The sequence below is a fragment of the Streptomyces sp. NPDC043726 genome, assembly GCF_056436565.1.
In genome coordinates, this window is the sequence record NZ_JBWKCI010000009.1 from 56531 (window position 1) to 114201 (window position 57671).

Genomic DNA, 57671 nt, shown 5'->3' on the forward strand with positions numbered 1-57671 from the left:
AGCCGCTCGTACCGCTCGAACAGCTCCTGGTACTCGGCGAGTCCGCCCGGACCGTTGCCCATGGCGTGGGCGTACTCGCACTGGATGAAGGGCAGTTCACGCCGTTTGCGGGTGCCGCCGTCGAGCCCGGCCCCGATGCGCTCGACCTCGTCGTGGAAGGCGTACATCCGCGAGTACACGTCCGTGTCCCGGCAGTCCCGGTCGCCCTCGTAGTGCACCAGGCGCTCGGGGTCGCGGCCGCGGATCCACTCGGCCATCGCGGTCAGGCCGCGCCCGGTGCCGGCCTCGTTGCCGAGCGACCAGAACACGACGGACGGATGGTTCTTGTCCCGCTCGACCATCCGGGCCGCGCGGTCCAGCAGGGCCGGGGTCCAGCGGTCGTCGTCGACGGGGTTGTCCCGCCAGCCCTGCTCGGTGAAGCCGTGGGTCTCCAGGTCGCACTCGTCGATGACCCACAGGCCGTACTCGTCGCACAGGTCCAGGAAGGCCGGGTGCGGCGGGTAGTGGGAGGTGCGTACGGCGTTGAGGTTGTGCCGCTTCATCAGCAGCACGTCCTCGCGCATGGTCGCCAGGTCCAGCGCGCGGCCCGTGCGCGGGTGCCACTCGTGCCGGTTGACCCCCTTGAAGAGGACGGCCTTCCCGTTCACCTTGATCAGGCCGTCCTCCAGCACGACGGTACGGAAGCCGATCCGGAGCGGCACCCGCTCGCCCTCGGTCGCCAGCACACCGTCGTAGAGCCGGGGCGTCTCGGCCGTCCAGGGCTCGACCGGCACCGTCACCGGCTCGCCCGTGGCCACCTCGATCCCGAGCGCGGGCACCGTGACCCGGCCCTCGACCTCGGAGTCCACCCGCAGCGTGCCCTCGCCGGTGCGGTGGTCGTAGGAGGCGTGCACGAAGAAGTCGCCGACGGCGCCCACCGGTCGGTGCAGCAGGGTGACATCACGGAAGGTGCCCGGCAGCCACCACTGGTCCTGGTCCTCCAGGTACGAACCGGCGGACCACTGGTGGACGCGGACGGCCAGCACATTGCCGCTCGGCCGCAGCAGCGCCCCGACCGCGAACTCGTGCGGCACCCGCGAGCCCTTGAACTCGCCCAGCTCGGTGCCGTTCAGCCAGACCCGGGCGCAGGACTCGACGCCGTCGAAGCGCAGCACGGCGTCACCGGTGCCGGGCCAGTCCTCCGGCAGGTCGAACACGCGCAGGTGGTCGCCGGTCGGGTTCTCGGTCGGGACGTGCGGCGGGTCCACCGGAAAGGGGTAGAGGTGGTTGGTGTAGATGGGGGAGCCATGACCCTGGAGGACCCAGTGACCGGGGACGGTGACCTCGGCCCAGTCCCCGGCGTCGTGGCCCCGCGCGGCGAAGGAGTCGTCCTCGGCGTCGGCGGTGGCGGACAGGCGGAAACGCCAGTTGCCGTTCAGGGAAAGGGACTTGGCGTCGGAGGACGCGTACCAGGCGCGGGGCGGCAGGGCCCCGCGGCCCGGGGAGACGTCCTCGACGTAGGCGACGGCGGTGCGGAAAGTCATCGGACTCCAGGTCTTCCAGGTCTTGAGAAGTGCGGTCAGCCCTTGATGCCGGTCTGCGCGATCCCCTGCACCAGCCAGCGCTGGAGGAAGAGGAACACGAACACCAGGGGCAGGATGGAGATGGCGGTGGCCATGAAGATCAGATGGAAGTTGACGGTCTGGTTGGTCATGTACGAGGAGAGCGCCACCTGGACCGTCCACGCCTCCTGGTCCTGGCCGATGACCAGGGGCCACAGGAAGGCGTTCCAGCCGCTGATGAAGGTGATGGTCGCGATGGCCGCGAAGAAGTTCAGCGAGTTGGGCACCACGATCCGCCAGTAGGCGCCCCAGTAGCCCAGTCCGTCCACGCGTGCCGCCTCCTCCAGTTCCTTGGGAAACCCCAGGAAGTACTGCCGGAACAGGAAGCAGGTGAAACCACTGAAGAGACCCGGGATGACCAGCCCGCGCAGGGTGGAGACCCAGCCGAGCGAGGAGACCAGCACGAAGCTCGGCACGAAGGTGACGGCGGTCGGCACCATCAGGGTCACCAGAACGGCGTAGAAGATCTTGTCGGCGTGGCGGTACGGGATGCGGGCCAGGCCGTAGCCGGCCAGCGAGCACACCAGCAGGGTGCCGATGGTGTGCAGGACGCCGACGACCGCGGAGTTCCACAGGGACTGACCGAAGGGCACGGTGGGGTCGTCGAAGAGCTCGGTGACGTTGCCCCACTGGATGTCGGTGGGGAAGAACTTCCAGTTCTCACCGGTGATCTCGGCGTCGGTGGACAGGGCGTTGCGGACGATCAGGTAGAAGGGCACCAGGAAGAGGAGGGCGGCGATGCCGGTGGCGGCGTACAGGCCGGTGGAGCCGACGACGCTGCCGCGTCTGATCTTGTTCACTTGGCCTCCTCACCCCTTCCGAAACCCATGATCTTTCCCTGGAGCAGGGTGACGCCGCAGATCAGCAGGGTCAGGATCATGGCGCCCGCGCTGCCGGCGCCGTAGTCCTGGTTCTCGCCGAGGGCCGTGTAGTACAGCTCGACCAGCGGTGGCCGGCCCCAGGTGGTCTTGGCGAGCAGGTTGAAGAACTCGTCGAAGGCCTGGTAGGCGGCGACGAGCAGGAGCAGGATCACGGCCGTCGAGGTGGCTCGCAGCTGGGGCAGGGTGACGTAACGGAAGGTCTGCCAGCCGGGCTTGGCGCCGTCGACGGCGGCGGCCTCGTACAGCTCCGGCGGGATGTTCTGCAGCGCCGCCAGGAAAAGGATCATGTAGAAGCCGGCCTGGAGCCAGAGCCGTACGGTGACGATGACCAGCCAGTACCAGGGCGGATTGGGATCGGCCAGCCAGGCGATGTTCTCCACCCCGAACCAGCTCAGCACGGTGTTGGCGAGGCCGAACCGGACGCCGCTGAAGACGGACATCTTCCAGATCAGCGAGGCGGCCACGAAGCTGACCGCGGTCGGCAGGAAGAACACCGACCGGAAGAACGCCTTCATGAAGCGGATCCGGTGCACCATCAGGGCCAGGCCCAGGGAGAGCGCCCAGGTGATGGGCACGACGATGGCGGCGAAGACGGTGAAGGTGACGAGGGACTCGATGAACTTGTCGTTCGTCAGCATGTACGAGTAGTTCTCGAAGCCGATGAACTCGCTGGGTGTGACGGTGTAGCGCGCCTCGAAGAAGGAGAGGTAGGCGCTCCAGCCGATCGGGATGTAGACGAAGATCACGAGCCCGATCAGGAACGGGCCGGTGAACAGCCAGAAGTTGAGGGTGCGGCCACGGACCCCGCGCCGCCGCGGGACCACGGGGGTCTCGTCGGCGGCGGGGCTCTTGGCGACACCGCGCGCGGTGGTCGTCGACATGTCGTGGTGGTCTTTCCGCCGGCCTATCCGAAGAGCTTCTTCAGCTCGCGGTTCACCGTCTTGTCGGCCTTGTCGAGCGCCGCCTCGGGGCTGCCGCCCTTGCGTACGGCGTCGGCGATGACCCCCTCGAGGGCGACGATCATGGCCTGCGTCCAGGCCGGGTTGTCGAAGTGCCCGAACTCGTTGAAGAGCTTGACGCCCTCGGCGGCCAGACCCGACTTCAGCTTGTCGGCGGACTCGGCGAGCGAGGTGCGCGGCGGGATGTGGAAGCCGTAGGACAGCGACCAGTCCTCCTGGTACTGCTTCTGGTCGATCCACAGCCACTTGACGTACTCCTTCGCCTCGTCCAGGTGCTTGGACTTGGCGTTGACGAACATCGACCAACCGCCGTTGGTGACCGCCGGCTTGCCGCCGTCCGCCGAGGACGGGAAGGGGATGATGCCGACGTCGTCGCCGAGCGCCTTCTCGATCACCGGCATCGCCCACATGCCGCACCACTGGATGGCGACCAGGCCCTGGGTGATGGCCGAGGGGTCCCACCAGTCGGCGGGCGCGTCCAGGAGCATGTGGCCGTCCTTGAACATCGTCCGCAGCTTGCCCAGCCCGTCGGCGACCGCGTCCGTGTGGTACGCGATCCGGTTCCGGTCGTCGAGGGTGTCGGCGCCCGTCGACCAGATCAGCGGGTTCATCACCGGAGTGACGGAGTTGCCGAGGAAGACGCCCTTGACCTTGTCGGTGGTGAGCTTCGCGGCCGCCTCGACCAACTCGTCGAGTGTGGTGGGAGGTTCGACGCCCGCGTCCGCCAGCATCGACTTGCGGTAGTAGAAGAACTGCGGGTCGTCGATCATGCGGACGCCCCATATCTTCCCGTCGATGGTGTGCGAGGCGATGTCGGCCTGGTTGAAGTCGTCCTTGACGGGGTTGATGATGTCGCTCAGGTCGGCCACCTGACCGCTCTTGACCAGCTGGATCTGCGGGTGGAACTCGAAGACGTCCGGCGCGTTCTCGGTGAGCAGGGCGGAGAACAGCTTGCTCTCGAAGTTGGACCCGGTGATCCACTGCGTGGTCACGTTCGCCTTGTCGTAGGCCTTCGCGTACTTCTTGATCGCCTGCTCGGTCCCCGCCTCGCCGTAGGCGTGGAAGTACTGCACCAGGTCGATGCCCGAACCCGAGCCGCCCCCACGGCCGTTGTTGCCGCCGCACGCGGCCAGTCCGCCGGTGGCGGCCAGGCCCATGGCGGCGCGCAGAACGGTACGGCGGTCCCAATTGCGGTTGCTCGTTGCCGACATGCTGACGTCCTTGTCTCTCGTACGGCTGCGGCTCCACGGCTGCGCCGGATGGCTCAAACGCGGTTGCGGTGCGGGACGTTAACCTTCTACTAAGGCTTCGGCAAGGGGTTGGACGAAGTCTGTTCGAAGCGTTGCGTGACGTTCGGAATTCCGGACGCGGCGGAGCGCGGACCGCCGCCCAGCGGCCCGCGACTCCCTTTCAGGCGTACGTCGTTACCGCCGGAACCAGGCCTGGTTGGTCCCGCCGTTGCAGCTCCACAGGCCGACCCCGCTGCCGTCCGCGGTCGCCTGTCCGGCCACGTCCAGACACTGTCCCGTGGCCTCGCTGACGATCTGTCCGTTGGCGTTCAGCAGCCAGCGCTGGGTGGCGTCACCCGTGAAGGCGGCGCTCGTGGTCAGACCCGAACTCCCGGCCGTCAGATAGCCGCCCGCGCCCTTCAGACCGCCCTTCGCGTCGTACGACCAGTCCTGGTCCCCGGCGCCGGTGCAGGTGCTGATCGTCACCGCGGACGTGAGGCACTTCCCGGACTGCTCGCCCCGCCAGGCACCCGTGACGGCCGAACCGCCGTGTCCCTTCTGGTCGAGGACGTATGTCGTGACGGACCGCGCCGGAAGCGAGGCGGAGACGGTGCCGTCGGCCCGTACGGCGGGCCTGGCGACCCGCGCCCAGTTCTCGGTGGCCGAGGTCCGCACGGCCTGACTGGCCCTGAGCGGGGTGTCGCTGTTGAAGTGCAGATCCAGCGAGGTCTCGCTCGTGTTGTGGTTGTTCACCACCACGACCCACTTGCCCTTCCGGTCGTAGGCGCTGACCTCGACGCCGTCCGGCACCCCGGTCACGTTGTGCGCGACCGAGCCGGGCCGGACGAACTTGCTGTACTGGCCGAGCGCGTAGTACCGCTTGGTGAAGTACAGGGTCTGGTTGCCGTTGGTGGCGTAGTCCGGGTCGTAGTAGACGAGCCCGTCGTTCCAGCCCGCGTCGTTCTTCGCGTACGGGTCGGTGCCGATCATCTCCGACAGGGCCACCCACCAGTGGAACGCGGAGTCATGGGCGACCGCGAAGTCCTTGTGGATGATCCGGGAGAGGTTCAGCCCGCCGTCGATGCCCGGGTCGTACTCCTGCGCCCAGCCCGTGCCGCCCTTGCCGAAGCAGCAGATCTCCGTGGACCAGGACTCGACGCCGACCTTCTTCGAGGTCTCGTAGACCTTCGCCCGGTCGGCGTCACCGGGGTTGTCGTAGGTGTGGTGGGCCAGCTTGTCGACGTACCGCGCGGTGCCGGGCTGCGAGATCCACTCCGGGACCTCGTGGTTGAACTTGACCGTGCTGGTGGACTCGTCGGCGATGATGCCGGTCCGCTGCCCGCGCGCCTCCTGCTCGGCGCCGAGGGCGCGCACGATGTCGTCGCGCTGCGGGACGTCGACCAGCATGCCCTCCTGGCCGCAGGAGTCGAAGCTGTTGGTCGGCTCGTTGAAGGGGCTGATGTAGTCGAACCGCTGGCCCAGTCTCGCGAAGTGGTCGGTGACGTCGGCGACGTACTTCGCGAAGTCCTGCTCGTTCTCCGCCTTCAGATACCCGCCGCAGCTCTTGCCGTTGGTCTTCCACTCGGCCGGGGCGCTGTTGACGAAGCCGACCAGGTCCTCGACGCCGTACTTCGCGGCGTAGGCGAGGAAGGTGCGGCCGCCCTTGTCCTTGGACCAGTCATAACTGCCGTCGTCCGCACGGAAGTCCTCCGGGGCGCGGGACGGGGTCGTGACCGCCGTGCCCCCACCGCCGATGTTGTAGCGGTAGTTGCTGAGGTCCAGGCCCTCGGCGGAGAAGAGCAGCTTGGCCACCCGGGCCTGGACCCTGGGGTCGAAGTTCTTCAGGTCGTTGACCCACCAGGCGCCGGAGGCACCGATGTTGTCGATGGTCTGTGCCGCGTACGGGGAGACCTCGGCCGCCATGGGGGTCGCGGCCGAAGCGGGCGGAGCGCAGATGAGTGGAGCGGTGACGGCCAGTGCGGCCGCGGCTGTGAGGAGCGCCGGTCTGCGGGGGTGAGTCACGTGCATCCCTTCCGTCGTCATGAAGGCGGTGCGGTACGGCTCCTTCTGTGCTGCCTCTGCCCGACGGCCTGGAGTGCCCCTTCCAGCGCGAACGTGGCCGCGCCCAGGCACACCGGGTCGGTGGGGATCGGGGAGAGGACGATCTCGGTGGCGGCCATGGGCCGCGGCAGCGCGTGCCGGGCCACGGCCTCGCGCACCTCGGCGACCAGGGGTTCGCCAAGGGCGGTCGCGACCCAGCTGCTGAGCACGACCACTTCGGGATTGAACAGGTTGACCAGGTCGGCGATGCCGGTGCCCAGGTAGCGGACGGTGTCGCGGACCACCTTGAGCGCAACGGGGTCGCGCGCCTCGACGCCCCGGCCCAGCGCGGCGATGGTGGCCGTCTGGTCCTCCGGGTGCAGCAGGGTGCTGTCGGCGCTCAACTCCCGCAGCGTGAGCATGATTCCGGAGGCTCCGACGTACGCCTCCACACAGCCGTGCTTGCCGCAGCGGCACAGTCGTCCGTCCAGGACGATCGTGGTATGGCCCCACTCGCCGGCGCTGTTGCTGACACCCCGGTGCAGCGCGCCGCCGAGCACCAGCCCGGCGCCCACGCCGGTCCCGAGGTTGACCACCACGGCGTCCTCCCGGCCGCGCGCGGCGCCGAACCACAGCTCGGCCACCGCGGAGGCGCGCAGTGGGTTGTCCAGATACAGCGGGTAGGCGATGTGCTCGGTGAGCAGATCGAGCAGCGGCACCTCGTGCCAGTCCCAGTTGGGCGCGTACTCGGAGACGCCGGTGGCGCGGTCCACTTGCCCCGGCACGCTCACGCCGACGCCGAGCACCCGGGCGCCCTCGACCCCGGCCTGCGTGACCACCGAGCCGACGGCGGAGGCGACATGGCCGACCACCTGCTCGGGGAGGCTCTCGCCGGGCCTGACGTCCTCCTCGGCACGGGCCAGCACGTTCAGCGCGAGGTCGAACAGCTCGACATGGACGTACGTCTCCGCGATGTCGACGCCGATCAACGCGCCCCCCGACGCGTTGACCGCGACCAGGCCGCGGGGCCGGCCGCCCGCCGAGTCCTCGAAGCCGACCTCGGTGATCATGCGGAGGTCGAGCAGCTCGCCGACGAGCGTGGCGACCGTGGCGAGGCTCAGCCCCGTGGCGGCCGCCAGCTCCTGCCGGGAGGTGGGCGACGCGGCGATGATCTGGCGCAGCACCTCGTAGCGGTTCGCGGTGCGGATGTCACGTGATGTGCGCTTCATCGGAGGTGCCCCCCGTCCCTTCTCGTCGGCCGGGTCGTCGTCGGCACCGGCGCGGCGCAAGGCTATGGGCTGCGGAGGGCTTTCGACAAGGGGTTAGGAAAGGGGGTGGAGGAAGTCAGGAACCGGGGTGGAGGAAGTCCCGCACGAAGGTGTTCGTGAACTTGCCGCCGGGGTCGAGGGACGTGACCAGCGCGCGGAAGTCGGCCCAGCGCGGATACCGCCCCCGCAGCACCTCGCCGGGCACGGTGAACACCTTGCCCCAGTGCGGCCGCGCGTCGAGCCCCTCCAGGGCTTCCTCCACCCGGCGTACGACCGGCAGCACCGCCGCGGTGTCGTCGACCCAGGTGAAGTGCAGGGCCACGGTCTCCCGGCCGTACGACGGACTCAGCCACTGCTCGTCGGCGGCCACCGTCCGCACCTCGCAGACCTGCAGCACCGGCGCCACGGTCGTGCGGATCGCATCCAGCGCGCGCAGGGCGTCCAGGGCGTACGGCCTCGGCAGCAGGTACTCGGACTGGAGCTCGGCGCCGCTGCTCGGGGTGAACTCCGCGCGGAAGTGCGGCAGTCGCTCGTGCCAGGGCCCCGGCACCCCGAACTGCTCGGTGCAGTTGACCGCGGGCATGCCCGGCACGGGGTGCATCTTCCCGGTCGCGGGCGAGGCCCACGGGAACTCGGAGAGCGGCTGATCGGTGCGCCGCTTCAGCCACACCTGCCGGAAGCCCGGCGCGGCCCAGTCGGTGAAGAGGCTGACGCTGTACGCGGCCCTGGCTACCGTCTCGAACTCCAGTCGCTCCAGGGGCAGTTCGGTGAACACATGCTGCTCGACCTCGAAGGCGGGCTCCAGGTCCAGGGTGAGCGCGGTGACCACACCGAGGGCACCGAGTGAGGTGACGGCACCACCGAACCGGGCGTCGTCCCGCCCGATGCGCAGGGTCGCTCCCTCGGCGGTGACCAGCTCCACCTCCCGCACGGGCGCGGCGAGCGAGCCGTTGGTCACCCCCGAGCCGTGGGTGCCGGTGGCGACGGACCCGGCGACCGAGATGTGCGGCAGCGACGCCATGTTGGGCAGCGCCAGACCGTGCCCGTGCACGACCCGGGCCAGTTCGGCGTACCGCACCCCACCCCCGACCCGCACGGTCCGGGCCGCGGTGTCGACCTCGATCTCGCCCGGCATCCGCGCGAGGGAGACCAGCACCCCCTCCGCCCCCGGCTCGGCGATCTCGTTGAACGAGTGCCCGCTCCCCAGCACCCGCACCCGCTCACTCCCGGCCACCAGGGCCCGGAGCGCGTCGAGCGAGCGGGGGCGGTGCAGCTCCTTGGCGGCGTAGGCGATGTTGCCGGCCCAGTTGGTCACGGTCCCGGTCATTGGCGCGCCCCTCCCATTCCACTGATTTCGTTGTCTCCATGGCTGCGGGCGGCTGTTCTCGCATTCGCACTGGCCGTCCAGTTGCGGTTTCGGTAGCTTCACGGACATGACCTCGCAGCCGCTCCCCGCCACCCTTCCGCAGTCCGACCTCACCAGGCACCGCCGCCTGCGGGAGCAGGGCAGCCTCGCGAGGGCCGATCTCGACGCGATCCTAGATGCCGGTTTCGTCTGCCATCTCGGCGTGGTGCTGGACGGGAGGCCGCTCGTCGTACCGACCGTCTACGGCCGCGACGAGCGATGGCTGTACGTCCACGGCTCCGTCGCCAGTCGCAGCCTCGCCGCCGGATCGCCGGTGTGTGTGACCGTCACCCACGTCGACGGGCTCGTCCTCGCCCGGTCCGTCTTCGAGCACGGGGTCAACTACCGCAGCGCCGTCGTCCACGGCGAGGCCCGCCACGTGACGGAGCCCGAGGAGAAGCTCGAGGGTCTGCGCCGGCTCACCGAACACGCGGCGCCGGGGCAGTGGTCGTACGCCCGCCGCCCGAACCGGAAGGAGCTCGCCGCCACCACCCTCCTCGCGGTCTCCCTCGAACACGCCTCGGTCAAGATCCGCACCGGCGCCCCGGACGACGGCGACGGCCCCGACGCCGAGCTCGGCCTGTGGGCCGGCACGCTGCCGCTGACCACGGCCTGGGGCGCCCCGTTGCCCGACCCGCTGCTGCCGCCGCGGACCCCCGTTCCGGAGCACATCGCGCGCCACGAGGGGACCCGGCACGGATGACACGCGGGCGGGGGCATACCGTGAGGAGTCGAACGCCTGAGCCGGGAGGAGATTCGGGATGGGCAGCCGTACCGCGCTGGTCGAGGATCTGATGGAGCGCTTTCCGCATGTGCCGCGGGAGGCCGTCTTCAAGGAGGACCTGCTCCGCGGCGGTGTCGCCTTCGACCCGTCCGCGCTGAGCGACAACGAGTCCGGCGAGGTGAAGCCGAAGTCGTACTTCATCTTCTCCTTCGACCACGGCACCCTGCCCGAGCTGGGCGAGGCCGCCCTCAGAAGGCCGCCGGAGGAGATCATCCTCACCGGCGGGCCGTACGACCTGCGGCGCACCGTCGTCTCCGTGCGGGTCAATCCCGCCTCGCCCTATCGCGTCGCCGCCGACGAGGATGGCATGCTCGGGCTCTACCTCGACGGCAAGCGGATCGCCGACGTGGGCGTGCCGCCGATGCCCGAGTACTACCGGCACACCCTCTCCAACGGGAAGTCCGTGATGGAGGTGGCCCCGACCATCCAGTGGGGCTACCTGATCTACCTCACCGTCTTCCGGGTCTGCCAGTACTTCGGCGCCAAGGAGGAGTGCCAGTACTGCGACATCAACCACAACTGGCGCCAGCACAAGGCGGCCGGGCGGCCCTACACCGGCGTCAAGGACGTCGAGGAGGTGCTGGAGGCACTGGAGATCATCGACCGGTACGACACCGCCAAGGCCTCCACCGCCTACACCCTCACCGGCGGCGCGATCACCAAGACGGTCTCCGGGCGGGACGAGGCCGACTTCTACGGCCACTACGCCAAGGCCATCGAGGAGCGCTTCCCGGGCCGCTGGATCGGCAAGGTCGTCGCCCAGGCGCTGCCGCGTGACGACGTGCAGCGGTTCAAGGACTACGGCGTGCAGATCTACCACCCCAACTACGAGGTGTGGGACGAGTACCTGTTCAAGATGTACTGCCCGGGCAAGGAGCGGTACGTCGGCCGTGATGTCTGGCACAAGCGGATCCTGGACTCGGCCGAGGTGTTCGGGGCGCGCAATGTGATCCCCAACTTCGTCGCGGGCGTGGAGATGGCCGAGCCCTTCGGCTTCAAGACCGTCGACGAGGCCATCGCCTCCACCACCGAGGGCCTGCGGTTCTTCATGTCGCACGGCATCACGCCCCGCTTCACCACCTGGTGCCCGGAGCCCACGACCCCGCTCGGCAAGGCCAACCCGCAGGGCGCGCCGCTGGAGTACCACATCCGGCTGCTCCAGGCCTATCGCCAGACGATGGAGGACTTCGGTCTCTCCTCGCCCCCCGGTTACGGCCCTCCCGGCCCCGGTCGTGCCGTATTCTCCGTCAGTTCCTTCATGGACAGCCTGCCCGAGGAGCAGCCCAGCGCTGTGTGACGGGAGTTGAGCGGAGCGTGCCCGGGATCCGTACCACTCGGTGGAGCCGAGAGGGGAGGACCGGGCGCCGGGACATTTGAATAGCGCGCTTGTCAGTTGTGTCGAAGACGTGAAAGGCTCGGTTCCTGCCGCGAGGTTCCCCCCAACTCCTTTGCCAATATGGTGAGTTGACTTCGCTTGTGGATGCAGGAGACCCATGCCCGACCTGCCGACCCCCCAGGACGCCACCGAGGCCGCGCTGTTCTCCGAGTGCTGGGACGCCGTGCTCTCGTACGCCGACCTGTGCACGGCCGGCTCCACCGCGGCCACCGAACTGGCCACGGAGGCGTTCACGGCCGGCATGCGCGAGGTCCGCGCCGCCGAGTCGCACGGCACCCGCTACGCCGGCCGCCGTTCACCCCGACTGCCCCGGATACCCCTGCTGTTGACGGCCGTGCGCACCACGGCCGCCGACTGGGAGGTCACCGGACGCGGCAACCGCCTCGACCCCGATCTGCGGCTCTGGCTCAACTCCGAGAAGGCCGCCCGCTACGCCGGACCGCCCCAGGGCCGGCCGCTCGCCCTGCGCGGACTGCGCGACATGCAGCAGCCGGACGCCGAACTGCTCTGGCTGGCCGAGGTGGAGGCGCTGCCGCTGACCGTGGTGGCCCGTCGACTCGGCCTCGACCCGGCCACCGTCTCCGACGAACTCACCCAGGTGCGCGGCCTGTTCCGGGACCGCTGTCACCGCAACCACCTCGACGCCCCGAAGGCCCCCGAGTGCCGGGGCTACGTCCGCCTCCTCGACGCCGTCACCCGCTCACCGATCGCCGAAACCCCGGACGACCTCTCCCGCCACCTCGCCACCTGCGTCGACTGCGCCGAGGCCGCCGCCTGTCTCCGGCTGCACGGCGTCGGTCTGCCCGCCGCCCTGGCCGGCGGGGTCATCGGCTGGGGCGGACTCGCCTACCTGGAGCGCCGCCGCCGCGCCGCCGAGGTCCGCCTCGGTGCCGGGCGCCCCGCCACCGCGGGCGCGGACCACGGGGACCCCGACCCCGCCGCGCAGAAGGCCAAGGCGGTGCGCGGCGGGCTGCTCGTCGCCGCCGCGCTGGTGTCGCTGCTGGCGCTCGCCGTGTCGCTGATGCAGTTCGGCGGCTCGGGCTCCGGGTCCGGCGACGACCGGGCGGCCGGTGACCCCGGGGACCGGCGGCCGGTGGCCGACAACCCCGGCCCGTCCTTCGAACCTTCGGCGCGGGACTCCACCGTGAGCGCCACCACCCGGCCCTCGTCGGACGCCGGTGAGCGCACCCCGGAGAGCAAGGGCCCCGATCCGGAACCCCAGGGCACGTCGACGACCACCGCGGGCCCCGAGTCCAGTGCTCCGGCCGCCGCCTCCTGCCGGGTCCGCTACGACCTGGTCAACCAGTGGCCCGACGGCTTCCAGGCCACCGTCACCGTCACCACCGAACAGCCCCTCGACACCTGGCGCGTGGCCTGGTCCTTCCGGGACGGCCAGCACGTCGGGCAGATGTGGGACGCGAGCTTCACCCAGGACGACTCCCGGGTCACGGCCACCGCCGCCGACTACAACAAGGCGGTCCCCGCCGACGGCACCCTGACCTTCGGCTTCATCGCGTCCTGGCAGGGCAAGAACTCGCCCGCGCACGACTTCGCGCTGAACGGGCGGGAGTGCGGCACGAGCTGACCTTTAATTCGGTTGACGGGCCCGAGGGGGGCCCGGATACCGTGTGGTCGTTCGTTCCGAGCGTGCTGAAGAGGAGGTGTCGACCGATGGCTGTCATTGCGATGAGCGCTGCCCGCAAGCAGGAATCCATCAAGTCCACCTCCGTGGCCGCCGGCTGAACCCGACTTCCGTCGCCGGGGCCGCCCTTTGAAGGGTCACCCTTGACTTCCACTTCTGTGTCCTCCGCCCTCGCTCCCTACGGCTGGGACGACGCCTGGGCGGAGGAGTTCCTCCCCTACGACGCCGAAGGGCTGCTGCCCGGACGCGTCATCCGAGTCGACCGCGGGCAGTGCGACGTCGTCACCGCCGGCGGTGTGCTGCGCGCCGACACCGCCTTCGTCACCCCGCACGATCCGATGCGGGTCGTGTGCACCGGCGACTGGGTCGCCGTCGAACCCGGGGGCAGTCCGCGCTACGTACGGACGTATCTGCCGCGCCGTACCGCCTTCGTGCGCTCCACCTCCTCCCAGCGGTCCGAGGGGCAGATCCTCGCGGCCAACGTCGACCACGCGGTCGTCGCCGTGTCCCTGGCCGTCGAGCTCGATCTCGGCCGGATCGAGCGGTTCCTGGCGCTGGCCTGGGAATCCGGGGCGCAGCCCGTGGTCGTGCTGACGAAGGCCGACCTCGTGCCGGACGCGGTGACGCTCGGCCATCTGGTCGAGGACGTCGAGACGACCGCGCCCGGGGTGCCGGTGCTGACCGTCAGCGCGCATCTCGACGAAGGGCTCGACGTCCTCACCGCGGTCCTCGGCAGCGGTACGTCCGTGCTGCTCGGGCAGTCCGGGGCGGGCAAGTCGACGCTCGCGAACGCGCTGCTCGGGGCCGACGTCATGGACGTACAGGAGATCCGGGACGTGGACGGCAAGGGGCGGCACACCACGACGACCCGCAACCTGCTCGCCCTGCCGGGCGGCGGGGTCCTGATCGACACACCAGGGCTGCGGGGCGTCGGACTCTGGGACGCCGAGACCGGGGTCGGACAGGTGTTCGCCGAGATCGAGGAACTGGCCGAGCGGTGCCGCTTCCACGACTGCGCCCACGAGGCCGAACCCGGCTGCGCCGTCCTCGCCGCGATCGATTCCGGAGAGCTGCCGGAACGACGCCTCGACAGCTATCGCAAGCTGATCCGCGAGAACCAGCGCATCGTCGCCAAGACCGACGCCCGCCTGCGCGCCGAGATCCGCCGCGACTGGAAGCGGAAGGGCGCGGAGGGCCGAGCGGCGGGCCAGGCGAAGCGCAACGGCTGGCGCTAGCGGGGCGGGTCATGGGCCCACGGCGGTCGAGGGCGGCCGCCGGGGCGTAGCTGGCGGGGCGAGATGGCCTCGGGGGCGTAGCTGGCGGGGCGAGATGGCCTCCAGGGCGTAGCTAGCTGGCGGGGCGAGGTGGCCGCCTGGGGTTGGACGGCCAGGCTTGAGGGGCCGTACCGAGGGCTGGCGGCGGGTCGGGGGCGGCTGTGGGGCCGTACCGAGGGCTGGCGGCGGGTCGGGGGCGGCTGTGGGGCCGTACCGAGGGGCTGGCGGCGGGTCGGGGGCGGCTGTGCCGACTGGTCTGGCGGCCGGGTCGGGCGTGACCGTGCCGAGTGGTCCGATTGTGGGGTCGAGCGCCGCCGCGCCGAGTGGTCCGATCGTGGGGGTCGAGCGCCGCCGCGCCGAGGGGCAGGCGGCGGCGCCGGTCACCGCGTCCGGGTCGACCTGGTGCCGGGTGCCGGGTGCCGGGTGCCGGTTGCCGGGGCGCTCGGCGTGCGGGGGACCTGGTGCCGACTGCCGGGTGCTCCGCGTCCGGCTGAACCCCGTGCCGGCCTGCCCGGCGGCGGGTGCTCCGCGTCCGGCTGAACCCCGTGCCGGCCTGCCCGGCGGCGGGTGCTCCGCGTCCGATTGACCTCCGTGCCGGCCTGCCCGGCGGCGGGTGCTCCGCGTCCGATTGACCTCCGTGCCGGCCTGCCCGGCGGCGGGGGCTCCGTGGCCAGGTGAACGCCGCACCCGCCTGCCGGGCGCCGACTGCCTTGGTGTCCGAATCCCGCCAGCGGCACCCCCCGGCATCGCCGAGACTGGAACGCGTGATGGATGAAGACACCAGGTACGAGGCCGTGCGGAGCAGGGACGGGAGGTTCGACGGGGAGTTCTTCTTCGCCGTCGAGACCACCGGGATCTACTGCCGGCCCAGCTGCCCCGCCGTCACCCCGAAGCGTCACAACGTCCGCTTCTTCACGACCGCCGCCGCCGCGCAGGGCTCGGGATTCCGGGCCTGCCGGCGGTGCCGGCCGGACGCCGCGCCCGGCTCGGCCGAGTGGAACGTGCGCGCGGACGTCGTGGGGCGGGCCATGCGGCTCATCGGGGACGGTGTCGTCGACCGGGAAGGGGTCGCCGGGCTCGCCACGCGGCTCGGCTACAGCCCCCGCCAGGTCCAGCGGCAGCTGACCGGCGAGCTCGGCGCCGGACCCGTCGCCCTCGCCCGCGCCCAGCGCGCGCACACCGCGCGCGTCCTGCTCCAGACCACCGAGCTGCCGATCACCGAGATCGCCTTCGCGTCCGGATTCGCCAGCGTGCGCCAGTTCAACGACACCATCCGGACCGCCTACGCGCAGACGCCCAGCGAACTGCGCCGGGCCGCGGCCCGTGCCGCCCGGCGCCCCGCCACCCCGACCGCCGGAATCCCGCTGCGCCTCGCCTACCGAGGGCCCTACCGGTCCGGGGACGTCTTCGACCTCCTCGAGGCCGAGGCCGTACCCGGCGTGGAGGACGTGCACGGCACCCCCGGACGCCGTGTCTACCGCCGTACCCTCCGCCTCCCGCACGGCACCGGCATCGTCGCCGTCGACGAGCGGCCCGGCATGGCTCACACCCGCACGCACCCCGGCGGCTGGCTCGACGCCCACCTGCACCTCACCGACCCCCGTGACCTCACCACCGCCGTCCAGCGACTGCGCCGCCTGTTCGACCTGGACGCCGACCCCTACGCCGTGGACGAGCGGCTCGGCGCAGACGCCCGGCTCGCCCCGCTGGTCGCGGCCCGCCCCGGGCTCCGGTCGCCCGGCGCCGCCGACCCCGACGAGCTGGCCGTACGGGCGCTGGTGGGCACCGCCGGCGCCGAGCGGCTGGTGCGGCGGTACGGCAAGGCGCTGGACGCCCCCTGCGGCAGCCTCACCCACCTCTTCCCCGAACCCGCCGTCCTCGCCGAGGCCGAGCCGCACGGCATCCTGGGTACGCTGACCGCCGCCCTCGCCGACGGCGTCGTCCGCCTGGACGCGGGCGCCGACCGGGACGACGCGCAGGAGGCCCTGCTCGCCCTGCCCGGCCTGGACACCTCCACCGTCGCCGTGATCCGCACCCGCGCTCTCGGCGATCCCGACGTCGCCCCGCCCGGCCTCGACGTCCCCGACAGCTGGCGCCCCTGGCGCTCGTACGCCCTGCGACACCTGCGCACAGCAGGGGAGTTGGAGTAACCCGTCATGACCGTCCACTGGACTTCCCTCGACAGCCCCGTCGGCCCCCTGCTGCTCACCGCCGACCCGGAGACCGGCGTCCTGACCTCGCTGTCCGTGCCCGGCCAGAAGGGCGGACGCGTGGTCGAGGAGGGCTGGCGGCACGAGCCCGGCGCCTTCCGGGACGCCGAGGAGCAGCTCGCCGCCTACTTCGCGGGGGAGCTGAAGGAGTTCCGGCTGCCGCTGCGCGCCGAGGGCACCGCGTTCCGCGAGAAGGTGTGGGCCGCCCTGGACGACGTGCCCTACGGCGCCACCACCACGTACGGCGAGATCGCCGCGCGCGTCGGCGCCCCCCGGGCCGCCGTCCGGGCCGTCGGGGGCGCGATCGGCGCCAACCCGCTGCTGATCCTGCGCCCCTGCCACCGGGTGATCGGCGCGAACGGCACCCTAACCGGCTACGCGGGCGGCCTGGAGCGCAAGACGACCCTGCTCACGCTGGAGGGCGCGCGCTAGTCCTCCAGACGCTCAGTCCCCGAGGCCCCAGCTGTGGACCCACCGGGGACAAAAGCGGATCACCTCCTCGCTGGAGTGCGGCCACACACGTACGCCCGCCCCGCCACATCGGATGCGCGCCCCGGTCCCCGGGCCCTACGTCCCCCAGAGCACGACGCCCAGCCACGCCCCGGCGATCAGCAGGCAGGTGAACAGTTCCGCCAGCACGCTGGAGCCGCCCGAGCGCATCGCCGTGCGCAGGGCGGCCATCGCCTCCGCGTGCCGGCCGAGGCGGCGGCGCTCCTCCAGGTAGATGCCGCCCATGAACCCGGGGATCGCGCCCAGCACGGGGATCAGGAAGAAGCCGAGGAAGGCCCCCGATCCGGCGTACACGGCCATCCGGCGGGTCGCGCCCGACTCGCGGAGCCGCCGGGGTGGCAGGGCCCAGCGGACGACCTGGGAGAGGAACAGCGCGACCGTCGCCCCGACCAGCAGGAATCCTGCCTCCGCCCGGGGGTCCTTCAGCGCCCACCACATGACCGCGGCCCACACCAGCCACGACCCCGGCACACCGGGCACCAGTACTCCGCACAGGCCGAGCAGGACGACTATGCCGACCAGCAGGAGATCCCACACTCCCATAGGGCCAGGGTGCCGGAGCCCGGATGACCCCGCAGATCAGCGCACCCGACCCGCCGCCCCGCGGTTCAGCGCGCCCGACCCTCCTGTGCCCACGGTTCAGCGCGCCCCGCCCGCCCCGCCCACCCCGGCCCCCCGGTTCAGCGGTCCCGGGCCACCCATCCCCGTTCGTAGGCGTGCCAGCCCAGCTGGAGGCGAGTCGTCACGCCGGTCAGTTCCATCAGGCGCTTCACGCGGCGCTGCACGGTCCGCAGGCCCACGTCCAGCTGCTTGGCCACGCTCGCGTCGGTCAGTCCGGCCAGGAGCAGGGAGAGGACCTCCAGGTCCGTGGCGTCCGGGCCGTCCGGGTCCCGCTCGGTCACCCCCGAGCCCCCGAGCCTGAGCGGCAGCGCGTCCCGCCACACCGACTCGAAGAGACCCGACAGCAGCTCCAGCAGCCCGCTCGCGTGCACGACCAGCGCCGCCGGTTCCGCGGTGGGCGAGGTGAGCGGCACCAGCGCGAGCGTGCCGTCGGCGATCACCAGCTTGGTCGGCACCTGGTCCACCACCCGCACCCGCTCGTCCCGCCCGAGCGCGGCCGTCAGCTCGGTGATCCCGTGCGGCAGGTCGAACACCGAGCGCTCGACGACCACCCGGTAGCGCACCCCGCGGTCGGCGGCCCGCTCCTCGGCATCGTTGTCGGTGCCGGACACGACCACCGGGTTGCCGGTGACCAGCGCGCACACCTCGTGGCCCGCGCCGAGCTGGATCTGGAGGAAGCGCTGGGCGACCGCGTCCGCGCCGGTCACCACCTCCACCAGATCGTGTACGGCGGTCTCGGCGGCGCCCGCCCGGTACTCCTCGGCGAGCAGCGCGGCCGCCAGCTCCGCCTTCTCCAGCTCGTGCCGCTGCTGGGTGAGCAGCGCCCCGAGCGCCACTCCCGGCGGCGCCGCCACCCAGCGCCCGGGGCGGGCCGAGGACTGTGCGGCGAGTCCGTGCCGTTCCAGCAGGCGCAGGGCACGCTCAATGTCCCGCTCGCCGAGCGCCAGCCGACGCGCGAGATCCGGGACGTCCGCGGCGCCCACCGACACCAGCGCCCGGTAGGCCGACTCGTGCGCCTCGTCCAGACCTATCGCTGCCAGCATCGCTCTCCTCGAAGGTCGTGCGGTCCGTGGGGTCACGGGGCTCCCGGCCCGGCTTCGGCGGCGGGACCCGGCCGTCGCGTCGATCGCGGGAAGCGGCGCGCCGATGGCGGGAAGCGGCCACGGCGCAAAACCGCCTCGGCACATCATCGCCGTACCGCCCGCCCCTCTGCCAAGGTGACGCCACCGCAGCATCAACCACCGCCCGTATTGCCCGCCTTGGCCCTCCCGGCCTGCGCGTTCGCGCGTCCGTGGGCACGCGGCAGCACCGGAAGAAGGCGACCTTGGGGAGAGCGATACCGAGGACGGCCCTCGGGGCGGCGACCGCCGCCGTCCTGGCCGTCACGACAGCCGTACCCACGCACGCGGCCGACGACCGGCCCACCGCGCCGACCGGCGAACGGGCCGCCTCCGGCGCCGGTTCCGTCGTCACCCTCGTCACCGGCGACCGCGTCCTCGTCACGAAGGACGGGGCCGTCGCCCTGCCCGGCGACGACGGCCGCACCCCCTTCACGCAGACCCGCCGCACCGGCGATGACCTTTACGTCTACCCCGAGAGCGCCGTCGAGGCCGTCGCCTCGGGCCGGGTCGACGAGGAGCTGTTCAATGTCACGGGCCTGGTCCGCCAGGGCTACGACGACGCCCACCGCGACACGCTTCCGCTGATCGCGACCTACGACGAAGCCGTCCCGCGCTCCCTCCCGCGCGGCGCCGAGCGCGGCCTCACCCTGGACGCCATCGACGGCGTCGCTCTGGAGGCGGACAAGGGCAGGGCCGCCGCCTTCTGGGCCGAGGCCACCAAGTCCCGTGGCCCGATGCGGAAGTTGTGGCTGGACGCCAAGGTCGAGGCCACACTGGACCGTTCGACGCGGCAGGTGAACGCGCCCGAGGCATGGGCCGCCGGGTACGACGGCAAGGGCACCAAGGTCGCCGTCCTGGACACCGGTGTCGACGCCGGGCACCCCGATCTCCAGGGCCGGATCGGCGCCTCGAAGAACTTCACCGACTCGGAGGACGCGAGCGACCGCGACGGCCACGGCACCCACACCACCTCCACCGTCGGCGGCTCGGGCGCGGCGAGCGACGGGAAGAGGAAGGGCGTCGCGCCGGGTGCCGAGCTGCTCAACGGCAAGGTCCTCAACGATTACGGCTACGGCGAGACCTCCTGGATCATCGCCGGTATGCAGTGGGCGGTCGACGAGGGCGCCGACGTCGTCTCCATGAGCCTCGGCAACCCCGCCCGCACCGACTGCTCCGACCCGATGTCCCAGGCGGCCGGGGAACTCGCGCGGAAGAGCGAGAACACCCTGTTCGTCATCGCCGCGGGCAACACCGGACCCGGCAACAACACTGTCTCGTCGCCCGGTTGCGTGCCCAGTGTGCTCACGGTCGGCGCCGTCGACCGCGACGACTCCACCGCCGCCTTCTCCAGCCGCGGCCCGGTGTACGGCTCCCACACCCTCAAGCCCGAGATCACCGCCCCCGGCGTCGGCATCTCCGCCGCCAGTGCGGGTGGGCGGGGCGTGTACGCCTACCGGTCCATGAGCGGTACGTCGATGGCGACCCCGCATGTCGCCGGCGCCGCCGCCATCGTGAGGCAACGGCACCCCGACTGGAACGCCCAGCGGATCAAGGCGGCCCTCGTCTCCTCCGCCGAGTCCCGGATCCCCGGTGACGTCCGGGAGACCGGCGGCGGGCGCCTGGACGTGCTGGCCGCGACGCGGCAGACGGTCCTGGGAGCGCCCGCGGTGCAAGCGGGCAGTTTCGACTGGCCGCAGGACCGCGGCGACCGTACGACGGTCGGCGTGCCTTACACCAACACCACCGACAGGCAGGTGAAGTTGAGCCTGTCCGTGGCCGGTGTCACCGGCAACGACGGCTCCGCCGTGCGCTCGCCGGTCGCCCGGCTCGCCGACCGCACGGTCACCGTCCCGGCGGGCGGTACGGCCGAGGTCCCGCTCTCCGTCGACCCGACGGCCGCCCTCACCCGTGCCCAGTACGGCGACATCACCGGCCGCGTGCTCGCCGAGGCCGACGGGATCTCCGTCTCCACGCCCTTCGCGCTGTACGTCCAGCCCGAGACGGTCACCCTGCGCGTCAAGCTCGTCGACCGGCTCGGCAGGCCCGCCGACGGCTCCTCCTCGGTCGACGTCATCGGCACCGACGACGCGAGCGGGGAACGGCGCTTCAACGACGGCGCCGCGGACCAGACGTACCGCCTCCGCCCGGGCAGCTACTTCCTCTCCTCCTTCATCACGACCCCGGAGACCGAGGGCACGCTCCTCGACTCCCTCGCCTATCTGGCCCGTCCGCAGATCGAGCTGCGCGACGACACGACCGTCGTCCTCGACGCCCGCGAGGCGCACCGGCTGGCCATCGACACCGACCAGCCCTCCGAAGTCCGCAGCGCCACCCTCGGGTTCGCCCGCAGCTGGGACGACACCTGGCTGCACGCCGGAACCGCGGCGGGCGGCCGGACCCTGCGCGGCTACTACGCCTCGGTCACCGGACAGGCGCGGGACGGCGACTTCGAGTTCGACAGCTTCTGGCGCGCGGCGGCCCCGCAGATCACCGAACTCGCCGTCGTGGGCGGCCCGACGCTCCACCCGACCACGGCCGACCTCGGCTCGGCCAACCTGGACGGCACCGGGCAGGCACCCCTGTTCGACGCCAAGTCCGGTACGGCGGAGGAGCTTTCCGGCGCCGAGGGAAAGATCGCGCTGGTTCATCTGCCGGACGGCGACGGGGCCTCGGCGGTCGCCACCCGCGCGAAGGCGGCGGGCGCCACGGCACTTCTCGTCCACCGCGACGCACCCGGCCGCTGGTACCCGTCGGTCGGCTTCACCGGCGGCCCGCTTCCGGTGCTCGCGGTGCCGGCCGAGGAGGCCTCGGAGCTCCTGGAGTCCGGGGAGGAGACCCTGCGCTGGAAGGCGACGGCCAAGAGCCCCTACGTCTACAGCCTCGCCTTCCCGGAGACGGGCCCGGTCCAGTCCGACCGCACCTATCGCGTGCGGGACGACCGGCTGGCGGCGACGAGAGCGACGTACCACTCGATGGCGGGTGCGGCGACCGACCACATCGACCTGGAGTCCCTGACCCGGCCGAACGGACTGGCCGCGTACTTCGGGCAGGTGGAGACCGTCCCCGCGCCCTTCACCCGCACCGAGTACCACACGACCGGCGGCACGGTCTGGCGCCAGGACGTCTCCAGCAGCTTCCCCTGGGGCGAGTTCCTGGTGGACCCGGCGCGCACGTACAGGGCGGGCGAGCGGGGGAGTGAGGAGTGGTACGGCGGGGTCCTCGCGCCGGTCACCCCGCTCGACGACACCGGACGGCAGGCGCTCGCCGCCGAGCGCCAGGGCGACCTGATCGGCGTCGCGCCCGGCTTCTGGGGCGACAGCCAACACGCGGGACTCCAGGGCAGCTTCGGCGACATCGGCGGCATGCTCCTGAAGCGGAACGGCGAGACGATCGGCGAAAGTCCCTACCCGTTCGGAGTGTTCACGGTTCCGGCCGAGGAGTCGGCGTACGAACTCACCCTGCACACCACGAAGATCGGGCAGCCGGCGCGGGCATGGAAGCGGTCCACCTCCACGACGACCACCTGGTCCTTCCGGTCGGCGCTCGACGAGGACGTGTACTCGCAGGGCATCCCGCTGCTCTTCCCGCGCTACGACCTCCCCGAGGACGGACTGAAGACGCTCCCGGCGAAGGACGGTCAGCGCATCGGGCTCGCGGTGACCGGCCACGCGGGCTATGAGCCGGGGGAGTTGACGAGGGTGCGACTCGCCTACTCCTACGACGGGGGCGAGACCTGGACCGAGGCGCGGACCGTCCGGCGCGATGGGACGTGGGAGGCGGTCGTCGACCACAGGGGTGCGACAGGGAAGCAGGTCACACTCAGGGCCGAGCTGACCGACGCCGAGGGCAACTCCGTCACCCAGACCGTGACCCGGGCGTACGACGTGCGCTGACGGTCACCCGGACGTCGCCGGACGGTTCTCCCGTGGGGGGTGGGACCGTCCGGCGACCCATCCCCCCGGTTTCGCAACGCCGTTCGAGCCCTCACCCGATTTTCGGGATGCCCCGTTTTCATACGGCCCGAGCGGTGGACAATTAGGGGCATGAGCCAGCAGGGGGGAAGGCCCACCGGTCGGCAGGACGACTGGTGGGCACAGCTGTACGACGACACCACGGAGGACACAGGGCCCACGGCGGCCCCGGACTCCCTGGACGACAGGTTCGCCTCGGCGGAGTCCGCGGTGGCCTCCGCAGGCCGTGCCGCGGATCCGGCTGTTCCCGCGGGCAGTCGTGCCGCTGGGGCGCCCCCGGCAGCCGGCGAGGGCGGCACCCCGCAAGCGCGTGCGGCTGATCCCACCCGCACGCCGATCCCACCCCCGCGCACCGAAGGACCACCGCGCGCCGTCGAGTACGTGGGTTCAGGCCCACCCACCTACGAAGCGGAACCCACCGCCCTCCCGCCCGCCGACCCGGACGAGCTGGACGACCTCGTCGCCGACACCGTCCTCGACGGCGCCCAGTACGGCGCCTGCACCCTCCGTGCCGCCTCCGTCCGCGGCGACTCCGCCCGCTACCGCGGCGAACCCCGCAGGGACTCCCTGCTCACCGCCCGCTTCGGCACCGGCGACACCGCCCTCGTCCTCGTCGCCATGGCCACCGGCGCCCGAGCCACCCCCGGCGCCCACCGCGCCGCCGCCGAGGCCTGCCAGTGGATCGGCAGGGCCGTCGGCCGCAGCCACGCCCGCCTGGCCGAGGACATCCGCGCCGCCCGCCGGGGCGACCTCAAATCCGGCCTGCACCGCCTCACCGACCGCAGCCTCGGCAAGCTCCGCGCCAGCGCCGCCGAACAGGGCGTGGACCCGGAGGAGTACGCGGCCACCCTGCGCTGCCTGCTCCTGCCCGCCGACCCGGACTGCCGTACCCGCGTCTTCTTCGGGGTCGGCGTCGGCGGCCTGTTCCGCCTCCGGGACGGGGAGTGGCAGGACATCGAGCCCCTGGTCACGGACGCGGTCGGCGAGGCCGTCGTCGGGTTCGGGTCACCGCCGTCCGAGACCCCGGAGGGCGACCGCCTCACCATGGACCTCGGCATCCCGAGGCCGCCGAGCCCGTACGAACCCGCCCCCGAGCCGCCCCGCGAACCCTTCCGCTTCCGCGCCTCGGTAGCCCGTCCGGGTGACACGCTCCTGATGTGCACCAGCGGTCTCGCCGAACCCCTGCGCGGCGAGGCCGAACTTGCCCGACACCTCACCGACCGGTGGTCAGGACCCACCCCGCCTGGCCTCGCCGCCTTCCTCGCCGACACCCAGGTGAGGGTCAAGGGCTACGCCGACGACCGTACGGCCGCCGCCGTCTGGGAGACCTGACCGAGCGGACCACGTGCCCCTGTGCCTCCAATGGAACCGGACGCAACCCAGCGAAGGCGACCGAAGGGGCACCCGCAGCCATGGCCAAGCAGAACGTCGCGGAACAGTTCGTCGACATCCTCGTCCGCGCTGGAGTCGAGCGCCTCTACGGCGTCGTCGGCGACAGTCTGAACCCCGTCGTGGACGCCGTACGCCGTAACTCCGGCATCGACTGGGTGCATGTCCGGCACGAGGAGACCGCTGCCTTCGCGGCCGGCGCCGAGGCGCAGATCACCGGGAAGCTGACGGCCTGCGCGGGCTCCTGCGGCCCCGGCAACCTCCATCTCGTCAACGGCCTCTACGACGCCCACCGCTCCATGGCCCCCGTCCTCGCCCTCGCCTCGCACATCCCCTCCAGCGAGATCGGCCTCGGCTTCTTCCAGGAGACCCACCCGGACCAGCTGTTCCGCGAATGCAGCCACTACAGCGAGCTGATCTCCAGCCCGAAGCAGATGCCCCGGCTTCTGCAGACCGCCATCCAGCACGCGATCGGCCGCTCCGGCGTCAGCGTGGTCTCCCTCCCCGGCGACATCGCCGACCAGCCCGCCCCCGCCAAGCCGGTCGAGACCGCCCTGGTCACCACCCGGCCCACGGTCCGCCCGGGCGACGAGGAGATCGACAAGCTGGTCCGGATGATCGACGCGGCCGACAAGGTCACGCTGTTCTGCGGCAGCGGCACGGCGGGCGCGCACGCCGAGGTCATGGAGTTCGCGGAGAAGGTCAAGTCCCCCGTCGGGCACGCGCTGCGGGGCAAGGAGTGGATCCAGTACGACAACCCCTACGACGTCGGCATGAGCGGCCTCCTCGGCTACGGCGCCGCCTACGAGGCCACCCACGAATGCGATCTGCTGATCCTGCTGGGCACGGACTTCCCGTACAACGCCTTCCTGCCCGACGACGTCCAGATCGCCCAGGTCGACGTCCGGCCCGAAGTCCTCGGCCGCCGTTCCAAGCTGGACCTCGCCGTGTGGGGCGACGTACGCGAGACCCTGCGCTGTCTGATCCCGCGGGTGCGGACCAAGGAGAACCGGCGCTTCCTCGACAAGATGCTGAAGAAGCACGCGGACTCGCTGGAGGGCGTCGTCAAGGCGTACACCAGGAAGGTCGAGAAGCACGTCCCGATCCATCCCGAGTACGTCGCCTCGGTCCTGGACGAACTCGCCGACGACGACGCGGTGTTCACGGTCGACACCGGGATGTGCAACGTCTGGGCCGCCCGTTACATCACCCCCAACGGCCGCCGCCGGGTCATCGGGTCCTTCTCCCACGGCTCGATGGCGAACGCGCTGCCCATGGCGATCGGCGCCCAGTTCACCGACCGCCGCCGCCAGGTCGTGTCGATGTCGGGTGACGGCGGATTCACCATGCTGATGGGCGACTTCCTCACGCTGGTGCAGTACGACCTGCCGGTGAAGGTGGTCCTCTTCAACAACTCCTCGCTCGGCATGGTGGAGTTGGAGATGCTGGTCGCCGGACTGCCCTCCTACGGCACCTCCAACAAGAACCCCGACTTCGCGGCCGTGGCCCGGGCCTGCGGTGCCCACGGGGTGCGCGTGGAGAAGCCCAAGCAGCTCGCCGGAGCCCTGAAGGACGCCTTCAAGCACAAGGGCCCCGCCCTGGTCGACATCGTCACCGACCCCAACGCCCTGTCCATCCCGCCGAAGATCAGCGCCGACATGGTCACCGGCTTCGCCCTCTCGGCCTCGAAGATCGTCCTCGACGGCGGAGTGGGCCGCATGCTCCAGATGGCCCGCTCCAACATCCGCAACGTGCCCAGGCCCTAGGTGTACGGCGTCCAGGCGCGCGCTGAGGTGTCGTAGCCGTACCGGGGCAGGCCCTTGATGCTCGTGGTGCGCAGGGGGCGGCCCTCGTCGTCGATGCGGACGGTGCCCTTGCGGCCCTGCGAGGACCAGTCCAGTTCGAGCCACCACCGGCAGTCGCAGCCCTCGGTGCGGGCCGTGACGAGCAGGACCTCCGGGTCCTCGGCGGAGACCCGGTAGGGCAGGCGCATGGCCGGGATCACGGTCCCCGCGTCGTTCCCGGCGACCGGGCGGGCGATCGGGCGGTCCTTGTCCAGGTCCACGTCGAAGTAGCGCGGGGTCACGGCCCCGCCGCACCCCTGGTCCATGGCGTAGGCACTGCCCTCGACGGGCGCCGCGCGGCCGACCACGCGGACCCGCAGCGCCTCCAGGACGACCGCCGTGGACGACCGCCCCTGCACCGAGATCCGCACCATCGTCTCCCGCCCGTGCACCGCGCCCTCCGCTCCGGCCCAGGTCCGGGCGTCCTGCGCGGGCGGAGGCGGCGGCACCCGCGTCGGCGGTCCGCCGATGACGTAGTCGTGCCCGCAGCCCTGCGACCAGACGTGCGAGTCGGCGCTCCAGGTGAGCGGCACTCCGGTCGGCTCCGGCTCACTCGTCGTGGACGGGGCGCTCTCCCTGGGCGCGGGCTGGGAGGGCTTGGCCTTCTTCGTGGGGGAGGGCCCGGTGGGCGTGGGGGACGCGGAGGTGGGGGAGGGGCCGCGCGTCGCGCCGGGAGCGCCGGGCGCGGTCGTACGGGGAAGGCCCGCGCCCGGAGTCCGGCCGTCGGCCCTGTCTCCCCGGTCCGTGTCCAGGGCGGTGACGGTGCCGAGCGTGGCGAGCAGCACGGAGGCGACGGCGGCGGCGACCGTGACGCGCCGACGGCGGTACCAGGGGTGGAGCGGTGGGGTGGGCTGCTCTTCTTGGTCTTGGTCTTGGTCTTGGTCCTTTGCCTTTGCCTTTGCCTGTTCCTGTTCCTGTTCCTGATCTGCGTTCGGTGTCTCGTCGGCAGGTTCCTGCGGGTCCTCCTCCGACTCCGCGGTTGCCGCGCCCCGAGGCCGCTGTCGGGCCGCCACCGCCAGGAGCCAGCGGCGGTGCAGCTCCATGCGCTCCTCCGCCGACGCGCCGCACAGGGCGGCGAAGCGTTCGACCGGGGCGAAGTCCTGGGGGACCGCGTCACCCGCGCAGTAGCGGTGCAGCGTGGAGGTGTTCATGCCCAGCCGGCGGGCCAGTGAGCCGTAACTGCGATCGGTCCGCTCCTTCAACTGCCTGAGCAGTGCGGCGAACTCCTCGACCTCGTCCTGTGCCGACACCCTTCCCCCGTGTTCTCCCGCCTGGGACGGCATCCCAGGCACCCCATGTACCTGCACGTCAGACGGGCTGGGATGGTTCCATCCCGAGGGATGTGGCGTCCCCTGTTGCGCCCGGATCCTGTGACCGCTGATGCTCTTGGTGTCGCACCGACGACCGCCGGCCCGACCAGCCGACGGCGCGGTGACGACGACGTACACCCAGTCACGCGTTATCCACGCACTCGAACCACGGGGGATCACCCATGTCCAAGCGCACCCGAGCAGCGGTCGTCGCACTCTCCGTCGCAGGCCTCGCCGGCGCGGCTCTCACCGTACCGGCCGGCGCGGCGACCGGAGCGGCGAGCGCGCCCCGCTTCCTGTCCGCCTCCGAACTCCCGCAGCACCCCTCGTACACCTGGACCGCGGGACGGGTCACCGACGGCGTCCCGGACGAGATGCGGTTCTGCCTGGAGGAGGCGCTGCTCGCCTACGACTCCCGGTACCGGCCGTTCCATACCGACCTGGACACCAGCGCCCGGCAGCTGACCATCGTCGTCGGCACCGCCGCCAAGGCCAAGGCGCTGGCGAGCAGCCTGAACAAGGAGTTCAAGTCCTGCGCCGGGCGGATCGAGGCCGCGGACCCGGAGGTCGAGGCGGCGTACAAGTCCTACGGCTCGCTGCCCGTCGAGGAGGGCGCCCGCGTCCACGGACTGCACACCGAGACGTCCTGGGGCGCCAACGACATCCGGCTGCTCTCCGTCGGCCGGGACGGCAGGGCCGTGACGGTCGTGGACTGGTCGCAGATGGGCGACTTCGGGGACGCCCCGGTGGCCGCCTTCAAGAAGACCACCACCAAGGCGGTCAACAAGCTGTACTGACCGCCGGCCCGCTGGGGGGACACCGGGGCCGCCCTCTCGCCACGGGGGTCGGGAGGGCGGCCCCGCACACATCCGCTGCGAGCGGCCCGCGGGCGCCCTGGTCCGGGGGCCCGTACACCTGGCCCAGCGGCCCGCGGGCGCCCTGGTCCGGGGCCCCTACGCACCTCGCTCCAACGACCCGCCCGCGCCTCGGTCCGGAGCCCGCACACGACCAGCTCCCAACGGCCTGCGGGTGCCCTGGCTCGGGGCCGCACGTACCGGTTCCCAATGGCCCCCCCCGCGCCCTGGTCCGGGGTCCGCACACACTCGCTTCCAGCGGCCCGTACACGCCTCCTGACCATGCTTCAGCGGCCTGCGCCCACCCGCCCCAGCGTCCGTATACGGCCGGATCGGCAGACGGGGATGGTCAGTTCGGCCGATGGGTCTTGGTCGGCTCGGGCGGGCGGCTCTTCACCTGGTGGTGGGGTTCCGTCCGCACCCGGTTCGGCCGCCGCGCGCCCACCAGGGTGTTCTCCGGGGCGGATCCGACCGTGTCGCTCCGCCGTCCCGTTCGGACGTACCGGAGTTCACCCCGGCGCGGTCTCCTCGTGGCCGAACGCCTGGTCGTTGACGATTCGACATGACTGCCACGTGCTCTGACGGGCATGGATCCCGTGAACGTGTTCGAGCAGGAGGGGAACGTCATCGGCACGCGGGCGGGGGTCATGAAGAGGCAGGCACGAGGGGGCGGTCCCATCGCGATCGGGGCCTTCTCGGCGGACACGGCGGAGGACATGGCGGACGGCGTCGCGGAACCGGCGCCGCCATGCCGGCTCAAGCGCAGACTCGGACGCGCGGATCTCAGGGCGGTGCCCGAGGCGCGCAGGGAGCTGAGGGCGCTGTTACAGCACTGGGGCCGGCCCGGACGATCGGAGATAGCGGAGCTGCTGACCAGCGAACTCGTCACCAACGCCATCGTCCACACCGACCACGACGCGGTGCTGACCGCCACGGTGGGGCCGGACGGACTCCGGGTGGAGGTAAGGGACTTCGTGGCCCGCAGGCCCACGGTGCGCGTACCGGACGCCGACGACGGTACGCACGGCAGGGGCCTGGTTCTGGTGCAGTCCCTCGCGGACGCGTGGGGCGTACAGCCGCACGGGGTGGGCAAGGCGGTGTGGTTCGAGCTCGGCGCGGAAGCCGCGTGAGCGACGGGCCGGAAGCGGGGAAAAGCAGCGGGAGGGGGTACGGCGAATTCACCGTACCCCCTCCCGCGGTTCACCTGAGGTGAGCGGTTTTCAGCCGAACTGCTGCTCCAGGTCCTTGAGCTTGCGCTCCAGCGAGTCCAGGCGCGGCAGGGCCATGGTGTCGTCCTCCGCGGTGAGGTCGACGGTCATCGCCTCAGAACCTTTGCGGGCGGGCTGAAGTGAGGGCCGCGTACGCACGGGCAGCTGTTCCGGCGCCGATATGGCAGGCTCCGCGGTGACCAGGTCGGAGCCCCGCTCCACGGCCTGCACCTCCACCTGCCGACCGCCGCCGCGGCCGACGAAGCCGCGGTGGCCGCGACTGATCGCCTTCAGCTGGGCACGCTCCACGCGCTGCGCCTCGCGGCGCCGCATGCGCTGCTCGTCCTTCTTGTGCTTGTCCTCGCGCACCTCCTCGACCGCCTCGTCCAGGCTGCGCACGTTCTCCAGGAGCATCAGGGACCAGGCCCGGTAGGTCTCCCGGGGTGCCCGCAGCCAGCGGACGATGCGGATCTGCGGAAGCGGCCTCGGCACCAGACCCTGCTCGCGCAGGGCGGCCCGGCGGGTCTGCTTCAGCGCCCGGTCGAAGAGCACCGCCGCGGACAGGGACATGCCGGCGAAGAAGTGGGGGGCACCGTCGTGACCGATGCCCCTCGGCGCGTGCACCCAGTTGAACCAGGCCGCGGCGAAGGCGAACGTCCACACGAGTATCCGGGAGCCGAGGGCCGCGTCACCATGGCTCGCCTCCCGCACCGCGAGGACGGAACAGAACATCGCGGCCCCGTCCAGGCCGAACGGGACCAGGTACTGCCAGCCGTTGGTGAGGCCGAGGTTCTGCTCGCCGAATCCGACCAGCCCGTGGAAGGAGAGCGCCGCCGCCACCGCGGCACAGCAGAACAGGAGCACATAGGAGACGGTGCCGTATATGGCCTCCTTGCGCCTGCGTCGCTCTTCGCTGCGCTCCCACGAGTCCTCGGCACCCGTGTCCTTCCCCGAGGAGCGCTTTCCGCGCGCCAGCACCGCCACCGCCGCCAGCGTGCCCAGGAGCAGTACGGCGCCCGGAAGCAGCCAGTTCAGCGATATGTCGGTCAGTCTCATCTGGGGTCCCTTGCATTGGGATAGGGCGTAACGCCCGCCATAGTGGCCCAATCGCACCGGCCCTCAGGGGGTTTCGGGGCAAGAGGCCGCCAAGGAAGTGCAAGGGGATGCCCAGGGCGGCGTTCTGCTCGAACTGCCGCTTGAGGGGCGGGAGTTGAGTTCGAATAAGAGTACCCGTACGGGTGGTTCCACGGAAAGTTCCTGCGACGAGTGAGGAAGTTGTGAAACGCCTGTAACCATGCGGGCGGTCCTCGGGAGTTGATCTTACGGGAGCCTGTGGGGTGCTCGTGCCCGACAGGGCGTCAACCGACCGCCGCCAGCAGCTTGGTGACGCGGTCGGCGTCCCGGGTGCGGGGGCAGGTGCCGCACGTGTCCTCGGGCGCCAGGGTGTAGTACATGCAGCAGCTCACCCGGTCGCGGGTGGTCAGCGCCTCGCCGTTGGGGCCGGTCAGTACCCGGAAGGCCGCCGATCCGGCGTAGGGCTTGGTGGAGCCCGGCAGCAGCAGCTCCAGCTCGCGCATCGCCCGCTCCTCCTCGTCGAGGAGCTGGCCGATGTACCACAGGCTCTCGACGGTCTCGTCGGTCGCCATGCCCCACAGGGCGTGGCCGCGGCGGCGCATCCGGGGGCCGAAGGCGGCGAGCACCGGCTCCAGATGCTCGGCGATCGCCTCCCGGACCGCGGCCCGCAGGGCCCCCTCGTCGGGGGCCACACGGGCGCCGGGGAGGTCCGCCGCCGGGTCGTCCGGCAGGCACGCGAAGCCGGCGGTCGGACGGACCGCCATACGGCCCAGGGGGAGGCCTTCGGCGTTCCGGTCGTAGGAGACATGCGTCACGGGCAGGCGCGGGACGCGGCGGTGCAGGAACCACGGGACGGTGATCAGCAGGACGGCGGGCCAGGCGTAGCGGTGCAGGCCGAAGCTGGCGGTCACGTCCGGGCGGGCCTGCCGCTCGTAGTCGCGCAGGATCTGGGCGTCGTCCCAGGCCAGGAAGGCGTCGAGGGCGGCGCCGCCCGCGGCGAGGTCGGCGGCGGTGACCCAGCCGGGGCCGGAGGGGGTGGGGTCCGCAGGGGTGAGCTCGGTCACCGCGAGTGACGGGAGGACTTCGGTGAGCCGTGTGTACGCGTCCGTCGTGGCGGAACGGGGTACAGGCATCCGGGTCTCCCGATCGAGGTCGATTTTCAGGTAAGCCTTACCTTACCCAAGATCGCGGAGATTTGAACTGACGGCCGGTGCGCTTATCGTGCTTGACGGGCGAGTGGCAACCCGCCGTAATGACCCCAAGTACTGAAACGTCCGGAGGAGGAGCCCGTGAACCAGGGTGCGCAGGGCTCCAGTGAGGCGCGGGCCGCCGAGCGGGCGGGAGTTCCGCAGGTCCGGGGCGAGGCCAGGGTGCCGGTGCAGCCCGGAGCGGCGGACCGGGACGGGGTCCGGGGCGAGCACACCCACAGCGAACCGCCGATTCCCCGTCCCAGGGCCGCAGTTCAGCGGTCCTCGGTGCGCGGCCAGATCCTGGACGCGCTGCGCACCGCGCTGGTGACCGGTGAGCTGACGCCCGGCGAGGTCTACTCGGCCCCCGCCCTCGGCGAGCGCTTCGGTGTCTCCGCGACCCCGGTCCGCGAGGCCATGCAGCAACTGGCCCTCGAGGGCGCGGTGGAGGTCGTGCCCAACCGGGGCTTCCGGGTGGTCGAGCGCGGCGTCCGCGAACTGGCGGAACTGGCCGAGGTACGGGCGCTGATCGAGGTCCCGGTGATGCTGCGCCTGGCGCGCACGGTCCCGTCGCAGCGCTGGGCCGACCTGCGCCCGCTGGCCGAGGCGACGGTACGGGCGGCCGCGAGCGGCTGCCGGGCGACGTACGCCGAATCGGACCGGGCCTTCCACACCGCGATCCTGGCCCTCTCCGGCAACGGCCAACTGGTCCACATCGCCGAGGACTTGCACCGCCGCTCCCAGTGGCCCCTGGTGGGCCCGCACCCCACCCGGGGCCGCGCCGAACTGCTCGCCGACGCGGCGGAGCACACGGCCCTCCTGGACGCCCTGATCGCCCGGGACCTGGACGTGGTGCGCGCGCTGGTGGGGGAGCACTTCGCGGGGGCGTCGTAGAACCGCCGCTCTCGGCCGAGGGCCAGCCGCCTCGGGGTGCAGGGCGGCCACTTCACGCGACAGGGCAGCCGCCCTCCCGTCACAGGGCGTCATCTCCCATCGCGGCGCAGCCGCCGCACGTGGCAGGGCAGCCGCCCTCCCATCGCTGGGCGTCCGCCTCCCGTCGCAGGGCGGGCCATTTCCCGTCGCTGGGCAACCGCCTCCCATCGCGGGGCAACCGCCGCCCGTCACGACGCAGCCGCCCGTCCATCGCGGGGTACCCGCCGCACGTGGCAGGGCAGCCGCCCTCCCGTCGCTGGGCAACCGCCTCCCATCGCGGGGCAACCGCCGCCCGTCGCGAGGCAGCTGTCCGTCCATCGCGGGGTAGCCAACTCACGCGGCAGGGCAGCCGCCCTCCCGTCGCAGGGTGGCCGCCTCCCGTCGATAGGCGGCCGCTCTCCGTCGCGGGCAGCCGTCCGTGTCGATCAAGGCGGCTGTCTTACGCGGTCGCCGCTCCCGGTGTCGGTGGTGCCTGGGCCAGGTGGGTGGCGAGCCAGGTCGGGACGCCGCCCAGGAGGCGGAACAGGCGGCGGGCCTCCTCCCGGAGGCGGGAGGCCTCGGGTTCCGTCTCGGTGTCCGCCAGGGAGGCCAGCGCCGGGGCCGTGCCCACCAGGTAGCCCAACTCCTCCCGGATCCGCAGGGATTCCGCGAAGCCGTGCCGGGCCTCCGCCAACTCGCCGTCTCGCAGGGCCAGTCCCGCGAGGTGGCGCCAGGTGAAGGAGAGCAGCAGCGGGTCGGCGTGCGCCGTCGCCGCCGCGTGGGCCCTGCGGTAGGCCGCCCGCGCCGCCTGCGGGGAGCGGGCCAGGTTCTCCGCCAGCAGGCCCCGCCGGAAGTCCAGCAGCGCCCGGCCCGGCGCGCCCGGCGGGATCAGCGCCGCCGCCCTGCCCAGCGCCGCCCGCGCCTCGTCCGCGCGGTCGCGGACCGTGTGCAGCGTGGCCGCGTAGGCAAGTTGCCCGCGTTCACAAGCGGCCGCCCCCCGCTCCTCGTCGGTGTGCGCCGCCGCCTCCGCCGTACGCAGCGCGTCCTCCGCGTCCTCCCAGCCCTGCTCGGTGTACAGACACCGTTCCACCAGCAGCGCGGCGCGCTGGAGCGAGGCGGCCGGGGTGTCGGGGCGCAGAAGGGCGGCCGCGTCGGCCCAGCATGCCCGTGAGCGCAGCCGCCATACCGCGGTCTGGAGTGGATCGTCACCGGCGGTCGTTCCGTTACCAGACATGGCGGTATGCGCCACGTTGCCCTCCCCGAGCACGCCTTTGAGCTTTGAGTGGTGGGCGCATTTCAGCATCTGCGGCCCACGCAGGCCAAGGGGGTAGGTGAAGGATTTCACAAAGTCGTGGGACAGCGGAGCCGGACTCGAGCCGCCCGCCCGGCCTCAGCTCATCCGCAACGCGAGGAAGAAATCGAGCTTGTCCTCGAGCCGGGACAGGTCCCGGCTCGTCAACTGCTCGATTCGTCCCACCCGGTAGCGCAGGGTGTTGACGTGCAGGTGCAGCCGGGTCGCACAGCGCGTCCAGGAGCCGTCGCAGTCCAGGAACGCCTCCAGGGTCGGGATCAACTCGGCCCGGTGGCGGCGGTCGTAGTCCCGCAGCGGGTCCAACAGACGGGCGGTGAAGGCCCGTCGGACGTCGTCCGGGACGAAGGGGAGCAGCAGCACGTGCGAGGCCAGCTCCTGGTGGCCCGCCGCGCACACGCGGCCGGTGCGCGCCGCCGCCACCCGCCGGGCGTGCCGGGCCTCCTCCAGCGCCCCGCGCAGCCCCTCCGCCGAGTGCACCGCCGCGCTGACGCCGAGCGTGACCCGGCCGTCGTCGTCCAGGCCCGCCGACAGCGGGTCCCGGACCGACTCCAGGAGCGCGTCCGCCATGATCCCCGTCTCCGAGCCGTCGTGCTCGGCGGCGACCGCGGGAAGCGGCACCAGCGCGATCGCCTCGTCGCCGGTGTGCGCCACGGCGATCCGGTCCGAGGGCTCGGGGCCGGTGGCCAGCGGGTCGGCCAGGATCTCCTCCAGCAGCGACTGGGCCACCGGGCCGCCCTCCACCTCGCCGCCGTCCCACTCGACCCGGGCCACCACGACCTGCCAGTGCGGGGCCGCGCCGAGGCCGGGCAGCAGGACCGGGGCGGCCACCCGCAGGCGGGCGGCGATCTCGGCGGGCGCGGCGCCGGTCTGGACGAGCTCCAGGACCTCCTGCGCGAGCCGGCGGCGGACCGTGCGGGCCGCGTCCCTGCGGTCCCGCTCCACCGCGATCAGCTGGGTGACGCCCTGCAGCAGGTCGATCCGCTCCTCCGGCCAGTCCCCGGCGTCCGCCTCCACGGCCAGCAGCCAGTCCGACAGCACCGTCTCGCGGACGTCGCGCGAGGCCTGCGGGGAGCGGCCGGTGCTGCGGATCGGGAAGAGGGAGTACGGCGTCGAGCCGAGCGTGATCCGGTGCGGCCCACGCCGGCCGGTGCGGGCGGCGGCCAGGTGCTCGGCGGCGAGCTTGGCGCACATGTCGGCCGGGAGCAGCGGCTTGTCGGCCTTCGAACCGGCGATCAGCCGGCCGGTGGGGGAGAGCACCCACGCCCGCAGGTCCAGGTCGGTGCCCAGGAGGTCCAGGACGACGTCCGGGCCGCCCCCGGCCGGACCCGAGGTCATCATCCGGCGGTGCCGGTCCACGACCGCCGCGAGGTCCCCGGCGCGCTCGCCCGAGACCTGCCGTACGACGTGCTCGGTGATCGTCGCGAAGGCCACCGACTCGTGCACGGCGAACAGCGGGAGGCGGTGGCGGGCGCAGGCCGTGACCAGGTCCTCGGGGACGTCGCCCAGCTCGGCCTCGCCGGCGGCCAGGGCGGCCACCCCGGCCTGCGCCAGGATCCGTACGAACGGTTCGGCGTCCGCGGAGTCGCGGCGCCAGGCGAGGCCCGTGAGGACGAGCTCGCCGCCCGACAGGTAGCGGCTGGGGTCCCTCAGGTCCGTGGTCATGACGCCACGGACCGTGCGGTCCAGTTCCTCTTCGCCGCCGAGCAGCTTGAGGCCCAGCGCGTCCGTGTCCAGCAGTGCGCGCAGCCGCATTCTCGTCGCCGCCGTTCTTTGTCTCGAAATCTACGATGGATCCAGGTGAAAGATGAGGTCTCGGGCCCGTCCGGCGGGCCGGAGGGCGACGCTCGCCGTCCCGTGGGTCACGTTTCGGCTGTGTCCCAGGTCACGTGGCGTGCGTCGCACGTTTCCACAGGAAAACCAAGAGGTTACTGATGACCTCCGTTCATACGAATCTACAAGATGACCAGGCTGGCCAGCCAACTCCTTCATGGTTTCCGTGACTGACCCCGGTGGAGTACGGCGCTGTGTACTGACCTCACTCCGCGTTAACAGCACATGAACGAGCCGGACCCGCCGCACACGAACTGGCTCAATCCGTACGACTCACGAGACGAAGAAGAGAGCCGGTCATGGACTTCCTTCGCCCCGCCAGCTGGGAGGAGGCGCTCGCCGCGAAGGCAGAGCACCCCACCGCTGTGCCGATTGCGGGTGGCACCGATGTGATGGTCGAGATCAACTTCGACCACCGCCGGCCCGAGTACCTCCTCGACCTCAACCGCATCGGCGATCTCTACGAGTGGGAGGTCGGCGAGGAGAGCGTACGGCTCGGCGCCTCCGTCCCCTACACGAGCATCATGGAGAACCTCCGCGCCGAGCTGCCGGGTCTCGCCCTCGCCTCGCACACGGTCGCCTCCCCGCAGATCCGCAACCGCGGCGGCGTCGGCGGCAACCTCGGCACCGCCTCCCCGGCCGGCGACGCCCACCCCGCCCTCCTCGCGGCGGGCGCCGAGGTCGAGGTCGAGTCGGTGCGCGGGTCCCGCCGTATCCCCATCGACGAGTTCTACACCGGCGTGAAGCGCAACGCGCTGGCGCCCGACGAGCTGATCCGCGCCGTGCACATCGCCAAGGCGGACGGGCCCCAGCAGTACTCGAAGGTGGGAACCCGCAACGCCATGGTCATCGCGGTGTGCGCCTTCGGGCTCGCGCTGCACCCCGAGACGCGGACCGTGCGGACGGGCATCGGCTCGGCCGCCCCCACCCCCGTGCGGGCCAAGGCGGCCGAGGAGTTCCTGAACGCGGCGCTCGAAGAGGGCGGCTTCTGGGACAACGGCAAGATCATCACCCCGTCGGTCGCCAAGCAGTTCGCGGACCTGTGCTCCGCCGCCTGCAACCCCATCGACGACGTCCGGGGCACGGCGAGCTACCGCCGGCACGCGGTCGGCATCATGGCCCGCCGCACGCTCACCTGGACCTGGGAGTCCTACCGCGGCACTGAAGGCCACGCCAATCAGAAGGGGAGTGTCGCCTGATGCGCGTCAACTTCACTGTCAACGGACGTCCGCAGGAAGCCGACGACGTCTGGGAGGGCGAGAGCCTTCTGTACGTGCTGCGCGAGCGGATGGGCCTGCCCGGCTCCAAGAACGCCTGTGAGCAGGGCGAGTGCGGTTCCTGCACCGTGCGGCTCGACGGCGTGCCGGTGTGTTCCTGTCTGGTCGCCGCGGGCCAGGTCGAGGGCCGCGAGGTCGTGACCGTGGAGGGGCTCGCCGACTACGCCAAGCAGCGCGCCGAGGGCGGCTGCGCCACCGGTGCCTGCGGGGGCGGCTCGGTCGACGAGGCCAAGAAGTGGACGGCCAAGGGCCAGGACTCGCAGACCGGCGAGGGCACCGAACTCTCCCCGATCCAGCAGGCGTTCATCGACGCCGGTGCCGTCCAGTGCGGCTTCTGCACCCCGGGTCTGCTGGTCGCCGCCGACGAGATGCTGGAGCGCAACCCCAACCCGAGCGACGCGGACATCCGCGAGGCGCTCTCGGGCAACCTGTGCCGCTGCACCGGCTACGAGAAGATCATGGACGCGGTCCGCCTGGCGGCCGCCCGGCAGGGAGAGGCGGTCTGACGATGCCCACCAACGGCGCTCCCACGAAGATCACCCAGGGTTCCCAGACCAAGGGCGGCATCGGTGAGTCCACCCTGCGCCCGGACGGCACCCTCAAGGTCACCGGCGAGTTCGCGTACTCGTCCGACATGTGGCACGAGGACATGCTCTGGGGCCAGATCCTCCGCTCCACCGTCGCGCACGCCGAGATCGTCTCCATCGACACGAGCGAGGCGCTCAAGACGGCGGGCGTGTACGCCGTCATGACGTACGACGACCTGCCGACCGACGTGAAGAACTACGGCCTGGAGATCCAGGACACCCCGGTCCTCGCGCACGGCAAGGTGCGCCACCACGGTGAGCCGGTGGCCATCGTCGCCGCCGACCACCCGGAGACCGCGCGCCGCGCCGCCGCCAAGATCAAGGTCGAGTACCGCGAGCTGCCCGTCATCACCGACGAGGCCTCCGCGACCGCGCCCGACGCGCTCCTGGTCCACGAGGGCCGCGACGACCACCACTCCGGTCACGTCCCGCACCCGAACATCGTGCACCGCCAGCCGATCATCCGCGGCAACGCCGACGAGGCCGCCAAGCGCGCCGACGTCATCGTCAGGGGCGAGTACACCTTCGGCATGCAGGACCAGGCCTTCCTCGGCCCGGAGTCCGGCCTCGCCGTGCCCGAGGAGGACGGCGGCGTCCACCTCTACATCGCCACCCAGTGGCTGCACTCCGACCTGCGCCAGATCGCGCCCGTCCTCGGCCTGCCCGAGGAGAAGGTGCGGATGACGCTGGCCGGTGTCGGCGGCGCCTTCGGCGGTCGCGAGGACCTGTCGATGCAGATCCACGCCTGTCTGCTGGCGATGCGCACCGGCAAGCCGGTCAAGATCGTCTACAACCGCTTCGAGTCCTTCTTCGGGCACGTCCACCGCCACCCGGCGAAGCTCTCCTACGAGCACGGCGCCACCAAGGACGGCAAGCTCACCCACATGAAGTGCCGGATCGTCCTGGACGGCGGCGCCTACGCGTCGGCCTCCCCGGCGGTCGTCGGCAACGCCTCCTCCCTGTCGGTCGGCCCGTACGTGATCGACGACGTGGACATCGAGGCCGTCGCCCTCTACACCAACAACCCGCCCTGCGGCGCGATGCGCGGCTTCGGCGCGGTCCAGGCGTGCTTCGCCTACGAGGCGCAGATGGACAAGCTGGCGGCGGAACTGGGCATGGACCCGGTGGAGTTCCGGCAGCTCAACGCCATGGAGCAGGGCACGATCATGCCGACGGGCCAGCCCGTCGACTCGCCGGCCCCGGTCGCCGAACTCCTGCGCCGCGTCAAGACGATGCCGCTGCCGCCGGAGCGCCAGTGGGAGTCCAGCGAGGGCGCGGACGTACGGCAGCTGCCGGGCGGTCTGTCCAACACCACGCACGGTGAAGGCGTCGTGCGGGGCGTGGGCTACGCCGTCGGCATCAAGAACGTCGGCTTCTCCGAGGGCTTCGACGACTACTCCACCGCCAAGGTGCGCATGGAGGTCGTGGGCGGCGAGCCCGTCGCCACCGTGCACACCGCGATGGCGGAGGTCGGCCAGGGCGGCGTCACCGTCCACGCGCAGATCGCCCGCACCGAGCTGGGCGTCACCCAGGTGACCATCCACCCGGCCGACACGCAGGTGGGCTCGGCGGGTTCGACCTCGGCCTCCCGGCAGACGTACGTCACCGGCGGCGCCGTCAAGAACTCCTGCGAGCTGGTGCGCGAGAAGGTCCTGGAGATCGGGCGCCGCAAGTTCGGCTCCTACCACCCGGCCTGGGCCACCGCCGAACTCCTGCTGGAGGGCGGCAAGGTCGTCACCGACGGCGGCGAAGTCCTCGCCGACCTGGTGGACGTGCTCGAAGGGGAGTCCGTCGAGATCGAGGCCGAGTGGCGGCACCGCCCGACGGAGGCTTTCGATCTGCGCACCGGCCAGGGCAACGGCCACGTCCAGTACTCCTTCGCCGCGCACCGCGCGGTCGTCGAAGTCGACACCGAGCTCGGCCTGGTCAAGGTCATCGAGCTGGCCTGTGCCCAGGACGTCGGCAAGGCGCTCAACCCGCTGTCCGTCCTCGGGCAGATCCAGGGCGGCACCCTCCAGGGCATGGGCATCGCGGTGATGGAGGAGATCGTCGTCGATCCCAAGACCGCGAAGGTGCGCAACCCGTCCTTCACGGACTACCTCCTCCCCACGATCCTCGACACGCCGATCATCCCGGTCGACGTGCTCGAACTCGCCGACGACCACGCCCCGTACGGGCTGCGCGGCATCGGCGAGGCTCCCACCCTCTCCTCGACTCCGGCCGTCCTCGCGGCGATCCGGAACGCGACCGGGCTGGAGCTCAACAGGACGCCGGTACGGCCCGAGCACCTCACCGGTACGGCGGCCCAGTAACACCGCAAGTCCCTCCGGGCGGCGCCGGGAACGTCACACTTCGCCGCGCCGCCCGGAGTATCCACGCCAGATCGTTCGTCTCGGGCCGTCCCCCGGGTCGTGCGGCCGAAGCACCTTCCCAAATCCCGTAGCCGCACCGGCGGTCCCCATACGGGTGTCCCTATGAACCTTGGGAGTAGGCCCACATGACCCAGCAGTCACTGGAGCCGACGACCACTGCCGAAGACGCGGGCGAAGGCACCCGCCTCCCCGCCGGCAGGTCGTGGCTCGACCGGTACTTCCACATATCCCACAGAGGATCGACCGTCGCGCGCGAAGTGCGCGGCGGCATCACCACCTTCATGGCGATGGCGTACATCCTTCTGCTCAACCCCCTGATCCTGTCCGGCAAGGACGCGGCGGGGGACACGCTCGCCCAGAAGGCGCTGATCACCGCGACCGCGTTCGCGGCGGCCTTCACCACGCTGCTGATGGGCTTCTTCGGCAAGGTGCCGCTCGCCCTCGCCGCCGGCCTCTCCGTCTCCGGCGTCCTCGCCTCGCAGGTCGCCCCGCAGATGACCTGGCCGCAGGCCATGGGCATGTGCGTGATGTACGGCGTCGTCATCATGCTGCTGGTCGTCACCGGCCTGCGCGAGATGATCATGAACGCGATCCCGCTCGCGCTCAAGCACGCGATCACCATGGGCATCGGCCTGTTCGTCGCGATCATCGGCCTCAACAAGGCCGGGTTCGTCCAGCAGGGCGAGGCCACCCCGCTCACCCTCGGTCCCACCGGTGAACTCGCCGGCTGGCCCGTCCTGTTGTTCGCCGCGACCCTGCTGGCGATCTTCATGCTCCAGGCGCGCAACATCCCGGGCGCGATCCTGATCGGCATCGTCGGCGGCACGCTGGTCGCCGTGATCCTCAACGCCGCCGGCGTCATCGACCCCAAGCAGTGGGCCAGCGGCGCCCCCGAACTGCACGGCAGCGCGGTGTCGATGCCCGACTTCTCGATCTTCGGCCACGTCGAGCTCGGCGGCTGGGGCGAGGTCGGCGCGATGACGGTCGGCATGATCGTGTTCACGCTGGTGCTCGCCGGGTTCTTCGACGCGATGGCCACCATCATCGGCGTCGGCACCGAGGCCAAGCTGGCCGACGACAAGGGACGGATGCCGGGCCTGTCCAAGGCGCTGTTCATCGACGGCGCGGGCGGTGCGATCGGCGGCGTCTCCGGCGCCTCGGGCCAGACGGTCTTCGTCGAGTCCGCCACCGGCGTCGGCGAGGGGGCCCGCACGGGTCTCGCCTCGGTCGTCACCGGCCTGTTCTTCGCGGCCTGTCTGTTCTTCACGCCGATCACGGCGATCGTGCCCGGCGAGGTCGCCGCCGCGGCCCTGGTGGTCATCGGCGCCATGATGATGATGAACGCGCGGCACGTGGACTGGGCCGACCGCGCCACGGCGATCCCGGTCTTCCTGACCGTCGTGATCATGCCGTTCACGTACCAGATCACCGCGGGTGTCGCCGCCGGTGTCATCTCCTACGTGGCCATCAAGACCGCTCAGGGCAAGATCCGGGAGATCGGGGCGTTCATGTGGGCGCTGACGGCGATCTTCCTGGTGTTCTTCGCACTCAACCCGATCGAGAGCTGGCTCGGCGTCCACTAGGACCTCGCCGGGCGCCCTCCACACCACCGCATTGAGGAGACCGAGAGATGCTGGACATCGCCGAAGAGCTGCACCGGTGGGTCGAGCAGGGGCGTGACTTCGCCGTGGCGACCGTGGTCGCGGTCGGCGGCAGCGCCCCTCGCCAGCCCGGCGCCGCGCTCGCGGTGGACGCCGACGGCACGGCGATCGGCTCGGTCTCCGGCGGCTGTGTGGAGGGCGCGGTCTACGAACTGTGCCGGCAGGCGCTGGAGGACGGCGAGACCGTCCTGGAGCGCTTCGGCTACAGCGACGAGGACGCCTTCGCGGTCGGACTGACCTGCGGCGGCGTCATCGACATCCTGGTCACGCCGGTACGATCCACCGACGCCGTCCGCCCGTTGCTCGCGTCCGCGCTGCGGGCGGCCACGAGCGGGGAGACGGCGGCGGTGGCGCGCATCGTGTCCGGACCCGCGGAACTCCTGGGCCGGGCGATGCTCGTCCGGCCCGAGGGTTCCTACGACGGTGGCTTCGGCGCCCATCCCGAGCTGGACCGCACGGTCGCCGCCGAGGCCGGTGCCTGGCTCGACGCCGGCCGCACCGGCACCCTGGAGATCGGAGAGCAGGGCTCTCGCTGCGGAGCACCGCTCACGGTGCTGGTGGAGTCCTCGGTGCCGCCGCCGCGGATGATCGTCTTCGGGGCCATCGACTTCGCGTCCGCGCTCGTGCGGATCGGCAAGTTCCTGGGCTACCGGGTGACGGTGTGCGACGCGCGGCCCGTCTTCGCGACCGCGGCCCGTTTCCCGGAGGCCGACGAGATCGTCGTGGAGTGGCCGCACCAGTACCTGGAGCGGACCCACGTCGACGCCAGGACGGTCCTCTGCGTCCTCACCCACGACGCCAAGTTCGACGTACCCCTGCTGCGGCTCGCCCTGCGGCTTCCGGTCGCCTACGTCGGCGCGATGGGCTCGCGCCGCACCCACCTCGAACGCAACGAGCGGCTGCGCGAGGTCGGCGTCACCGAGCTGGAACTGGCCCGGCTGCGCTCCCCGATCGGCCTGGACCTGGGCGCCCGTACGCCCGAGGAGACGGCCCTGTCGATCGCCTCCGAGATCGTGGCGAACCGGCGCGGCGGCAGCGGGGTCTCCCTGACCGGCGCCCACACGCCCATCCACCACGACGCCACCTCGGCACCGGCGGGCCGCATCGGCTCGGTGGCCTGACCGGCGGGCCGCGATGGTGTGGTCCCGGGTGTCGGCGGGGCGTGTGTGTTGGGTGGTTTGTCTGGCGGGCTGTGACGGTGCGGTGCGGGTGTCGGCGGGGCGCATGGGCTCGGTGGCCTGACCGGCGGGCCGCGACGGTGTGGTCCCGGTGTCGGCGGGGCGTGTGTGTTCGGTGGTTCGACTGGCCGGCTGCGGCTATGCGGTCCCGGCGTCGGCCGGGTGGAGTCGGTCGGCCGTGCGAGCTGAGTCCCGTGCCGTGGCTCCGGCACCGGCCTGGCGGGCCGGATCGGTGGCCTCGCCCGAGGCTCGCCGCACCGAGGGCTGGTCCGGCCAGGCGAAGGCGTAGTCCACAGCGCCGCCCCGGATCAGCCGTACGTGACGCAGCAGTTCACGTGCGATGCCCGCGTTGCCCATCGCCCAGCCGGTCTCCGGCTCCAGGGCGCTGGGCGTGGCCCGGTGCTCCACGTTCGACCAGCGGGCGCCCCGCGCGTCCCGGACGGCACGCGCGGCGAGATCCGCGACCAGGACCCCGGCGAAGTCCGGGGTCTCTTCCTGTTCCGCCATCCGGTCCGAGGCCAGGGCGAGGACGCCCGCGGTGCCGCAGCAGCGGCCGTTGTTGTCCCAGAACCCCGGGCCCAGCCGCGCGGGCAGCCCGGAACCGGTGACGGTGTGCCAGCAGCGGTCGGCCAGCGCCGACCAGGCGGAGTCGTCGAAGGCGTCCCGCAGCAGCCGGAAGACCTGCGCGTCACCGGCCGGGCCGTGGCACCAGCCGTAGTTGTAGCGGGCGGTGCGCTCGCCGCCGTGCCGCGGGTCGGAGTGCGGGACCAGGAAGCCCTCGGGGCCGGCCTCGTCCCGGGAGACGACGTCCGCGGCGCCCGCCAGCGCAAGGTCGGTGAGGTCGCTGCGACCGGCCGCGGTGCCGATCACGGCCAGCGCCGGGACGATCCCGAGCGTGCCGTGCGAGATGTGGTGCATCCGCCCGGACGCACCGGGCCGGTGGGCCCACCGCACCCCGGCCCCGGTCCGCTCGGCCGCGTCGAGATACGGCTCCACGGCCCGTACGGCGAACTCGGTGTCCCCGAGTGCCAGCGCCCCGAGGCCGATCCCGGCGTTGCCGCCCATCAGCTCGAACAGCTCGCCCCAACGCGTCCCGTCGAAGCGGACCCGCACCAGCGCCATGGCACGGTCCGCGGCGGCACCGGCGGTGTCGTCGCCCAGTCCGGTGTGGACCGCGTGCAGGGCGAGCGCGATGCCGGTGAGGCCGAAGTACAGGGAACTGTCCTCGGTGTCCTCGACGGCGGCCGCGAGGCCCCGGGCGGCGCGCACCGCGGTGTCGGCGTAGCGGTCGTCGCCGAAGTGCCGCCAGGCCTCCAGCAGCGCCGGGACGATCCCGGCCGTGCCGTTGTAGAACATCGCCTCGGGTTCCGCGTCCGACGGCCGCTCGGGCCAGCCGAGGCCACCGCCCGCGACCTCCCGCGCCTGAGCGAGCAGCCAGCGCAACGCGTCCGCCGCCAACTCCTCGACCTCGTCAACTGCCGGTCCCGCGGCTCGATTTGAGATCATACGGACCAGTCTGACAGGCACCCTTCGCCCGCCGCGTGGCAGGCCGGTACGGCGGGCGGGTGTGGGGCTCCGAGGGGTGGGCGGGTGCGGCGGTCGCCTGGCGGCTCGGCGGCTCGGCTCGGCGCGGCGGGCCGGTCCGGCGACAGCCGTGGGGTTGGTGCGGCGGGTGCTGCGGTCTGGATCGGTGGCGTGCTTGGGGGCGGCGCGGCAGGCCCCCCGGGTCTGGTTCGGTGGCGTGCAGGGTGTGCCTACGCGTGGCTTTCACGGTCGCCGTAGCAGGCTGTTCGCCGCGCGTCCGAAGACGTACCGCCCCGCTGTCCGCAGCGGGGCGTCGAAGAGGCGGGGGAGGAGGCGGATCCGTAGTTCCTCGCGCCACACCACGCGGGCGCGTCCGCCGGGTCCGGGCCGTACCTCGATCTCGGCCCAGCCCAGCACCACCCGGCCCCGCTTCTCCAGCCGGCACAGCCCCGGGGCGTCCTCGGCCGGCGGTCGCCACACGGTGACCTCCATCCGGTCGTCGAAGGCGAGCGGGCCGAGGCCCGAGCGCGCCACGAAGACCGTGCCCTCCCGGTTCGGTCCGGGTGTGACCACGGTGACGCGGGTCAGCGGGACCACCTCACCGTGGCGGTGCCACTCGGTGAGGCGGCGCCAGGCCTCGTCGGGCGAGAGCGGCGCGGTGCGTTCGAGCTGAAAGGTGACCACGGCCCGATCCTAAGGAATCCGGCCAGCTCAACGGTGGTCTCGTATACGGCTCACACACTTGGCCCAACGCCCCGTCGACGCACGGACGTACAGCTGTCGTGGGCCCGCGCGAAGTCCCGGAGCCGACGGACGGGCCGCCCTGCCCTTCCCCCATCGGCCGGGCAGTCCGCCCGCCTGCAGGGGGAGTTGGTCGCCGTGTGGCTGCCCTGGTTCTCAGCTGGCGCGCGAACAACTGCGGATCACGCTGGAGGAGTTGACGCGCAAGCTGCCAGGGCTGCGGCTCGCGGAGGACGATCCGGTCACCATGCGGCCCACGATGATCCACCGCTCCCCGTACCGCCTGCGTCTGGTCTGGTGACGCCTGGGTTCACCGGTACACCTCGCCGGGCTCGGCCTTGCCCGGTGCGAGCAGTTGCGGCACGGTCACGAAGACGTACCCCTGCTTCTTGAGGGCGTCGATGATCCCGGGCACGGCGGGCACCGTGCCCTGGTAGATGTCGTGCAGCAGGATGATCCCGTCCCGGGAGGACTGGTCCAGGACCCGCTCGCGGATCAGGTCCGAGTCGTTCGTCTTGTAGTCCTTCGCCGTCACGCTCCACAGCACCTCCGCGAGCCCCAGCTCCCGGCAGATCTCGTGCACGGTGTCGTCCGTGCGGCCCTGGGGCGGGCGCATCAGCGTCGGGCGGCGCCCGGTCAGGCGCTCTATCGCCTCGTTCGGCCGCTCCAGCTCCTCGCGTATCTCGTCCCGGCTCAGCTCGGTGAGGATCTTGTGGTCCCAGGTGTGGCTGGCCACCTCGTGGCCTTCGTCGGCCATCCGCTTCACCAGCTCCGGGTACTTCTCGATGTGCCGCTTGCCCAGGAGGAAGAAGGTCGCGGGGACCTCCTCCTCCTTGAGGATGTCCAGCAGGCGCGGCGAGTTCTCGCTGGGCCCGGCGTCGAAGGTCAGCGCGATGCACTTGACCTCCCGGCAGTCGACACCGGCGGGCCGCGCCCGGACGTCCGCGGAGGCGTCGGCGCGCGCGTCGGCCGGGGAGGTGGTGTCCAGGCGCGTGCACCCGGTCAGCGCCAGCGCACCGGACATCGTCACGGCCGCGAGGAACGCGGCCCCCGTTTTCTTCATCTTCTTGGTCGGGAACTTCTTGGTCAGAGAAGGCATGCCGAGACTATACGTCGCGTGTATACACGGCATGTATAGTGGGTCCGGCGAGCCACGGAAACCGCGCTGACCTGCAGATTCAGCCCTGGCGCAGGATCGCTCGGCCCGCCTCCCGGTGCTCCGCCGCCTGTGCCGGATCCGTCTCCTGCAGCACCCTGGCGATGCCCTCGTGGGCGAGCGCCTCCGCGTGCCGGTTGCCGAGCCTCGGGCCCAGCTCCAGTGCCTGCCGGTGCAGCCGCAGGGCGTCCTCGGGCAGGCCCGCGAGGCGGCAGGTCTCGGCGTAGCCGTCCAGGAAGTGGATCTTCCAGTGCTCCTCGAACAGCTCGTCCAGGAGCGCGAACGCCTCCCGGTGCCCCGCCAGGGCCTCCTCGTACCGGCCCATCTGCCGCAGTGCGACCCCGAGGCAGTTCAGGCACCAGGCCTGGTTGTGCAGATGCCCGTCCTCCCGGGCCAGCTCCAGCGCCCGGCGCAAGTGGTCCGCCGCCGAGTCGGGGTTCTCGCGGGCGAGAGCCACCCCGAGCGTGATCCGGGCCGTCAGCGCGGGCGGCCACGCGGGGTCGGCGTGCGGGACGTCCAGCACCTCCCGGGCCAGCCGCGCCGCCTCCTCGAGCTGCCCCAGCTGCGACAGCGCCCATGCCTCGGCGGCGGCGGCGTGGGCCGCTCCCTGCGCACAGCCGGCGTTCCCGAACAGCTTCCCCGCCAGCCGGAACAGCTCCAGCGGCTCCTCGACCTGTCCCGCGTCCCAGCCCAGGTAGCCCCGGCGCAGGGTCAGTTCGGCCTCCACGCGCGCGTCCCCCGCCTGCGCGATCCGCGCCTCGGCCGCCTCGTACGCCTCGGCCGCCTCCGCGGCCCGGCCCGCGTTGTAGCGGGCGAAGCCCAGGTCGCTGTACGCCTCCGCCAGGTGCAGCGGGTCGCCCAGCCGCTCGGCGGCGGCCAGCGAGCGTTCGAAGAGCAGGTTGAGATGGGTGGTGCCGCAGCGGCGCGCGAAGTACGACCGCAGGAAGCGCGGCAACTCGCACACGTGGGCGTCGGCGCCGACGGCGGACGCCGTCTCGAACACGGCGACGAGATTGCCGTACTCGCCGACGAGCCAGGACATGGCCGCGTTCTTGTCGGCGAACCGTGGCAGTTCCGCCGGGGCCGGGCCCGCCGAGACGGGCCGTGCGGGGGCAATGAACGGCATCGCCGCGTCGGCTGCCGCCGCCGCGTGCACGTAGTAGTCCAGCACCCGCACCAGGGCCCGCTCCCGTTCGGCCGCCGGGTCGGTCTCCGCCGAGGCGCGGCGGGCGTGCTGGTGGACCAGGTCGTGCAGCCGGTAGCGGTCCGCCGTCGGCTGCTGGACGAGGTGCGCGTCGACCAGGTCCTCCAGCATCGTCCGCGCCTCACGCAGCGGCGCGTCCGCCAGCGCCGCCGCGACGTACACGTCGAAGGACTCCCCGGGCAGCAGGCCCAGCAGCCGGAACAGCCGGGCGCGCGGCCGGTCCAACTGCCGTACCGACATGGCGAACGCGGTGTCGAACTCGCTCGCGCCCTCGGCCAGCCGCTCGACGAGGATGCCCACGGTCCAGCCCGGCCGGTGCCGCAGCCGGGCCCCGGCGAGGCGCAGCGCCAGCGGCAGCCGGCCGCACAGCCGCAGCACCTCGGCGGCGGACTCCGGATCCCGGGCCAGCCTGCCGTCCGGGCCGCCCGGGTCGCCACTGGCCCGGGCGAGCAGTTCAGCGCTCTCCCCGGGGCTGAGCACATCGAGCGAGACCGGCGGCACCTCGTCCAGGCCGAGCAGCCGGTTGCGGCTGGTGATCAGGGCGACGGAGGCTCCGGCGCCGGGCAGCAGCGGGCGGACCTGCTCCGCGTCGGCGGCGTTGTCGAGGACCACGACGACCCGGCGGCGGGCCAGCTCCGCCCGCCAGCACGCGGACAACTGCTCCAGACCCGACTGCGGGACCCGCTCGGAGGGGACGTCCAGCGCGCCGAGCAGCATCCGCAGCGCGGAGTCGGGGTCGAGGGGCGGACGGCCCTCGGTGAAGCCGTGCAGGTCGACGTAGAGCTGCCCGTCGGGGAAGCCGTCGGCGAGCCGGTGCGCGGCGTGCACCGCCAGACAGGTCTTGCCGACGCCCGCCATGCCGTCGACCGACACCGCCCGGTGACTGCCCACCGCGTCGAGGACGGCGGCGAGTTCGGCCTCGCGCCCGGTGAAGTCGGCCGCGTCGCGCGGCAGGTCGTTGCGGGGCAGCGGACGCACCAGACGGCTGCTCTTCGGGGGCGCCGGAAGCGGGTTGGAGGTCCGCTCCCACAGCGGGCGCAGCGGCCGGGGATCCCGCTTGACCAGCCGGCACAGGGCGACCACGGCGGGCCACGGCGGCACCGTCCGCCCGGTGAGGTAACGCGACAACGACGAGGAACTGAGGCCGGCGTCCTTGGCCAGGGCCCGCACCCCGAGCCCCGACAGCTCCTGGAGCATCCGCAGCCGGGCCGCCAGCTCTTCCTGTGGATCCATGGTCATGTCCCCCGCCCTTCCGTCCCACTGCGACAGAAGTCTTCCGAGTGCCCTCGCCGCAGGTCAAGGCCTGTTCCGCTGTCCCACGGCGTCCCATGGACATGGCCCGGCGGGCGCGGCCGGGCTGTCATGGAGTCACACACCGACGCAGTCCGGAAGCGAAGGAGAGCGCAGTGCGGTCCCGAATGCGGCACCCCGCCGACGTCCTGCCCGACGCGGCGCACCCCCTCCAGGAGATCCTGAGGGCCGTGCACCGCGCCGGGGTGGACGGCCGGACGCTGGAGCTCGTGCACCTGCGGATCAGCCAGATCAACGGGTGCGCCGCCGGCGTCGTCAAGGGCGCCGGGGCGGCCCGCGCGGCCGGCGCGAGCGACGCACAGCTGCTCGCCCTCGCCGTCTGGCGGGACGCCCCGTGCTTCACTCCGGCCGAGCGCGCGGCCCTGGAACTGGCCGAGTCCGCGACCCGGCTGGCCGACCGGCCCGACGCGGTGAGCGACGAGGTCTGGGACCGCGCCGCCACCTGGTTCGACGAGCGACAGCTCGCCGCGCTCCTGCTGATGATCGGCGTCACCAACCTCGGCAATCGGCTCGGCGCGACGACCCGTCAGGTCGCCGCGGCAGACACCCTCGAAGGGAACAAGTCATGACCAAGGCACAGCAGTCCGCGAAGAAGACCACCGCCACCGCGTCCGAGGAGTGGACGGCCGAGGAGCGCGCCGCGATGAAGGAGCGCGCGAAGGAGGCCAAGGCGGCGGCGCGCGCCGGCTCGCGGGCCGAGAAGGCGGCCCAGGACGAGGCCGCCGTGGTCGCGAAGATCGCCGAGATGCAGGACTCGGACCGCGAGATGGCCGAGCGCATCCACGCCATCGTCAAGGAGAACGCCCCGCAACTGGCGCCGAAGCTCTGGTACGGCATGCCCGCCTACGCCCTGGACGGCAAGGTCGTCTGCTTCTTCCAGAGCGCGCAGAAGTTCAACGCCCGCTACGCGACCCTCGGTTTCAACGACACCGCGCGGCTCGACGACGGCACCATGTGGCCGACCGGCTTCGCCCTGACCCGGCTGACCGCGGCGGACGAGGCACGGATCGGCGAACTGGTGGCGAAGGCCGTCAACTGACCCCGGATTTCGGCTTCTTTTATTGACAGCGGAAAATAATGGCCCTAGGTTCCCGGCCATGCAGCCTCCCGAGGCCTTCCCCGCACAGACGCCGGCCGTCGCGCAGATCTTCACCACGGTGCTCTCGCACGGCCCCCTCACCCGCTCCGAGGTGGCCGAGCGCACCGGTCTGTCAGCGGCGGCGGTGACCAAGGCGGTACGGCCGCTGATCGAGGCCGGGTACGTCGAGGAGGTCGCCGACGACGCCCGCCGCGCCCTCGGCCGGCCCGCCAACCCGGTGCGGGTCGACGGCGGGCGGGCCCTGTTCGTCGGGGTCAAGGCGACCGGCGACGAACTCATCGGAGTCCTCACCGACCTGTGCTGCCGGATCCGGGTGGCCCGGCACCTTCCCCTGACGGATCCCGGCCCCGGCGCGGTGCTCGCCGCGATCGCGGATCTCGTACAGGAACTGCGCACCGAGGCCGGGCGGTTCGGCGCCCCCGTGCTCGGCCTCGGCCTCGCCGTCTCCGGCGACGTGGACCGCGCCCGGGGCGTCGTGCGGTACTCGCCGTTCCTCGGCTGGAGCGAGGTCCCGCTCGCCGAACTCGCGGGCATGACCTGCGGGTTGCCGGTCACCGTTGAGAACGACGTACGGGCCCTGACCGTCGCCGAGCAGTGGTTCGGCGCCGGGGTGGGGCTCTCCGACTTCGCGGTGGTCACCGTCGGCGCGGGCATCGGCTGCGGACTCGTCGTCCACGGCCAAGTGGTGGCCGGGGCGCACGGCGTGGCCGGTGAGATCGGCCATGTCGCCGTCGACCCGGTCGGGCCCAAGTGCCACTGCGGCAACCGGGGTTGTGTGGAGGCGATCGCCGCGGACACCGCGATCCTCGCCCGGATCCGGGAGACCACGGGCGCCGACGTCGTCGACACCGCCGAAGCCGTGGACCTCGCCCGCCGAGGCGACCGGGGCGCCCGCGAGGCGTACGCGGCGGCCGGGGCGGCGATCGGCCGCGGCATCGCCACCGTGGCCAACCTGTTCGGACCTCAGCGCGTGATCATCTCCGGCGAGGGCCTGGCCGCCTACGACCTCTTCGCCGAGCAGATCCGCGACACCTTCACCGCCTGTGCCTTCGGCTCGGCAGGCCAGTGCGACGTACAGACCCGCCCGCTCCCCTTCGAGGAGTGGGCTCGCGGTGCTGCCGCGACCGCGATCCAGAGCTTCATCGGATCCCCCTGACCCGCACCACCGATCCCCTTCGGAGGTACGACCCATGCGGTCAACCCCGTACTCCGTCATGCCCGGACGCCGCGCGAGAACCCTCCTCGTCCTCGCCCTCACGGCCGGCCTCGTGACCGCCGCCCCCGCCGCGCGTGCGGACACCGGCGCCCCCGACTTCGCCAAGCCCTACATGGGCTGGACGAGTTGGAGCATGCAGTCGTCGAAGTACCCGGGCCTCAACCCGAACGGCGACTACAGCTATCTCTCCGAGGCCAACATCTCCCGGCAGACCGACGCCATGGCCGCCAAGCTGAAGCCCTACGGCTACGAGTACGTCAACATCGACGCCGGCTGGTGGATGGACTGGTCCTGGAAGCCGCGGTACGACGAGTACGGCCGCCAGCAGGCCGATCCGCAGCGCTTCCCGAGCGGGATGAAGGCGGTCGCCGACCGCATCCACGCCAAGGGCCTCAAGGCCGGCATCTACCTCCCGGTCGGCCTGGAGAAGCAGGCGTACGGCGACGGGAGGACACCGATCTGGAACGCCGAGGGCTGCACCACCGGCGACATCGTCCACGCCGACCTGCGCACGACCAACGGCTGGGACAGCTCGTACAAGATCGACTTCTCCGATCCGTGCGCGCAGAAGTACATCGACTCGCAGGCCCGGCTCTTCGCGGACTGGGGCTACGACTTCCTCAAGCTCGACGGTGTCGGGCCCGGCTCCTTCAAGAGCGGCGACAACTACGACAACGTTGCCGACGTGGCCGCCTGGCAGAAGGCCATAGCGGCGACCGGCCGCCCGATCCACCTGGAACTGTCCTGGTCGCTCGACTACGGACATGTCGAGGACTGGAAGAAGTACTCCGACGGCTGGCGCATCGACACCGACGTCGAGTGCTACTGCAACACCCTGGTCACCTGGGAGAACTCCGTCGTCGACCGCTGGGACGACACCCCGGCCTGGATCCGGCACGCAGGGCCCGCGGGCCTGAACGACCTCGACTCCCTCAACGTCGGCAACGGCGAGATGGACGGCCTCACCAAGGCCGAACGGCAGAGCTACGCCACCCTGTGGGCCATCGCCAAGTCCCCCCTCTACACCGGCGACGACCTCACCCGCCTCGACTCCTACGGCCTGTCCCTGCTGACCAACCGCGAGGTCATCGCCGTCAACCAGGCGGACACCCCGCCCGCCCGGCCGGTCACCCCGTCCGACCCGCAGCAGGTGTGGGCCGCCAAGAACCCCAACGGCACTTACACGGTGGCCCTGTTCAACCTCTCCGACGCCCCCGCCTCGGTCACCGCGCACTGGTCGACCCTCGGCTTCAAGGGCAGGGCCGCGGTGCGCGACCTGTGGAACAAGGAGAGCCTCGGCACCCACCCCGACCGGATCACCCAGGCGCTCCCCGCGCACGGCTCCCGCCTCTTCACGGTCACCCCGCGCGGCACCGCCCTGTCCTGGACCCGCCACGAGGCCGAGGCGAGCGGCAACACCCTCGGCGGCAACGCCTCCGTGGCCGACTGCCCGGCCTGCTCCGACGGCCGCAAGGTCGGCGACCTCTACGACGGCGGCAGACTCACCGTGAACGACGTGACGGTCGCCAGGGCCGGCACGTACCAGATCAAGGTCTCCTACGTCAGCGGCGACGCCCGCTCGGTCGCGGTGTCGGCGAACGGCGGTGGCGCCGAGTCCCACAAGTTCCCGTCCACCGGCGACTGGTCCACGGTGAACACCGTCCACGTGCCGGTGACTCTCAAGGCGGGCGTCAACACGATCACCTTCGACAGCGGCTCCGGCGGCTACGCGCCGGACATCGACCGGATCGACGTACAGAGGTAGGGCCCCGCCGATGACCGAGCCCAGCAGACGAACGATCCTCTCCTTGACGACCGCGGCGCTGAGCGCCCTGCCCGCCTTCACAGCTTCGGCGGTGCCCGTTCGCCCCGCTGAAGACGTGTCGCTCCCATCCGACTCCACCCTGTGGTGGCGGGCCCCCGGCGACGAGGGCTCGCTCATCGAGCAGGGCCTCCCCCTCGGCAACGGCCGTATCGGCGCGCTCGCGAGCAACGACCCAGGCCGCGAGCTCCTGCTGATCACCGACGCCACGATGTGGACCGGCCACCGCAACGACACCCTCGACGCGGACGGCCAGTTCCCTTACGGCCGGGCGGACTTCGGCTCCTTCACGCTGCTCGCCAGGCTCACCGTCGACCTCCCCGGCCACGACCTCGGCGCCGTCTCCGGCTACCGCCGCACCCTCGACCTCGCCCAGGGCCTGGTCAGCTGCTCCTACGTCCGCTCCGGCGTCACCTACCGGCGCGAGATGTACGCCGGCCACGCCGACGACGTGATCGTCCTGCACTTCACCCAGTCCGGCGGCGGCCGCTACACCGGCACGCTCACCCTGACCGGCACCCACGGCGAAACCCCGGCCGCCGCCGAGTCGTTCGGGGCGAGCCTCCCGAACGGCCTCCGCTACGGCGCCGCGATCAAGGCGTACGGCCGAGGCGGCGAGGTCACGGTGCACGGCACCCGGATCGACGTCGACGGCTGCACCGAACTCACCGTGCTGGTCAGCGGCGGCACGAACTACGCCCCCGACGCGGCGGCCGACTTCCGGGACCCGTCCCTCGATCCCGAGCGCCTGGCCCGTACGAAAGTCGCCGACGCGGCCACCGCCACCCCCGCCGCCCTGCGCCGCACCCACGTCGCCGACTATCAAGCCCTGTACGGGCAGTTGGACCTCTCGCTCGGCACCTCCACCCCCGCCCAGCGTGAACTGGACACCTGGGAACGGCTCAGGGCGCGCGCCCGCGATGCCGAGCCCGACCCCGAACTGGAGGCCGCCTACCTGCGGTTCGGCCGCTACCTCATGATCTGCGGCTCGCGCGACAGCCTGCCGCTGAACCTCCAGGGGCTGTGGCTGGACGGCAACGACCCGGACTGGATGGGCGACTACCACACCGACATCAACCTCCAGATGAACTACTGGATGGCCGACCGGACCGCCCTGTCGCAGTGCTTCGACGCCTTCACCGACTACTGCCTCGCCCAGCTACCGTCCTGGACCGAGCTGACCCGGCGGCTGTTCAACGACCCCCGCAACCGCTACCGCAACTCCACCGGCAGGATCGCCGGCTGGACCGTCGCCATCTCCACCAACCCCTTCGGCGGAGGCGGCTGGTGGTGGCATCCGGCGGGCAACGCCTGGCTGTGCAACAGCCTGTACGAGCACTACGAGTACACCCAGTCCCGCGCCTACCTGGCGAAGATCTACCCGCTGCTCAAGGGCGCCTGCGAGTTCTGGGAGGCGCGGCTGCTGACGACGACCCTCCCCGGCACGACCCAGGAGGTGCTGATCGCGGACAGCGACTGGTCCCCGGAGCACGGCCCGCTCGACGCCAAGGGGATCACCTACGCCCAGGAACTGGTCTGGGCCCTGTTCGGCAACTTCGCCACCGCGTCCACCCTGCTGGGCAAGGACTTGGCCTACGCCGACACGATCAGCGGTATGCGCCGGCGCCTCCACCTCCCACGCGTCAGCCCCACGACCGGCTGGCTGGAGGAGTGGATGTCGCCCGAGAACCTCGGCGAGACCACCCACCGCCATCTGTCCGGCCTGGTCGGCCTGTTCCCCGGCGACCGCATCCGCCCCGACGGCTCCACCCCGAAGGAGATCGTCGCCGGAGCCACCGCCCAGCTCAGCGCGCGCGGCATGGACAGCTTCGGCTGGGCCAACGCCTGGCGCGCGCTGTGCTGGGCCCGCCTGAAGGACGCCGAGAAGGCCTACCGGCTGATCGTGACCAACCTCCGCCCGTCCAGCGGCGGGAGCAACGGCACCGCCTTCAACCTCTTCGACATCTACGAGGTGGAGAAGGGCCGCGGCATCTTCCAGATCGACGCCAACTTCGGTACGCCCGCGGCGATGCTGGAGATGCTCCTTCACTCCCGCCCCGGCCACCTGGAATTGCTTCCCGCCCTGCCCGAGGCATGGGCCGCGTCCGGTCACCTCACCGGAGCCCCGGCCCGGGGCGGCTTCGTCGTCGACCTGCGCTGGCGGGACGGCAGGCCGACCGAGGCGCGCGTGCGGAGCGTGGGCGGACGGACCACGACGGTGGCCTTCGGCGGGACGTCCCGGACGGTGACCCTGCGGCCCGGGCGGTCGGTGACGCTGAGGGACCTGGCCCGGTGATCGCCAGGATCCTGGTCGCGCTGCTCCTGGCGGCGCCGGGCCCGACGGCCGACGCCCGTCCGGTCGCCGAGGTCGTCACCTGGGGTGCGAGCGCGGACCGGCTGGGGGAGGGGGTCGCGGACCGCGCGTACCGGCTCGTCGTGCACACCAGCGCGGGTGGGTCCGATCTGCGGATCCGGCTCTCCAACGCCTTCGGGGACCGGCCGATCACCTTCAACAGCGCCTATGCCGGCCGCCGCGAGGCGGGAGCCGAACTGGTCCGCGGCAGCAACAGACCGCTGACCTTCGGCGGCGCGCGGTCAGTCACCGTCCCCGCCGGGCAGACCGTGCTCAGCGATCCGCTGCCCGGGAAGCTGCCCGCCGCGAGCGACCTGGTGATCAGCATCCACTCACCGGACGCGGCGGGCCCGGCGACGGGACACGGGATGGCGATGGCGACCTCGTACGTCACTCAGGGCGACCACACCGCCGAAGAGGGAGCCGCCGCCTGGACCGGCACGACCAGCTCGTGGTTCTACCTGGACGCGGTCACCGTCCGCGGCGGTTCGGCGGCGGTCGTCGCGCTCGGTGACTCCATCACCGACGGCTGGGAGTCCTCCACCGACCTCAACCGCCGCTGGCCCGACTACCTGGCCCGCCGGCTCCAGCGGGCCGACGGGGAGGTCAAGGGCGTCGCCAACGAGGGCATCTCCGGCAACAAGGTGCTCGCCGACGGCGCCGGGCAGAGCGCCCTGAACCGCCTGGACCGGGACGTGCTCGCCCACCCGGGCGTGCGTACCGTGTTCCTCTTCGAGGGTGTCAACGACATCAAGGCCCACACCGGTGTCACCGCCGAGGACCTGATCGCCGGGTACCGGGAGATCATCGCCCGGGCCCACGCGGCCGGGAAGTGCGTCGTCGGCGCCACGGTCGGTCCCTTCAAGGGCTGGCCGGAATGGGACCCGGCCGCCGAGGCCGTACGGCAGGAGGTCAACGCCTACGTCCGGGGCGGCGGCGAGTTCGACGCCGTCGCCGACTTCGACCGGGTGCTGCGCAGCCCCTACGACCCCGAGCGCATGCTGCCGTTCCTCGACAACGGCGACCACATCCACCCCAACGACAAGGGCATGCAGGCCATGGCCGACGCCGTCGACCTCGACAGCCTGGAGTGCGAGCGGGGCTGACGCCCGCACCCGCCCCGGCTCGGTCCGCGGTCGCCGTCACGGATCCCGCCGGGGCGCCCGTGCCAGAATGGACGGGCCCGATCTTCCGCCACCCCGCATCGAGGTTCCTCCCGTGTCCCAGCCCGTGGGCCGTGTGCCCCAGCGGCGCAACGCCCGGTCCAACCGGGCGCGCATCCTGGCCACCGCGCGCCAGGAGCTGGGTCGCAATCCCGACATCACCCTGGAGGAACTGGCCCGCGCCTCCGGTGTCGTACGGCGCACCCTGTTCGGGCACTTCCCCGGGCGGGCCGCCCTCCTGGAGGCCCTCGCCGAGGAGGCCGCCGAGGCGCTGCGGGCCGCCGTGTCGGAGGGGGTCAGGGAGAGCGAGCCGGCCGAGCGGGCGTTCGCGCACTTCATGCTGGCGATGTGGCCGGTGGGCGACCGCTACCGCCTGCTCCTGGCGCTCGCCCAGCGGGACCTGGGCAAGGAACGCGTCACCGAGACCCTCGCCCCGTCCCGCGTCGCGGCCACGGCCATCCTGGAGCGGGGCCAGCGGGAGGGCGTCTTCCACTCCGAACTGCCGGCCGCGGTGCTCAGCGCCGGCCTCGAGGCGATGACCGTCGCCCTGCTGGAAGAGGTCAACACCGGCGCCCTGGAGGACGACGGCACCCGAGCCGCCACCGCCGCGCTCATCGCGGCCGGGGTGCCCCAGGAGCGGGCGCGCGGGATCGTGGAGGACGTGACCGGAGCGTAGGTTCGCGGCGACGCGAAGGCAGGTCCACCGCGGCCCTGGACGGGGCGGATGCGTCGTTCACCGCCTCCGGCCGCGCGTGAGCCGGCGCATCGTCCAGGTCGCCACGGCGTGGTAGCCGATCCCGAACAGCAGTGAGGCGAGCAGGGCCAGCCAGCCGGAGAAGTCGTCGATCAGCGGATAGATCTGCCAGTGCGTCAGGTAGATGTACAGCGAGGCGCTCGCCAGGACACCGGCCACGCTGTTGATCCGGGCCAGGCTGGGCAGCCGGCGGACCCAGACCAGCAGCACGAAGCCGGTGGCGACGACCGCGTCCCGGACCGGCTCACCGGGGAAGAAGCCGGGGATCGTGGCCACCGCGACCCCGGTCACCAGCAGCCGCCGGCCGGTGGTGTCCGCCTTCGCCGCGGCCCAGCCCAGCGCGAACAGCCAGAAGACCACGGCCGCCGACGGGACGTGCCCGCGCTCGCGCAGCCCGAACACGTCGTACCGCATGAGCAGC

General features: G+C 72.0%; 43 protein-coding genes and 1 pseudogene (2 of these 44 running past the window's edge). 25 read left to right on the forward strand and 19 right to left on the reverse strand.

Features of this window, described 5'->3' with window-relative positions:
- The 7 genes from AC068Z_RS25785 to AC068Z_RS25815 all read right to left on the reverse strand — a co-directional run.
- On the reverse strand, positions 1 to 1523 hold the 5' portion of the coding sequence (locus AC068Z_RS25785; protein ID WP_478560055.1) for a glycoside hydrolase family 2 TIM barrel-domain containing protein. Its footprint begins 1333 nt before the window's first position; only the first 1523 of its 2856 coding nucleotides appear in the window; it begins with the start codon at positions 1521 to 1523; its stop codon lies off the left edge, out of view.
- A gap of 35 nt (positions 1524 to 1558) precedes the next feature.
- Positions 1559 to 2401, reverse strand: coding sequence for a carbohydrate ABC transporter permease (locus AC068Z_RS25790; protein ID WP_478560057.1), 843 nt, complete (start codon positions 2399 to 2401; stop codon positions 1559 to 1561).
- Complete coding sequence (locus tag AC068Z_RS25795; protein ID WP_478560059.1) at positions 2398 to 3363, reverse strand: carbohydrate ABC transporter permease; 966 nt, start codon at positions 3361 to 3363, stop codon at positions 2398 to 2400. The genes AC068Z_RS25790 and AC068Z_RS25795 overlap by 4 nt, the downstream gene beginning before the upstream one ends.
- A 23-nt stretch (positions 3364 to 3386) precedes the next feature.
- A complete protein-coding gene (locus AC068Z_RS25800; protein WP_478560061.1) occupies positions 3387 to 4652 on the reverse strand; it encodes an ABC transporter substrate-binding protein in 1266 nt (421 codons plus the stop codon).
- A 213-nt stretch (positions 4653 to 4865) separates the two neighbouring features.
- Positions 4866 to 6698 (reverse strand): glycoside hydrolase, encoded by a 1833-nt coding sequence (locus AC068Z_RS25805; RefSeq protein ID WP_478560063.1) that lies wholly within the window; start codon positions 6696 to 6698, stop codon positions 4866 to 4868.
- 11 nt (positions 6699 to 6709) lie between these two features.
- The gene (locus AC068Z_RS25810; RefSeq protein ID WP_478560065.1) at positions 6710 to 7939 is read right to left on the reverse strand and encodes an ROK family transcriptional regulator; all 1230 of its coding nucleotides are present in this window, start codon (positions 7937 to 7939) and stop codon (positions 6710 to 6712) included.
- 115 nt (positions 7940 to 8054) lie between these two features.
- A complete protein-coding gene (locus AC068Z_RS25815; protein ID WP_478560067.1) occupies positions 8055 to 9305 on the reverse strand; it encodes an FAD-binding protein in 1251 nt (416 codons plus the stop codon).
- Positions 9306 to 9411: 106 nt separating this feature from the next.
- Between AC068Z_RS25815 and AC068Z_RS25820 the strand changes: the two genes are divergently transcribed.
- From AC068Z_RS25820 to AC068Z_RS25845, 6 genes are all read left to right on the forward strand, one after another.
- A complete protein-coding gene (locus AC068Z_RS25820) occupies positions 9412 to 10086 on the forward strand; it encodes a pyridoxamine 5'-phosphate oxidase family protein (protein WP_478560069.1) in 675 nt (224 codons plus the stop codon).
- Positions 10087 to 10144: 58 nt separating this feature from the next.
- Positions 10145 to 11464 carry a radical SAM protein gene (locus AC068Z_RS25825; protein WP_478560071.1) on the forward strand — a complete coding sequence of 440 codons (1320 nt, stop codon included), beginning with the start codon at positions 10145 to 10147 and terminating at the stop codon, positions 11462 to 11464.
- A gap of 196 nt (positions 11465 to 11660) precedes the next feature.
- On the forward strand, positions 11661 to 13148 hold the full coding sequence (locus tag AC068Z_RS25830) for a cellulose binding domain-containing protein (RefSeq protein ID WP_478560073.1): 1488 nt from the start codon (positions 11661 to 11663) through the stop codon (positions 13146 to 13148).
- A gap of 200 nt (positions 13149 to 13348) precedes the next feature.
- Positions 13349 to 14440, forward strand: coding sequence for a ribosome small subunit-dependent GTPase A (gene rsgA, locus AC068Z_RS25835; protein ID WP_478560075.1), 1092 nt, complete (start codon positions 13349 to 13351; stop codon positions 14438 to 14440).
- A gap of 806 nt (positions 14441 to 15246) precedes the next feature.
- Positions 15247 to 16629: a bifunctional transcriptional activator/DNA repair enzyme AdaA gene (locus tag AC068Z_RS25840; RefSeq protein ID WP_478560976.1), complete on the forward strand. Its 1383-nt coding sequence runs from the start codon at positions 15247 to 15249 to the stop codon at positions 16627 to 16629.
- Between the two features lie 6 nt (positions 16630 to 16635).
- Positions 16636 to 17121, forward strand: coding sequence for a methylated-DNA--[protein]-cysteine S-methyltransferase (locus tag AC068Z_RS25845; RefSeq protein WP_478560077.1), 486 nt, complete (start codon positions 16636 to 16638; stop codon positions 17119 to 17121).
- Positions 17122 to 17256: 135 nt separating this feature from the next.
- Here AC068Z_RS25845 and AC068Z_RS25850 read toward each other — a convergent pair whose 3' ends face one another.
- Positions 17257 to 17742, reverse strand: coding sequence for a DUF456 domain-containing protein (locus AC068Z_RS25850; RefSeq protein WP_478560079.1), 486 nt, complete (start codon positions 17740 to 17742; stop codon positions 17257 to 17259).
- Between the two features lie 137 nt (positions 17743 to 17879).
- Positions 17880 to 18863, reverse strand: coding sequence for a helix-turn-helix domain-containing protein (locus tag AC068Z_RS25855; RefSeq protein ID WP_478560081.1), 984 nt, complete (start codon positions 18861 to 18863; stop codon positions 17880 to 17882).
- 281 nt (positions 18864 to 19144) lie between these two features.
- Here AC068Z_RS25855 and AC068Z_RS25860 point away from each other — a divergent pair, with 281 nt between their 5' ends.
- The 3 genes from AC068Z_RS25860 (at position 19145) to AC068Z_RS25870 (ending at position 26067) form a co-directional block, all read left to right on the forward strand.
- Positions 19145 to 22834 (forward strand): S8 family peptidase, encoded by a 3690-nt coding sequence (locus AC068Z_RS25860; protein WP_478560083.1) that lies wholly within the window; start codon positions 19145 to 19147, stop codon positions 22832 to 22834.
- Between the two features lie 150 nt (positions 22835 to 22984).
- Positions 22985 to 24244, forward strand: a complete 1260-nt coding sequence (locus AC068Z_RS25865; protein WP_478560085.1) for a protein phosphatase 2C domain-containing protein — start codon at positions 22985 to 22987, stop codon at positions 24242 to 24244.
- An 80-nt stretch (positions 24245 to 24324) separates the two neighbouring features.
- Entirely contained in the window at positions 24325 to 26067 is a 1743-nt protein-coding gene (locus AC068Z_RS25870; protein WP_478560087.1) for a pyruvate dehydrogenase, read from the forward strand.
- Here the strand turns inward: AC068Z_RS25870 and AC068Z_RS25875 are convergent.
- A complete protein-coding gene (locus AC068Z_RS25875; RefSeq protein ID WP_478560089.1) occupies positions 26064 to 27395 on the reverse strand; it encodes a helix-turn-helix domain-containing protein in 1332 nt (443 codons plus the stop codon). The two genes, AC068Z_RS25870 and AC068Z_RS25875, sit on opposite strands and share 4 nt — an antisense overlap.
- A gap of 242 nt (positions 27396 to 27637) precedes the next feature.
- Here AC068Z_RS25875 and AC068Z_RS25880 point away from each other — a divergent pair, with 242 nt between their 5' ends.
- Together AC068Z_RS25880 and AC068Z_RS25885 are read left to right on the forward strand one after the other, a co-directional pair.
- Complete coding sequence (locus AC068Z_RS25880) at positions 27638 to 28252, forward strand: hypothetical protein (RefSeq protein ID WP_478560091.1); 615 nt, start codon at positions 27638 to 27640, stop codon at positions 28250 to 28252.
- 704 nt (positions 28253 to 28956) lie between these two features.
- On the forward strand, positions 28957 to 29439 hold the full coding sequence (locus tag AC068Z_RS25885) for an ATP-binding protein (protein ID WP_478560979.1): 483 nt from the start codon (positions 28957 to 28959) through the stop codon (positions 29437 to 29439).
- A gap of 90 nt (positions 29440 to 29529) precedes the next feature.
- On the opposite strand, the gene AC068Z_RS25890 is transcribed toward AC068Z_RS25885, so the two are convergent.
- Positions 29530 to 30573 carry a DUF2637 domain-containing protein gene (locus tag AC068Z_RS25890; protein ID WP_478560093.1) on the reverse strand — a complete coding sequence of 348 codons (1044 nt, stop codon included), beginning with the start codon at positions 30571 to 30573 and terminating at the stop codon, positions 29530 to 29532.
- 302 nt (positions 30574 to 30875) lie between these two features.
- Complete coding sequence (locus AC068Z_RS25895; protein WP_478560095.1) at positions 30876 to 31724, reverse strand: (2Fe-2S)-binding protein; 849 nt, start codon at positions 31722 to 31724, stop codon at positions 30876 to 30878.
- Positions 31725 to 31880: 156 nt separating this feature from the next.
- On the opposite strand from AC068Z_RS25895, the gene AC068Z_RS25900 reads away from it, so the two are divergent.
- Entirely contained in the window at positions 31881 to 32672 is a 792-nt protein-coding gene (locus tag AC068Z_RS25900; RefSeq protein WP_478560098.1) for a GntR family transcriptional regulator, read from the forward strand.
- Between the two features lie 478 nt (positions 32673 to 33150).
- Here AC068Z_RS25900 and AC068Z_RS25905 read toward each other — a convergent pair whose 3' ends face one another.
- Together AC068Z_RS25905 and AC068Z_RS25910 are read right to left on the reverse strand one after the other, a co-directional pair.
- Positions 33151 to 33924, reverse strand: coding sequence for a hypothetical protein (locus AC068Z_RS25905; protein WP_478560101.1), 774 nt, complete (start codon positions 33922 to 33924; stop codon positions 33151 to 33153).
- 156 nt (positions 33925 to 34080) lie between these two features.
- Positions 34081 to 35754, reverse strand: a complete 1674-nt coding sequence (locus tag AC068Z_RS25910; RefSeq protein ID WP_478560104.1) for a PucR family transcriptional regulator — start codon at positions 35752 to 35754, stop codon at positions 34081 to 34083.
- Positions 35755 to 36131: 377 nt separating this feature from the next.
- Between AC068Z_RS25910 and AC068Z_RS25915 the strand changes: the two genes are divergently transcribed.
- The 5 genes from AC068Z_RS25915 to AC068Z_RS25935 all read left to right on the forward strand — a co-directional run bounded on the left by AC068Z_RS25915 (position 36132) and on the right by AC068Z_RS25935 (position 42850).
- Positions 36132 to 37031: an FAD binding domain-containing protein gene (locus AC068Z_RS25915; protein WP_478560107.1), complete on the forward strand. Its 900-nt coding sequence runs from the start codon at positions 36132 to 36134 to the stop codon at positions 37029 to 37031.
- Positions 37031 to 37615, forward strand: a complete 585-nt coding sequence (locus AC068Z_RS25920) for a (2Fe-2S)-binding protein (RefSeq protein WP_478560110.1) — start codon at positions 37031 to 37033, stop codon at positions 37613 to 37615. The genes AC068Z_RS25915 and AC068Z_RS25920 overlap by 1 nt, the downstream gene beginning before the upstream one ends.
- A 2-nt stretch (positions 37616 to 37617) precedes the next feature.
- Complete coding sequence (locus AC068Z_RS25925) at positions 37618 to 40008, forward strand: xanthine dehydrogenase family protein molybdopterin-binding subunit (RefSeq protein ID WP_478560113.1); 2391 nt, start codon at positions 37618 to 37620, stop codon at positions 40006 to 40008.
- Positions 40009 to 40193: 185 nt separating this feature from the next.
- Positions 40194 to 41651 carry an NCS2 family permease gene (locus AC068Z_RS25930; RefSeq protein ID WP_478560116.1) on the forward strand — a complete coding sequence of 486 codons (1458 nt, stop codon included), beginning with the start codon at positions 40194 to 40196 and terminating at the stop codon, positions 41649 to 41651.
- Between the two features lie 47 nt (positions 41652 to 41698).
- Positions 41699 to 42850 carry an XdhC family protein gene (locus AC068Z_RS25935; RefSeq protein ID WP_478560119.1) on the forward strand — a complete coding sequence of 384 codons (1152 nt, stop codon included), beginning with the start codon at positions 41699 to 41701 and terminating at the stop codon, positions 42848 to 42850.
- A 195-nt stretch (positions 42851 to 43045) separates the two neighbouring features.
- On the opposite strand, the gene AC068Z_RS25940 is transcribed toward AC068Z_RS25935, so the two are convergent.
- Positions 43046 to 44413, reverse strand: coding sequence for a lanthionine synthetase LanC family protein (locus AC068Z_RS25940; RefSeq protein ID WP_478560122.1), 1368 nt, complete (start codon positions 44411 to 44413; stop codon positions 43046 to 43048).
- Between the two features lie 261 nt (positions 44414 to 44674).
- Entirely contained in the window at positions 44675 to 45115 is a 441-nt protein-coding gene (locus tag AC068Z_RS25945) for an SRPBCC family protein (RefSeq protein ID WP_478560125.1), read from the reverse strand.
- A gap of 199 nt (positions 45116 to 45314) precedes the next feature.
- Here AC068Z_RS25945 and AC068Z_RS25950 point away from each other — a divergent pair.
- Positions 45315 to 45473 (forward strand): annotated as a pseudogene (locus AC068Z_RS25950) (cytochrome P450); the annotation flags it as partial.
- Positions 45474 to 45482: 9 nt separating this feature from the next.
- Here AC068Z_RS25950 and AC068Z_RS25955 read toward each other — a convergent pair.
- On the reverse strand, positions 45483 to 46271 hold the full coding sequence (locus AC068Z_RS25955; RefSeq protein WP_478560128.1) for a polysaccharide deacetylase family protein: 789 nt from the start codon (positions 46269 to 46271) through the stop codon (positions 45483 to 45485).
- Between the two features lie 79 nt (positions 46272 to 46350).
- Positions 46351 to 48765, reverse strand: a complete 2415-nt coding sequence (locus tag AC068Z_RS25960; protein WP_478560131.1) for an ATP-binding protein — start codon at positions 48763 to 48765, stop codon at positions 46351 to 46353.
- A 173-nt stretch (positions 48766 to 48938) separates the two neighbouring features.
- On the opposite strand from AC068Z_RS25960, the gene AC068Z_RS25965 reads away from it, so the two are divergent.
- The 7 genes from AC068Z_RS25965 (at position 48939) to AC068Z_RS25995 (ending at position 57172) form a co-directional block, all read left to right on the forward strand.
- Positions 48939 to 49412: a carboxymuconolactone decarboxylase family protein gene (locus AC068Z_RS25965; protein WP_478560134.1), complete on the forward strand. Its 474-nt coding sequence runs from the start codon at positions 48939 to 48941 to the stop codon at positions 49410 to 49412.
- Positions 49409 to 49882: an iron chaperone gene (locus AC068Z_RS25970; RefSeq protein ID WP_478560137.1), complete on the forward strand. Its 474-nt coding sequence runs from the start codon at positions 49409 to 49411 to the stop codon at positions 49880 to 49882. Before AC068Z_RS25965 ends, AC068Z_RS25970 begins: the two co-directional genes overlap by 4 nt.
- 58 nt (positions 49883 to 49940) lie before the next feature.
- The gene (locus AC068Z_RS25975) at positions 49941 to 51098 is read left to right on the forward strand and encodes an ROK family protein (RefSeq protein ID WP_478560140.1); all 1158 of its coding nucleotides are present in this window, start codon (positions 49941 to 49943) and stop codon (positions 51096 to 51098) included.
- Positions 51099 to 51132: 34 nt separating this feature from the next.
- On the forward strand, positions 51133 to 52923 hold the full coding sequence (locus AC068Z_RS25980) for an alpha-galactosidase D (RefSeq protein ID WP_478560143.1): 1791 nt from the start codon (positions 51133 to 51135) through the stop codon (positions 52921 to 52923).
- Between the two features lie 10 nt (positions 52924 to 52933).
- Entirely contained in the window at positions 52934 to 55276 is a 2343-nt protein-coding gene (locus tag AC068Z_RS25985; protein WP_478560146.1) for a glycosyl hydrolase family 95 catalytic domain-containing protein, read from the forward strand.
- An 11-nt stretch (positions 55277 to 55287) separates the two neighbouring features.
- Positions 55288 to 56439 (forward strand): SGNH/GDSL hydrolase family protein, encoded by a 1152-nt coding sequence (locus AC068Z_RS25990; RefSeq protein ID WP_478560982.1) that lies wholly within the window; start codon positions 55288 to 55290, stop codon positions 56437 to 56439.
- A gap of 112 nt (positions 56440 to 56551) precedes the next feature.
- On the forward strand, positions 56552 to 57172 hold the full coding sequence (locus tag AC068Z_RS25995; RefSeq protein ID WP_478560149.1) for a TetR family transcriptional regulator: 621 nt from the start codon (positions 56552 to 56554) through the stop codon (positions 57170 to 57172).
- 57 nt (positions 57173 to 57229) lie between these two features.
- Here the strand turns inward: AC068Z_RS25995 and AC068Z_RS26000 are convergent, their stop codons facing one another.
- Positions 57230 to 57671, reverse strand: the end of a protein-coding gene (locus AC068Z_RS26000) for an AMP-binding protein (RefSeq protein WP_478560151.1). The gene runs 2018 nt beyond the window's last position; 442 of the gene's 2460 nt are visible here — the last part of the coding sequence; its start codon lies off the right edge, out of view; it ends in the stop codon at positions 57230 to 57232.

Excerpts from the sequence above, each read along its gene's own strand:
- AC068Z_RS25970 (WP_478560137.1), top strand. The coding sequence starts at position 49,409 with ATGACCAAGGCACAGCAGTCCGCGAAGAAGACCACCGCCACCGCGTCC.
- AC068Z_RS25890 (WP_478560093.1), bottom strand. The coding sequence starts at position 30,573 with ATGAGACTGACCGACATATCGCTGAACTGGCTGCTTCCGGGCGCCGTA.
- AC068Z_RS25910 (WP_478560104.1), bottom strand. The coding sequence starts at position 35,754 with ATGCGGCTGCGCGCACTGCTGGACACGGACGCGCTGGGCCTCAAGCTG.
- AC068Z_RS25960 (WP_478560131.1), bottom strand. The coding sequence starts at position 48,765 with ATGGATCCACAGGAAGAGCTGGCGGCCCGGCTGCGGATGCTCCAGGAG.
- AC068Z_RS25845 (WP_478560077.1), top strand. The coding sequence starts at position 16,636 with ATGACCGTCCACTGGACTTCCCTCGACAGCCCCGTCGGCCCCCTGCTG.
- AC068Z_RS25805 (WP_478560063.1), bottom strand. The coding sequence starts at position 6,698 with ATGCACGTGACTCACCCCCGCAGACCGGCGCTCCTCACAGCCGCGGCC.
- AC068Z_RS25830 (WP_478560073.1), top strand. The coding sequence starts at position 11,661 with ATGCCCGACCTGCCGACCCCCCAGGACGCCACCGAGGCCGCGCTGTTC.
- AC068Z_RS25985 (WP_478560146.1), top strand. The coding sequence starts at position 52,934 with ATGACCGAGCCCAGCAGACGAACGATCCTCTCCTTGACGACCGCGGCG.
- AC068Z_RS25825 (WP_478560071.1), top strand. The coding sequence starts at position 10,145 with ATGGGCAGCCGTACCGCGCTGGTCGAGGATCTGATGGAGCGCTTTCCG.
- AC068Z_RS25795 (WP_478560059.1), bottom strand. The coding sequence starts at position 3,363 with ATGTCGACGACCACCGCGCGCGGTGTCGCCAAGAGCCCCGCCGCCGAC.
- AC068Z_RS25840 (WP_478560976.1), top strand. The coding sequence starts at position 15,247 with ATGGATGAAGACACCAGGTACGAGGCCGTGCGGAGCAGGGACGGGAGG.
- AC068Z_RS25880 (WP_478560091.1), top strand. The coding sequence starts at position 27,638 with ATGTCCAAGCGCACCCGAGCAGCGGTCGTCGCACTCTCCGTCGCAGGC.
- AC068Z_RS25935 (WP_478560119.1), top strand. The coding sequence starts at position 41,699 with ATGCTGGACATCGCCGAAGAGCTGCACCGGTGGGTCGAGCAGGGGCGT.
- AC068Z_RS25930 (WP_478560116.1), top strand. The coding sequence starts at position 40,194 with ATGACCCAGCAGTCACTGGAGCCGACGACCACTGCCGAAGACGCGGGC.
- AC068Z_RS25810 (WP_478560065.1), bottom strand. The coding sequence starts at position 7,939 with ATGAAGCGCACATCACGTGACATCCGCACCGCGAACCGCTACGAGGTG.
- AC068Z_RS25940 (WP_478560122.1), bottom strand. The coding sequence starts at position 44,413 with ATGATCTCAAATCGAGCCGCGGGACCGGCAGTTGACGAGGTCGAGGAG.
- AC068Z_RS25870 (WP_478560087.1), top strand. The coding sequence starts at position 24,325 with ATGGCCAAGCAGAACGTCGCGGAACAGTTCGTCGACATCCTCGTCCGC.
- AC068Z_RS25905 (WP_478560101.1), bottom strand. The coding sequence starts at position 33,924 with ATGTCTGGTAACGGAACGACCGCCGGTGACGATCCACTCCAGACCGCG.
- AC068Z_RS25915 (WP_478560107.1), top strand. The coding sequence starts at position 36,132 with ATGGACTTCCTTCGCCCCGCCAGCTGGGAGGAGGCGCTCGCCGCGAAG.
- AC068Z_RS25885 (WP_478560979.1), top strand. The coding sequence starts at position 28,957 with ATGAAGAGGCAGGCACGAGGGGGCGGTCCCATCGCGATCGGGGCCTTC.
- AC068Z_RS25955 (WP_478560128.1), bottom strand. The coding sequence starts at position 46,271 with ATGCCTTCTCTGACCAAGAAGTTCCCGACCAAGAAGATGAAGAAAACG.
- AC068Z_RS25855 (WP_478560081.1), bottom strand. The coding sequence starts at position 18,863 with ATGCTGGCAGCGATAGGTCTGGACGAGGCGCACGAGTCGGCCTACCGG.
- AC068Z_RS25925 (WP_478560113.1), top strand. The coding sequence starts at position 37,618 with ATGCCCACCAACGGCGCTCCCACGAAGATCACCCAGGGTTCCCAGACC.
- AC068Z_RS25865 (WP_478560085.1), top strand. The coding sequence starts at position 22,985 with ATGAGCCAGCAGGGGGGAAGGCCCACCGGTCGGCAGGACGACTGGTGG.
- AC068Z_RS25975 (WP_478560140.1), top strand. The coding sequence starts at position 49,941 with ATGCAGCCTCCCGAGGCCTTCCCCGCACAGACGCCGGCCGTCGCGCAG.
- AC068Z_RS25815 (WP_478560067.1), bottom strand. The coding sequence starts at position 9,305 with ATGACCGGGACCGTGACCAACTGGGCCGGCAACATCGCCTACGCCGCC.
- AC068Z_RS25850 (WP_478560079.1), bottom strand. The coding sequence starts at position 17,742 with ATGGGAGTGTGGGATCTCCTGCTGGTCGGCATAGTCGTCCTGCTCGGC.
- AC068Z_RS25820 (WP_478560069.1), top strand. The coding sequence starts at position 9,412 with ATGACCTCGCAGCCGCTCCCCGCCACCCTTCCGCAGTCCGACCTCACC.
- AC068Z_RS25895 (WP_478560095.1), bottom strand. The coding sequence starts at position 31,724 with ATGCCTGTACCCCGTTCCGCCACGACGGACGCGTACACACGGCTCACC.
- AC068Z_RS25920 (WP_478560110.1), top strand. The coding sequence starts at position 37,031 with ATGCGCGTCAACTTCACTGTCAACGGACGTCCGCAGGAAGCCGACGAC.
- AC068Z_RS25800 (WP_478560061.1), bottom strand. The coding sequence starts at position 4,652 with ATGTCGGCAACGAGCAACCGCAATTGGGACCGCCGTACCGTTCTGCGC.
- AC068Z_RS25980 (WP_478560143.1), top strand. The coding sequence starts at position 51,133 with ATGCGGTCAACCCCGTACTCCGTCATGCCCGGACGCCGCGCGAGAACC.